Raw genomic sequence first — 48,844 nt, forward strand, 5'->3', positions numbered from 1 at the left:
GTTACGGATGTGGGATTGTTCCTGAGTTTGTTGGTGAATCAATTGGATAAGTTGACTAGCCGCCATCACGTAACTCAATCTGTGTAGATTTGGCGGTTGAAACGGCGTCTTGTCAAAACAAGTCAAAATCTGTACGCTAATCCACAAGCCCGCCGGGGGTTTTCAACCCCCGTCTCATAGCGAAAGTCCTCTAAAAGAAAACTGAAAAATACATTTTTTACAAGTATTTTAATGTTTTTTTTCAGTCGGTTTCAACCGACTTGCGCTATGAGACAGGGGTTTTCAACCCCTGGCGGCCCTTGCGCTCTGAACCGATAATTTATACCTATTTTCACAACTATTGCAACATTATTCGTAGGGTGCGTCACATCGAAAATTCATCAAGAAAGAGCAACAATCTGACAGATCCGCACCAAGCGATAATCGTTGAAAACACAACCCTCCGTTTCACTCCGCCCAACAAACAATTGTTGTGTAACAAGACTTTTGATAAATGGTATTAGCACGTAGTTTTTTCTAAATCAGACGGATATGGCAGCCAACAATAATAGTCAAAAAATGACTGTAGATCGAGCTCGTGCGATCGCTCAGGAAATATGTGAACAACAAGGATGGCCTTTTTTCGACCCAATCCACGTCTATTCAGGCAAGGAAGAGTGGGTAATTACTACAAATTATGGTTGTAAAGGATGTAATGCTGTCATAACTGTGAGTAAAGCAACACGAAAAATTATACAAATAGGATTTGCTCCTCGGTAGAGAGGACTTACGCACTCTATAAGTCAATACGGTTTACTTAAGACAGCCCTGGGGGTAAAACACTATGAAAAATAGATACGGAGATTGCTTTCATAAAAGATCGCGTTCATGTATAGCGTTCCTCTCTGCGGACAATCTTAAGTGAAACGTATTGAGTTTCACCCTAGTTTTTCTTGCTAAATCCAAAAATGACGCACCCTACCGAAACTTATTGGCGATCTTCCAATAAAAAACCTCAGACCCGCAAGTCTGAGGCCCGGAGTTCCTGAAAATCGTCACTTGTGACTATTCTCGCCAACGAACAGCACAACCTACAAGAGGGGTGAAACCCAGCACGGCAGCTTTTAGCAGACAGAGATTGCTTCCTGACTCGCAAGGCGAAAGCAATTTTTGATTCAACACTTCATATCATGTCCGATCGATTTACCGCAATAAGCAAAGTTCGTAGTGCGGACTTGGGTCCGCAGCTTTTTGCGGACCCAAGTCCGCACTACGAACTGTTTTTGCGATCGCCATTTACCATCGCGCTTGCTCATTATGCTTTAAGATGGGGGTCTTTCCTCGATCGCAATATAAGGAGCACCGTGAGTCCCCGTATAGATTTGAGTCGGGCGGTAAATGCGGTTTGCTTCTAGCTGTTCCTTCCAGTGGGCCAGCCAGCCGGAAACGCGGGCGATCGCAAAAACTGGCGTAAACAAGTCAGTCGGAATTCCCATTTTCCGATAAACCAGACCCGAATAGAAATCTACATTGGCATAAATTCCTTTGTGAGCCAATTTTTCCTCAACCACTTCTTCCAACTTGACAGCAATGTCGTAATAATCATCGCGGCCGAAGTTGTCAAACAACTGTTCCGCTAACCCTTGAAGAATAGTTGCTCTCGGATCTTTCACCTTATAAACTCGGTGTCCGAAACCCATGATTTTGTCCTTATTTTCAACGCACTTCTCGACAAAAGGCCGCACGTTTTCTACCGAACCAATTTGCTCCAACATCTCAATCACTTCTTCATTCGCTCCCCCGTGCAGCGGCCCCGCCAAAGTACCAACTGCTGAAGCAATCACCCCGTAAGGATCTGTCAGCGTCGAAGCTGTTACCATTGCCGAAAATGTAGAAGCATTGATTGTATGTTCCGCGTGGAGAGTCAGACAAGCATCAAAAATATTAGCCAACAGCGGATCGGGTTCTCGCTCGTTGAGCATATACAGAAAGTTAGCTGAGTAGTTCAAGTCGTCCCTCGGCAACAGCGGGTCATTACCCCGCCGCATTTGTTGGAACGCTGCTACCATTGTGGGAATCTTAGCTAGCAGTCGCACTACAGCTTCTCGAATGTATGCTGGGTTAGCCAGAGCTCGGCGCGAGTAAAATAAACCTAAAGCCGCTGCGGAAGCTTGCAGGGCATCCATCGGATGTCCTCTTTCGGGAAAGCATTTCATCATGTCCCGGATGCGATATTTGATCCGGCGGTGATAGCGAATTTCATGCTCGAAGGCTTCTAGTTCTTCCTTTGTCGGAAGTACGCCCCAGATTAATAAATATGAAGTTTCCACAAAGGAACTTTTGAGTGCTAGTTCCTCAATGCTAATCCCGCGATATTCCAGCAACCCTTTTTGTCCGTCTACGTAACTAATACTGGACAAGGTGGCGGGAACACCTTCTAAACCTGGTTTGAATTCGCCGACGACCATTGCGATACCGTATTGTGTGAGTTCAATCTACTGAAAGTACATTACCAGAAACCAAGATAGTGTCACCGTCTTGACAAATAATCATTTAATTCGCGACTCAGGGGCTGGCACGGGCTCAGAAACCGGATTTTTCAACGGAGGGAGCGATCGCACCGCTAGATTTTTTCCCCCCTCAAACCCAGTTTTTGCCTCCGAGAATGCGGGTAATAGAGAGCTGGCGCGTCCTGTTAATAAGCTGTAGTGCCTTTAAATTGTATATTTAAATCCCCTATCAAAACTCCCCCTCGGACACTCTCCCTCTCGCACACTCTCCCCCTCTGGGCCTCTCATCTGTCTAGGGGAGCAAAAACTTGGGCCCAGTCAGCCAGAACATTTGGCTGCGGCCGACTGGGGAGCCGGTTTCGGGGAGGATTAAGCCGATGATACCTGCTTTTTTGACGATGAGCGCGTCGTTCGATCGCCCCCAAAGCAAAGTTTCAGCCCAATTGCCCAAATCTGGTTGGTGGCCTACCAGGGCCAAGCTGCGGCTGCCTGTTTCCTGCCACTGCTTGTACCACCTCAGCCAGTCCCCGATGCCTCCTGAGGGTGCCAGGGCGGCGGATTCTGCTATTTTGGAACTCAAACCCGCCCAAAGCAGGATTTGCGCGGTTTGCGAGGCGCGCACTAGCGGGCTGGCGAGAATCAGATCGAACTGAATTTCGAGATCGTACAGCCGTTGGGCGACTTTTCGGGTTTTACGATCGCCCTCTTTAGTCAGCGGGCGTTCTGAGTCTGTTTCGTATTCTTCGGCATCGGCTGCGATACCGTGACGGATTAGATATAAATACACGCTTGGCTGTCCTTTTGATAGCTGTGCGATGGCTACGCCCCGGCTTACGCCTACGCACGCGATGGGTGAAGTTTGGCGAGATCGACATTTTTCGCCTATTCTACAACTGGGTTGAAATCTCGCGCCGTTATCTGGTTTGTGCTTCGGCCCAAAAGCGATCGCGCCCTTGTCGTTTCGCATCGTACAATGCTCGATCGGATGCGGCAATCAGTTCCTCGGGCGATTTTTCGCAGCAGGGAACCATGCTAGCAATTCCCATGCTCACAGTCACGATCGCGCTCACATCAGATTGCTCGTGAGGGATTGCCAAATCTCGGATTGCCTGTCGCATCGACTCAGCAACTGCGATCGCCCCTGCAGCATCCGTATTTGGCAAGATAGCAGCAAATTCTTCGCCCCCATAGCGCACAAACAAATCGGCGGAACGTTTAACCGCGGCTGCTGCGGCTTTCGCGACTTTCACCAAACAAGTATCCCCAGCTTGATGTCCGTATAAATCGTTATATCGCTTGAAATAATCTACATCCAACATAATCAACGAAAGCTGTTGTTGGCCCTGCATCAGTCGGTGCCATTCCAACTGCAACCGCTCATCAAAACAGCGGCGGTTTGCTACTTGTGTTAACCCATCTGTCGTAGCAATTAATCTTTCTTGTTCGGCGCGGTTTCTGAGTATCTCCTCGGCTTGCTTGCGTTCTGTAATATCAGCAAAAGTCGTCACTACTGCATAGGGTTTAGACTGATTGAGATGGAACAGCGGCTGCGAATTAATCGAAATCCAAGTCAGCGTTTTATCCGATTTGTGAATGCCCATCACCACATTCGATCGCCCTTGTCCCGTGCGCAGGGTGAGGATTGCCGGATGCTGTTGGCCCGGGAACGGTTGGCCATCCTCCCGAACGGTTCGCCAGTCTAAATCTACGGATGTGCGCCCCATCATTTGCTCGGGGGTCAGCCCGAGAATTCTTTCGGCACTTGCATTACAGGCAGTAATTTGTCCGTTTGCTAGCTGGAGTACGACACCTTCTGTCATGCTAGTAATCACAGAACGGTAGCGTTCCTCGCTCTCCTGCAATTGACTCAGGAGAAGGTTTTTAGCATCAAACTCTGAAGCCAGATGCAGGCTGCCTGCCAGAAACCCGGCCATCAGTTGTAAAGTTTGAATATCTGACTCGGTAAAGGCAGAGGGTGTAGCTGAAAGCACTTTTAAGACGCCCACCCGATCGTCCTGATAGAACAAGGGAACAACCACCATTGACCGGAGACCAATGCGCTCACAGGCAGCCCTATTTACCCGTGCATCGGTTTCTGAATCCTCGCAAACCATGATTTGGCCGGTCGCAATACATTTTCCCGATAAACTTGTCCCTACTTTGAGCCGTAATCCAATATAGGCGGAGACAATACCACTCGCTGCCCGATACACCATTTCATCCCCTTCCAGGATTTCAATCACTGCTCCATCGGCGCGGGTCAAATCTTGAGTCCTCTCTGCAATCACCGCCATAACTGCATCCAGGTTAGGATTGCGGATGGCGATTTCCTGTTGGGTAGCAATCACTATACCCAGACGCTGGAACTCTTGTTGTAATGCTGCTTCTGCTTGCTTGCGAGCGGTGATATCCTTCATAAAGCAGTGATGCCCGATCGATCGCTCCTGCGAGTCGTAGGCTGCCAACATCACCAATTGCTTGTAAAAAATCGAGCCATCTTTGCGGATACCCCTGGCCTCAACCTCCACTCTGCCATCAGCTAGCATTTTTTGATAAGCCGCCATCATCATGTCGAGATCTTCTGGATGAACTGTTTTCTGCCAATTCATACCAACCATTTCTTCAGGCTGATAACCCGCTATATTGGCATAGGCTTGATTGACGCTGATATACCTTCCCCAAATATCCACCCGCGAGATGCCTTCGACGGCATTAGCAAGGGCTGTACTCATTTCTCTGAATTCTGTTTCCGCCTGGACAAGATCCGTAATGTCTTGGGCTGTGCCAAACAACCGAATGACTTGTCCCTCTGCATTGAGTTCGGCCTGTCCCCTGCCTTCGGTATGGCGGATAGAACCATTCGGGTGCAAGATTTTGAGCCGCAATCGATAGGGTTCTCCGCGAGTGAGCGCTCGTTGAACTACCAGGTGTAGCTGTTCGGCACTTTCGGGATGGTAAAGCCGCAGGTTTTCTTCATAGGTAGGTTCGCCCAGTGCCCTGTCGCGTCCCAAAATCTCGAACAGTTCGGGAGACCAGGTAATTTTACCCGTAATTACGTCAAATTCCCAGTTACCGATGTGGGCAACCCGCTGGGCTTCAGACAACCGGGTTTCACTTTGTTGCAGGGCTGTTTCTGTCTCCTGCCGGCGAGTAATGTCCTTTTCGTTCACCAGCAACATCAAGTTGCCTGTTACGGGGTCGTTGATACACCGCACGTCCATCCCGTGCCACCGAATCCCCGCCAGAGTAATCACTTGAGCCTCCGCGCTAAACACCTCGCCGGAATTAAGAACTGCCATTGCTCGCTCTCCTACCTGAGGGTCAACAAAGTGCCTCACAAAAGCATTATCTGTCGCAGAGCGAGGGTGCAGCGCATCTCCGTAACAGCGCAAGGCGGCCGGGTTTTGCAGCAGCGGCAAGCCTTCGAGAGTGTACAGCGAAACCATCAGCGTGGTGTGCCGCAGTGCCTCGATCGATCGCAGGGTTTCCGGGTCGATTTGATGAGTTTCCAGCCTACCCTCCACCAGCATCGCCAAACGCCCGCTGTCAATCCTAATACCAGAGCACCGACAGCGCACAGAAACAGGCAAACCACCCGGGTAAAACGTCCACGGCTCCGACAAGGTTTTGCCTTGCTCAAACTGTCGCAGATAGCTCTGCAAGCGAATCCGAGTACACTCCGACACATCGCTAAAGTTGCGGCCCGCGAGTTCTTCCCGCGTCGAAGCATTCCACAGGTACAAGGATGCTTGGTTTGCCCACCACATTTGCAAATGCTCGATATCAAATATCCAGATCGGGTTTTGCAACAAGTCAAAGGCTCTGAGGTGGACAATATCCCCGATCGGGGAACACGCAAACTCTGGTTGCAAGCAATTGTGATGGTTGACTCTTGGCGCGCTTGAAGTATTCCGATCGGTTCGCTCCGGTGCTGTTTCCAGTTGCAGCGGTTGATTTGGCGCTAGTATCGGGTGGTGAGATTCCAGTTGCCGCATCCTCAAGCCGAGCTGCACTGCAACGTGTTGCAGGATCTGAACCTCGAGAGGTTCCCACTGACGCGGACTGCTGCATTGATGAGCAATCAACAGTCCCCAAAGCTTGGGAGATTGCTGCTGTTTGCCATCTAGCAAAATTGGTACAACTAAGTTGGCCTGCACTTGGAGGCGCGAGAGCAATTCGACATGACAAGCTTGAAGATGACCGCTGTGAATATCACAAATGCTGCTGGTTTCTCCCCGGCTGTAACGCTCTAACCAGGTTGTTTCAAAGCAAGGGTCATAAATCAGTTGTCCCAGGATGTGCGACCACTCGTCACCAACGGATTCGGCCAATACTACACTATCCTCATGCTGTAGGAAGCGATAAATAATTACGCGATCGGTTTGCAGCAGCAGCCTGGTTTCTTCTACCGCACACTGCAAAATTCTCTCCCGAGTCCCAAACTCGTTAATTTGACGTGCGATTTCTGAAAGTTTTTTTATGATTTTCTCTAACGACCAAGAGAAAGCCTGTTTTGTAGACATCTCCATGTTCCTTTTTTTTTACCAAATCTCTATTCTAATCGGCCCTAAATCAATATAATTGTTTGTTTCAACTCGTCGAAACCGATTTGTGATTGGAGAAAAAAAAACGAAAAATTTGTGCGGCTCTAAAAACAATGATGAAATTTTATTAGTTGGGTTTTTCCCTGGTTTAGTAAGTAATTTATATATTTGGCTGGGCGACTTGCTGATTGTAGAGTTTTTTGATGACCAACTATCTAAAATATTACTATACAACTCGCTCGATATATTACAAGTTGCCGAAATTTGTGATTTTATATTCAACCGCCGATGTAGGCAGAGTAACGCCGATGCTTTTCCTGAAGAGAGAAACAATGCTTGCAATTGAAGTCTATTATGCAGTAATATTATGTTGGCAAATTCCATAAAAAATGTTGCCCGTGAGGACTTGAGTCCTCATCCAGAGGACTCAAGTCCTCACTGGCAACTAATTTTATTGGTAGGCTGTTGTGCATTTAAATTGTATATTTTTGATCGGACATCAAAAATTATACGAGTTTTCAAAATTTCTGCAACTGTCGCATGATTTTTGATAATTGCATCAGGGGTGTCGTTAGTAGAGAAATTGGTTTTTATGCAGATATTGTTGATGTATCCACACCCTATTAATAATCTGGCACTTCTGAAAACAGGTGCGTCGAAGAGCGAAACTTTGGTTTTTATGTAGAGATTGTTGATGTATCCACACCCTATTAATAATCTGGCAATTCTGAAAACAGGTGCGTCGAAGAGCGAAACTTTGGTTTTTATGCAGAGATTGTTGGTGTATCCACACCCTACTAATATTCTTACAATTCTGGAAACAGGTATAATTGTCCTCTTTACCAGTCTAAAAATATAGATAATCTAAATGCAGTACAGGTTACTATGCTGTACTGCTGTTACCTAGTTAATGGTCGTATACAGGATTATCTTGGGGACTAATTAAATTCATCAATTTTTGCTTGATCTGAGCGTCGAATACTTCCCATTTGTGCCTTGCATAATCGCTATTTTCATTACCGCCGGAAAGAAATCCTACCGGAATTTCAAAACCTCCAGCTTGACTTCTGCCGCCTCCAAAAAAGCGTCCTTGAGCATCTTGGCCGAAGGCTTCTTTAATAAATTCGTCGGGGTCGAGAGTCAGTTTATTTGTTCGCAGCGAGCCGATTACTACTTCAATTTCTTCGTCTTTGTCGTGTACAATTGCGTAGACAACTGCTGTGTGTACGTTCTCTTCTGTTACTAGAAAGTCCGCTGCTTGGGGAATGGAATCCCGATCGTCATAACGGAGGTAGCCAATACCGGCGATCGAGAAATTGTTCTGGACGGTGCGGTGTTTGAGCGATCGCTCGATCGCATCCATCACCCATTTAGAACGAGAGGACTGCAACACCGCATTCAGCAACTGCGGGTCATAAAATCGGCTCAAATAAGCCGCAGCTAAGAAGTCCTCCTCCTGTGCTTGTCTGAGGGCGTTGGTGTCCGATCGCAAACCGTGCATCAAAGCTGTAGCGCACTTGACGTGCAGGCTGACGCTGCCGTCGAGACTTAGGAGTCCCGCCTGTAAATACTCGGCAAAAATCGTAGCTGTAGCGCGGATTTGAGGGCGCAAATCCGTAAATTCTGCGTTCATTTCCCCCTGCAAATTGTGGTGGTCGATAACTGCTGCGATCGGAACTCCCGCCCCTAAAATAAACTCGGTTAAGTTACAAGTCGTGCCTTGGTTGTCGATAAAAACGCAGCCCCCAAATGCCGACAAATCCTTCGTTTTTGCCGTTTCCAGCGTCCAGCGCTGCAACGGCAACCCTGTCAATTTAACTAAGGCAATATTTTCTTGGTGGCTGAGGGCGCCGGCGTAGATCATCTCGCATTGGATATCGTACTGTTCGGCGATTAATTTGTAAGCCCAAGCGCTCGAAAGTGCGTCGGGGTCGGGAAAATCTTGCAATAATATTAACTGGCGATTGCCTTTGTGCCGATCGAACATTTGGCGCAATTCCTCGATTTTGCGATCGTGCAATTCCTCGCGCAGGCTGGGGCGATTCTCTTCGGAAGCAACTTCGGCTTTGCTGCGCCGTTTTCCAGGCGCACTGACTCCGGGTACAACCTCGCGGCTGGAGTCAAGCTCACCTTCGCGATTATTGCCAGATGTTCCATCAGAATTGATAGAGAGGTGGTCTTTCATTGTTAAACATTAACCATTTATTTAATTTAGGACTTACGGACGAGCGGCCAGAAACCGGGTTGATGGACGAAAATTATGCGCTGCAGTCCATAGATTAGGCAAAAACCCGGTTTCTTTGATTTTGGTGCGTCCAGGAATGTAATTCTTTCAGGACTTGCGCGCCAAAAGCTCTTAAACCCGGTTTCTTTGTAGGTGCTTCCTTGTCAAACCCAATATTTCTCACCCGAAACCGGAGTTATAGCAATCGCCACAGCGGTGAGGACATAAATAACCTCATGAATAGAGCCGAGAACCCATAGCATAAACGGTTTGATTTCCGTACTGTGCAACTGTCAAGCAGTCCACTGCTATAAGAGCGTAAATTCTCTCTTTAACTATTTAACTTTTTAACTCAAAACTATCCGGCGGGCACTCGCAGGCGCCCCCCTACAACTCAGCACTTGCGCAAAAAACCCCCGCGCTTGCTTGCGACAGGGGTTTCAAAGGCCGATTACATATTTTTGCCATTCTTGGTGCATACCGCTCTTAACGTGTCTAGTCACTTCAAAATAAAGACCGCTGTGAGGTTTCCTCGGCGGATAGCGCAGCAGCATTCCCGCTTCCTTCGGGGTGCGGCTGCCTTTATTGACATTGCAGCGCACGCACGCCGTAGCGAGGTTTTCCCAACTGTCGCCTCCGCCGCGCGATCGAGGAATCACGTGATCCAGGGTCAAATCGTCCCCGGTATAGCCACAGTATTGACAAGAGTGGGCGTCCCGGTGCAAGATGTTCCGGCGAGTCAGCGGAATATCCTTATAGGGAACTCGGACGTAATGCCGCAGTCGAATCACAGTTGGTAGCGGGAAGTTTGGCGCAATAAATTTCCCGTTGTGTTCTACCTGTTCTGCTTTTCCTTTCAGCAACAAAACTACCGCCCTTCGCCAATTGGTGATGTTGAGCGGTTCGTAGGAGGCATTCAGCACCAGAACGTTGCCCATTGTTGATTATTAAAGAGAAGATTTTTATTGATGCTAACACAGGTTCCTATTTAGGGGGGGCCCGCGGGCGATCGGGTACTCTCGATCGCAAAAAACCGCGAACAACCGTACCTTTACCCTATACCTTCGCGCCCGATCCCCGGAGGCTGCACGTATTTTCTGCCGAAGCGTTTGTAGCGCCAGAGCTTGGGCGTGAGTTTGGGCGAAGATAAGGTCAGTATGCGCGATCGGCAAAAATTTACAGAATAAATTTTATTTTTTTCCCTAAATGCCTAATCTTCCCGGCAAGCAGCAGCCTAACTTTTTAGAGTATTAGTAACCTTAAATTAAAAAGCTTATCACCCCCATGAAATTTCGGCTCTTAAAGTCAGTTTTTAGCGCCTCAATTATTGCCATTGCCACTCCGATTTTAGCAAACAGTCCCGCCTTTGCCCAAACCCCGTCATTTTTCTGCGGCGCTGCTGGCGGTCGCCCAGCGACAATTGCTGTCCAACAAGGCAAAAATATTCCTGTTATTATGTGGGTAGCCGATAACTATTTCAATGAATCAGGAGAAGACGCAATTACTCGCTGCACCCGAGTCTCGGGAATTCTCAACAACTCGCAACCCCAAGGAAGCTGGGATAATATTGTCACAGCAGGTGCATCGCCCAGCGGTCAACTAATTATTTGTGCAGCCAATCCTCAAGACGGTTCCTGTAGATTATTATATCAAGTACCCAAAGGGCAAAATCCCGAACAAGCCCGACAAGAACTATTAAGAAGAGTCAAAAATCCTAATGTAAGTGTTTCGCCTGTCAAGGTAAATTAAACAGTTGACAGTTGACCTGGGACAGTTGACAATTGATAGTTGATAGTATTTGTAGGGTGCGGATACATCGATTATCCCAAAAAAGAGCGACAATCTCATAGCGACGCACCGAACACACCCTACAAACCAGAATCAAAAAATTCCACGGGTAGGGAAACGACATTACCCTGTGCGTATTTCCCATGCTTTTATTACTACTTGCAGATAGTTGAAACCCTTCTCAAATACTCAGGTTGACTGCTGAGAAAATTGCAGCTTTGCTTCAGCAATTCTTCCAACCCTTCAACCTGTCTCAGCCAGACAGTGCCGTTGCTTCCAGCTACAGCAATTTGCTTTCCATCTCGACTCCAACCGACACTAACAACATTCTCCTCAAACTCAAATTGAGCAACCTGCCGCCCCGCTAAATTCCACAGCCGCACAGTCTTATCAATTCCCACGGTAGCAAGCCGTTCTCCGTCCGGACTAAAACTAATTGATTTCGCATCTAAATGCAAGGTTTGAAATTCATTAACTAATTCTTGGTCTGACAGGTTCCACAGCCCGACTTTGCCGTTCAATGTTACTGTAGCAAAGCGATACTGCTGTTGGGCCGGACTGAAACTAATCCCAATTGCCTGCACCGGCAGTGTTTTTTCCAGTTGGCCCGACAAATTCCAAATCCGCACTGTAGATTTGCCGTCTAAAGTCGTTAAAAAATCGCCGCCAGGACAAAAATTTACGCTTCTAACTAAGCCGTTATGACCGGGAAGTTTCACGCTAGACGATATTAATTTTGGCAGTTTAGACAAGTTCCAAATTGCAGCACTGCTGTCTATTCCTGCCGCCGCTAACAACTTTGCTTCGGGACTGAAACTGATGCTGGTGACAGAGCCTTGAATTCCTTTAAGTTGAGAAATATTTTTACCTGACAAATTCCAGAATTTAACTGTGCTGTCCCTTCCTGCGGTAGCTAAAAAATTCCCGTCCGGGCTAAAGTTTACCATATTAACTGACTGCTGCCCAGCTTTCCATTCAGCAACTTTCTGCCCGGAAAAGTTCCAAATCCGAACTCTACCGTCTATGCCTGCGGTTGCCAAAATTTGTCTGTGCGGGCTAAAACTGACGCTGGTAACTGCACCTGCATGAGCTTGCCAATTCATCTTTCTTTGCGGAAGCGATGATACTTTAATCTGCTGTTTGGTGCTAATTTTATCGAGAATTACTTGTAAGGCTAACAGCGGTATAGTTGCCGGATATTGTTCTAGGTGCGGTTTGTTTTTAACCAAGGTTTTTAATCTTTTACCAGAGGCGATCGCCCTCAGTAAAGCTTCTGATAAAGCTTGGCTGTTTTCGGTTTTTTGAGATACTGCCAACAGTAAAGCATCGCTGCCATTTTGTTCGATTTCAATACTTGCTTGTGCTAGTTTGAACCGCTGGTAAGCGAGAGTTGAAAAGCCGATCGCCCCAACTAACGATGCTGCCAGTACCGCCGAACCAATTCCTATCCACTGTTTGGCTTTTTGCTTGGCTGCATCAGCTTCACTCAAAGCTGTTTCGGCATCGCGCGCAGCTTTTTGGGTTTCTAGTGTAGCTGAATGCAGCAGTTGATTTTGGTCGCTCAAAATCAGTTTTTGGCTGGCTGTCAAAAACTGAAAATCTTCGTTTCTCAAGCTTTTATCTGCCGCCCAAACTAATGCTGACTGCAAATCCTCCCCTCGCAACAGTTGGGAATCATCTTGAGAGTTAGAATTCAGCCACACTTTGATAGCTTCCGAGTAAGGCGAGAGTTTTTCTAATTTTTGGGCGATTAAGTCTTTGTTAAATACAGCTTGATAAATAGGATTAGAAATTGTTAATTTTTCCCGGCGCTTGACGATTAATCCAGTCAATCGCAATTCCATTTGTTCCGCACTACCATCGGGGACAATTTCAGCTTGCTGTAAAATTTGCTGGTACAATCCGAGTCTTCTGATAATGCGCTGGTTTTCTTTGAAAAGCCGATCGCGAATTGTGGACAAATGTTCGGGCACATCCTGAGATTCCCAATTCTCCACGATTTTCAAGCGCACTACCTTCTCAACCCATTCTCGCGGATTTTGAATGCGATCTTGCTCCCCCCCTTGACAAGGGGGGGCTGGGGGGGGTAAATCCGGAATTAAATGTGCATTTTCAAAGAGAAGTTTGCACAGCTTTTGAGTCAAAAACGGTTGCCCGCCCGTCCAATACAAAACCTCTCTCAAAACTTCCCCAGAGCGGTCTGTCAGCTCTGCCAACCCCGCTGCTAGCGGTTCAGCTTCTGTTTCGTCAAAACCAGTTAATTCGATCGCCCTGCCGATATTAAAAGGCGTGTTGCTGCTGGCATTTTTGTCGCGGCACAAATCCGTCGGCGATGCTACGCCTAACAGAGCCCACGTCAGGCGATCGAACTCTGAGTTATTGGCGCGCTTGTTGTAGCACGATCGAATTAAGGCCAAAAAATCGTCGGCGGGAAAATCCAGGGCGAGAATGCTGTCGATTTCGTCAATAAAAATGACAATATTGCTGGAAATGTTGGCTAAGAGTACGGTTTCGATGAATTCGCTCAATCTTTGAACCGGAGTTAAAAAATTGCGATCGCGCCACCAAGTCCGCACGTTGACAATATCCGACAGATTAAAGTTATTTTCGAGAATGCGGAGCAACCCAGCATACCACTGTTCGGGAGTCACGCCGCGGTTGCCAATTTCCGAAATGTCGATCGCAGCACAAGCAATTCCCTCATTTCTCAACCGTTGAATTGTCCGCACCTGCAAGCTAGATTTGCCCATTTGGCGGGAATTCAAAACATAGCAAAATTCCCCCGCCTTCAATCCGTTATAAAAGTCGTCATCAGCTTGGCGCTTCACATAATTCGGAGCGTTATTGGTGAGACTGCCGCCGACTTGATAGTATGATGGTTTGGGATTTGTGCTCATTACCTAATTTTTTACATAAAGTTAATTGTAGTGCGATCGCCAATCTTATCATATAATAAACTGAACCCATCAGCCCCTTACTTGGCGAAAATAAATGTTTAGTCGATCGCACTCTCCCCCCAGAAACCCGGTTTCTTTGTAGATTTTTCGCAACCCAACCAAAAACTCGTAGAAACCGGGTTTCTTGCCCCACGCACGATCCTTTTTATTATATCCGACTATCTATGAATACTGAGTGGAGCGGCCATCATGGCGACAAAGACCAATTAAGAGCAGAAATTTGGTCGTTACTGAAACAAAACAACGCATCAATTCGCGATCCCTTCGGCCACATCCCAAATTTTATCGGAACCCAAAAAGCGGCGGAAAAACTGGCAAATTTACCAATGTGGCAACAAGCCGCATCAATTAAGTGCAACCCAGATTCGCCGCAAATCCCCGTGCGATTGCGCGCTTTGCTAGACGGAAAACGCTTGTATATGGCTGTTCCCCGCTTGACAGACGATCGCTGCTTTGTCGAGTTAACCGCTGAGGATTTGCACAGGCGCAACATCCCGCTAGCAGAAGCTGCGATCGCAAAAACAGCAATTACTTGCGGGCGGTTGGTAAGTTTTGAACAAATGCAGCCAATTGACTTAGTAATAGTCGGTTGCGTAGCCGTGACGCGCCACGGTGGACGCACTGGAAAAGGAGCAGGATTTGCTGATTTGGAACTGGCGATGTTGCAGGAATTTGGGTTAGTAAAAACTGATACTCCGATTGTCACAACGGTGCATCCTTTGCAAATTGTCGCTGATTCGCGTTTGCCAATGCAGCCTCACGATTGGGCGCTCAATTGGATTGTGACTCCCGATGAGGTAATTGAAACTAATACAATTTATCCGCGTCCAACGGGGTTAAACTGGGAAGAATTGCGGCCGGAACAGTTAGAAAAAATTCCTATTTTGCGAAAGTTAAAATTAGAAATTGTAGGGGCGGGTTCAGCGTATAATTTATGAGAAAAGCGAGTAGATGGGTGCAAAACCCGCCCTCTCCCCATGTAATGTTTATTTGTAAATTTCCATCAAAATTAAGGTAAAAGAGCACCTACATCGATCGCCCCAATTGCAATCCCTTCAATTACCACCGGCAAAACAGCCGATCGCCCGTAAATCAACATTTGCCCGTAATCCGGCGCTTCGGAGTTTCCCGAAGGTCGATCGTACACCTCAACCTGTCCTTCCACAAGATTTACAATCCAATAAACGGGAATTCCAGCGCGGGCATAAGTTTGTTTTTTGATCGTGCGAGATCGCCCAAGCGTCGTATCCGATACTTCAATCACAATAGCAACATCTTCAGCGCCCGGATGGCGATCGAGATACTGTCGCGTATCCCCTCGCACAACAACTATATCCGGTTCAGGTTCGCTATTTTGCAGCGTAATCGGTTCCTCAGAATCAACATACCATCCGGGAGGTAAAATATTCTCCAAAGCTGTTCTGACAAGGCGAGTTGTCACTCGATGCGGCGGATTTTTTGGCATTTTGAAAACAAGCCATCCCTCCAGCAGTTCTACTGGGTCGTCATCCGCCAAAATGCCAGCTTGAATCATAGCATGATACTGCTCGACGCTCAAACGCAAAATCAAATCGTTCGGGATTGCTGCGACACTTTCAACAGGCGACATAATAGTCTGCGGGAGTTGATTACTTTGTTATTTTACCTCTATCTTAACATCTACTTGGAAGCCAAAATGCGCCACATAACGAAAACTGTAAAACCTAGATAGCCAAACACGGTTATCCAATCGAGCCAATTATCGGAAGTTATCAAAAAAATATCGTTCACGGGCAGCCTTTACCTGATGATTATAGTATTTAACTGCATTTTACATCTAATCTGGTTTAAATATTTTGCGAGTATCTTATTTGACGAACCGCGTTGGCGTAGCCTGCGCGTAGCGCTTAGGCGCTAAGAACGCGAAGGAAGAAGGGAAGAAGAAGAAGAAGAAGGTAATTTTATGGTGGGAAGGAAGTATTTCCCAAGTGCGAGCGAAAATATTGCCGGTACAGTTCGCACCTCGGAACGCACTCGTTACCATGCAATTTTACCAAGCCCAAGCTATCTAATTTAAACGCCTGTATCGCCTTTAATGGAACGGGACTATCGGCTGCCGCAATCTCTCTCATTCCCTCCGCTAATTCGGGATATTCTTCTAAGTTCCACAATTGGCGGCGCAGGTGGTCGCTATAAATTCCTCTATCGCTGGCAGCGGTTTCTTTTAATTCCTCAAGCGTCAAATCCGATCGCGAAATGTGATATAATGCAACTCGCACTAAATACGGATGACCGCCGACTATTGCCGTCAGTTGCTCAACTTCGGCATCTGACCAATGCAAATTGTGCCGCGCTGCTAAGTCTTGGATTTGCTGAGGGTTGAATTCGGGCAAATCTACGGGCAGTCCGACGTTGAAGGGCGATTGATTGATGTTCATCGGGATGTAAACTTCGGTGGAGTGTACTACAATTAATCGCAGTTTTTTCCAGATGTCGCGCCTCTTTGATTCTTCGTGCCACGCCCGCAGCAGTCCTAAAAAGTCTTCTGCTATGTCGGGATATTGGAAAACGCGATCGAGCTCGTCTAATCCTAAAATTAAAGGACTGTCGATTTGCGGCAAAATGTATTTTTCAAAGTAATCTTTGCAGTTGACTTTGCTGCCGAAAATATCGTCCCAATAATCGTCTAATTGATTGGCTAAGTGCAACTCGCGCCCGACGTAAGCGCAAAACCATTTTAAGAATTTATCTAAGTTGGCAAATACGGCTTTATCTACTAACTGAAAAGTTAGCGGCACTGTGCAGTAACCTTGATGTGCTCCGTGATGCAAAATTCTTGCCATCAAGGAGGTTTTGCCCATTTGTCTCGGTGCTTTGATTCTAATTAACGCGCTGGGCTGTACAATTGTTTGATAGCAGCGTTCTTCTATGGGCTGGCGTTCTACATAAAATTGAGAGGCGACATCGACTTGTCCTCCGGGTAATTCCGGTTCGGCGGCGGGTTGGGGTATTTCGTCGCTGCTAATTTCTAATACTTGGTTTGGCGTTAAATCTTCCGGTTGTTCTTTGACTGGTGCGGGAGTTTCTGCGAGCAAATTCAGCACTTCTTCGATTATAATTTCAGTGTCGGCGTCCGTTTGCCATTCCCTCTGTTCGATTCGGTACAGGTAGCCGCGCAAATCGTGATTTAGAGGCGCACTCAGCCCAAAACCGACGCGAATTGGTAAAATTATTGGTTTTTTGTCAGGGCGGGAGTCTTGCAGTTCTTTGGCTTGCTGGACTTGATATGTTAGCAGTTCGCTTTGGCTGACGGTTGGCGGCAATAGCAACAGCAAATAATCGCATTCTTTGAGGAAGAAGTTAATGCGATCGAACCAATTATCTCCCAATCTAATGTTATTTTCTGCTGTGAAGACTGTATGACCGATCGCACTTAAGGCCGTTTCCAACTGTTTTCCCAACTCGCGATCGGGTTCGGCGCTGCGATAACTCACAAATACTTTAACATTTCTGCTGCTGCTGGCTGTTTCCCCCGCTGCGGGCAAATTGTCCGACTCGCCGGCATCTTCGGCATCATCTAGTTTAGCCGATCGGTGGTCGCCATTCGTCAGAGTCAGATCGAAAGCCGCGAACAACTGACGAATTTTACTCAAATCCGCACCTTCTCTACCCTGCTTGATTTTGCTGACTGTATCGATACCCACGCCAGACTCGGCCTCGATTTCCGTCAGAGTACCTCTAATGTTATATCGGTCTGACCATTCTTGGAGCGCCTCGTTAAGTTTCTTTAAGCCGGAGGCAGTGAGAATGCGACCGCGAGATCGTTTTGACTTGAACACTTCGCTTGCACTTAAAGGGGAAGGAATATAGGAAGTTTAACGCCTTAACTCCCTATTTTAAGCGATTTTAAGCAAGATAGTCAGCCAGCCGGAATTTAAGGAATTTTACTTAGGGAGGGTTTTTAGGAGCTCGCAGGACTCAAACTCCTTCCTGATAACGCCTTCAACCTTTGAATATATTTTAGTACAAAAAAGTTTTCTTAACTCCCCAATCTCCCTTGCGAGTCACCACTGATTTTTTTTAGAGTTGATACATCAAGCCAAAAAGGAGCATCAAAATGAGTAAAATTTTACACAGACTGGCAATGGCCGCTTTAGGAACCGCAGCGATTTTCACAATTAATACACTTAACAATTTAACCGAAGCATCAGCGGCTGGTAAATTTGACCAACAACCAGAAATTCATCAAAATACAGTTTTTTCAATTCCAGTACCGAGTCACTTCCATAAATAGGCAAACTCATTCATTTAATTAAGGAGAAATTATGAAGTCTACACTTTGCTCGCCGCAACCTACCGCTACAGAATCTGACTTGGTTGATGCTGATGCGATCGATGCCTGCACTGCACTGGCGTGGGTAGAATTGGTAGCTTTAGATAACAGCGCTCTCACGGGTGATGATTGGCTGGTGCTGTGCGATGATATTGATAGCGGAGAAATCTACCGCGGCTGGTTTCTGTGGCACGATCGCGAAGTGAGCGGTAATTGGGAAGCTTACGACCATTTGAGCGATCGCCGATTTGTTGCTCCAAGCCAAGTTTGTGTCCAAAGTGCGATCGACTCGATCGAAGATGCTAGAAATCGCGCGATCGCACAACTAGAATTTGTTATCTAAGGCAAATACAATTCGTGACGACAAAACCCAAATTCGGCGCATACAATTCGCGACTGAATACACTTTCTTTCTTTGGCGCGAGACAGAAATAAAAAGGGGTAATACAACCGGATTTGATATAAGTGCCGGGAACAGAATATTCTCAAAGAAAATAATAAACTTTACGGTTGCGGGCAAGAGTTGACTGTATGATGCTAGGTGGTTTGCAACGACAAAGCGGTTGAGAACAATGTTCCAGCCGCTTTCTCGTTGCAGCCGTTAAACTCTTACCAGAAAGAATTGGTTGAAAGCCCCAAGCCTGAGCGGGAGAAATTAAAATCCGACTATTCATTACTCCAATCCTCGGACTTCCAGGTAGAGGTCGCTTTCCTTTCGTCAACTGTCAACTGTCAACTGTCAACTGAATCCTCACACATGACTCCAAAATTACGATGGCTGTTGCCGACTTTAATTAGTGTTTTGTCGGTCGCCCTGCCTGCAAAAGCTGATACACTAACATCCTGGCACTTCGACACCCGCCAAAATCAACTCAATTTAACCACAGATTCAGGAGTCCAGCCGGAAGTTAAACTAATCGCCAATCCCACCCGCTTAGTCATTGATTTGCCGGGAATAGTCTTAGAATATCCCGAAAGTCCTCAAAGCTACAACTCAGCTATTCAACAAATTAGAGTCGGGCAATTTGACACCGAAACTACCAGATTAGTGATAGAATTAACTCCAGGTTATAAACTAGACCCGCAAAAAGTCCGAGTCCTTAGAGAATCGGCAACGCGCTGGTCGTTTCAGTTACCAAATCCCGAGCAAATAGCAGCAAACGAGTCTTTTCAACCAGCAGCTATTACCCAAATCGAACAAAAATCCGGTCAAGTTCCCCTAACTGTTGCTTCAGCAGATCCGAGAAACTATGCTGCTGATTTGGCGATGCGCACCGGTTCGGAAATGAGCGCGATTAAGCCGCAAGTCGAAAGTGCGATCGAACAGTACAAATCCCTAAACGCCGGAATGTTTTTTCTGGATTTAGACACAGGAAACTATTTGGATATCAAAGGCGATCGAGTATTTCCGGCCGCGAGTACAATCAAATTACCAATTCTGATTGCATTTTATCAAGATGTAGACGCAGGCAAAGTTAGCCTCGACGAAACATTAGTTATGAAGTCCGACTTAGTAGCCAGCGGTTCTGGAACAATGCAAGACGAACCAGATAACACTCGGTTTAGCATCAGAGAAACCGTAGATAAAATGATTACCATCAGCGACAATACAGCCACCAACATGATTATCGAACGTTTGGGGGGAATTGCTAAACTCAACGAGCGTTTTCGCACTTGGGGATTAACAGATACCAGAATTCGCAATTGGCTCGGCGATTTTCAAGGCACAAATACCACAAGTTCTGTAGATATGGTAAAGTTGCTGGCCATGCTGTCTCGCGATAAATTAGTTTCCGAATCGAGTCGGGAACAGGTGTTAGAATTATTGCGACATACTACCACCAGAACATTGTTACCTTCTGGTTTGGGACGAGGAGCCGTAATTGCTGATAAAACTGGAGATATCGGTTTTGTAGTTGGCGATGCCGGGATTATTGATATGCCCAATGGCAAGCGTTATTTAGCTGCAATTTTTGTGAAACGTCCTTACAACGACCCGATTGTCAGAGATTTTGTGCGTCGGATTTCGCGGATTGTTTATAATTATTTAGACCAACCTACGGCGAAAGTATCGAATTAAGCTGTTGCGAATTTCTCGTTTCCAGGCTCTGCCTGGAAATGAATACCAGGAGGCTCTGCCCCCGGTAAAATGAGACTCGAAACAGCGAAGCAGAGCCTCGCTTATATGCGTTACTTTCGCAGAGCCTAGTAACGAGAGTAATGCCATTACGCGACAAAAGAGCAATCCCCAACTCTGGGATTGCTCTTTTGTCGCGCCATTACAAATTAGATGATTGAATGACTAATGACTGCGGACTAATCACTACTCTTTGCGCTCGACAACCACAGTCAAATGAGCCACAAATGCCCCCACTGTCGCCAGTACAGCAGCAATTGGAAATACTACAGCCCCTGCAACGCCGCCTACCAATCCCGCCATCAGCGGAATGTCTGCTAAAATCCGCCCTTGGGAGTTTTTGATGACGAGGCGGCGGAGTTTTCCTTGCTGAATTAGTTCTTTCACTTTACCAATTAAACTGTCGCCGCTAATCTTAAATTCTTCGACTCTAACTTTTTCCTCAGTTGCAAATTCTGAAGCGAATAAAGGAGTTTCAACTGTTGGGTTGGCTGAATTTCCGGCCGCTGCTGTTTCGTCTTGCAGAATCGTTACTTGTTCTTCTAGTTGTTGTGAGTTCATTTTGTGTAGGGCGGGCGAACACCAGCCGTTTAATTTCTATACTTCTATCTTGTGCGATCGCACTTGGCAACGACAGGCAAGAAAACCCTACAATCTGCATTCGTACTTTCCACCCCCGCCTTTTTACTCAAAACATTATCTCAGTTGACAGTTGACAGTTGACAGTTGACAGTTGACAGTGGACAGTTGACAGTGGACAGTTGACAGTTGACAGTTGACAGTTGATAGTTGACAGTTGACAGTTGACAGTTGACAGTTGACAGTTGACAGTTGACAGTTGACAGTTGACAGTTGATAGTTGTTACCTACTACTAATCAACTAATGACTAATGACTACTGACTGCTGACTACTGACTACTGACTACTGACTAATTCCGCCTTATTTGTGTCGAATTAGCTCGTAAATTTCCACATAGTCTTTAGCTGGATATTTCCACGAATTGTCGCAATTCATCCCTTGAATCATGAGTTTTTCAAATTCATCATGATAGTCATACCACAATCCGATCGCCCGATCGAGCGCCGACTCTAAAGCGTAGTAGTCCGTTTGGTGAAATACGTACCCGTTGCGCTCTTCGGGCAAGTGGTTGGTGTCGTAATCGCGATCGAACACCGTATTCACCAAACCGCCAACACCCCGCACCACAGGCACCGTACCGTACCTCAACCCGATCATCTGAGTCAGCCCGCAGGGTTCGTAATTGCTCGGCACCACAATGATATCCGCACCAGCGTAAATTAAGTGCGACAGTTCCTCATTAAAACCGAGTTCCAAATGGCAGTCGGGATTGTCATTTAAAACCCATTTTTCGTGCTGGAAATGTGAGTTAATTCCCGCTTCAGTCGCCGAACCCAAAAGCACGAATTGCGCGCCTTTGCTCAGAGAGTAATAAATTGCGTGGTGGACGAGGTGAACGCCTTTTTGGTCGTCCAAACGGCCGATAAAGGTAATCAGAGGCTTGTCAGCATCGCGCAGTAACAGCCGATCGCGCAAAGCTGTTTTAGTTTTGGCTTTTCCTGCCAAATCCTCCTGAGTGTAGTGGTGCGGAATATAGCGATCGCTCTCGGGATTCCACACATCGTAATCGATGCCGTTGAGCACCCCGCGAAACTTGTCTTGATATATATGCAAAGTGTGGCCCAAACCGTAGCCGAACTCGCCGACGTGAGCTTCCCAAGCGTGGTGCGGCGAAACCGTCGTCACAAAGTTCGAGTACACAATGCCGCCTTTCATAAAATTGATGGCAAAAGGGTTAAAATTATCTCGCAGGCGATCGTACTGAAAATAATAATCCTCTCGATTCAAACCCGTTGCTTGCAAAACCTCGCTTCCGCCCATACCTTGATGTTTGAAATTGTGAATGGTATAGCAGACTCGCTGATTTTCCATCCAATTGTATTTATAAATTTCAAACAGCATGACTGGAACCAAACCAGTTTGCCAATCGTGACAGTGAATCACATCCGGGCGCTTGTTGCTTCTGAGCAAAAATTCCAAAGCAGCTTTGCTGAAAAATGCAAACCGCATATTGTCATCATTGCAACCGTAATAACAGCCTCGGTTAAAAAAGTTATCTTGCGATCGAGGTTCAATGAAAAAACACAGCACCCCGTGAACCCAGCCGCAGTAAACATCGCATAAGATTTCGCCGCCGTACCAGGGCACCGCCAGATCCCGATAGGCATCGTGAAGCCCCCAAATGTGGTCGTACCTCATGCAGTCGTATTTGGGCACAATAATCTCGACGGCGTGGCCGGAATTCTGCAACTCCCGACTCAAACCGTAAACTACGTCGCCCAAACCCCCTGCTTTGATGACGGGGGCGCACTCTGAGGCAATTTGTACGATGTACATTTTTTTTGCTGGCTCCTGGATGAATCAAAAAAATATTTTCTTAACTTGACAAAGTATATGATTTCTCAGCAAATAAGCAAGTCGCTCGTTGGACATAAAAGGGCGATCGCGCTTCCAGCTAGCGGAATTGGGGGCTGTGGCCCATAACCGCAGAGGAGACAAAGAGCACATCCGTGGGGCCACCTTTAAAATCGACAAATACCTCATTTGCTCGCATTTGTCAAATAAATATTTTAAATTTTAATTTTCCGGAATTTGCGCGAAAATTTCTCGCGCGAGGCTGATAACTGATTGTCAGACAAAATCTGTTTGCCTGCCAAACATCGTCCAAGACGCATAGGTGACCAGAAACCGGGTTTTTTGACAAAAATCCGCCGCTGGAGGCACGATATCAGGCAAAAAACCCGGTTTCTTTAGTTTTGATGCGTCCTGGACTACAAATATTAACTCAGGGATTCTATCTTGGAAATTCAACCAAAAAATGCCGTCTCTAACATTCATCCAGAGACGCTTCAGGAGGCCCTCGCCGATGTCCTACACCAACAATGAGGAGAACAATTTAAGCCAACAACTCCAACAGCTAGTTGCTGAAGCCTGTTCGCATCCGCCCAAAAGCTTGATGCGGCGGCAAAAACTCAGCGAGATAGTGAGGTTGATTGTGAAATCCGGCAAACTTTGGCAAGAAGGCACGCCTCATTATAACGACGCTTTGCAGCAAACTTGGGTGTATTTTTGTCGCAATGTTTGCGTTTGCAAAGAGAATACCACAAACAAACCTTACGATCCGAATCTGGGCAGCGTCATTACTTGGCTAGACAAATATCTCAAGATGCGGCTGAAAGACTTCTCGAACGAACAAATACAGCACCAAAATAGAGTTATTTCCCCGCCAATTTCAGAAGACTCAGAAGCAATTAACATTATAAATAATGTCGAAAATCCGCCGACTCATTCTGACAGTCCGCTAGTCATCCTAGAAGAGACAAAAAAATGGGTGGAGGCAGATCCCGAGGGCGAGTTGAGCAGCGTTCACATCAAAGAACGCCCCGATGTCACTTGCCAAATCTTAATTCTGAAGCGTCTTCCCCCGGAGACTCCCTGGAAAAATATTGCTCTTGAGTTTAACTTGCCGCCGTCAACCGCACCCAACTTTTATAAAAGAGAATGTCTGCCGCGCTTGCGAAATTTTGCCAAAAAGCAAGGATATCTAGAATAACAGTTGACAGTTGACAGTTGACAGTTGACAGTTGACAGTTGATAGTTGACAGTTGACAGTTGATAGTTGACAGTTGACAGTTGATAGTTGACAGTTGACAGTTGATAGTTGACAGTTAATAGTTAATAGCGATGTTTGTTAGACTACAAGTAAAATGTCGCTCTTCAAAAAGCCTTGAGATACGGGGGCTAACAACCCTTACTATTGGGTAATTGGTAATTTGTAATAGTCGCTATCTGTAATTGACTTACCTGAGAAAGGCTAGAGAAAAGTCTGTTTTTTAATTTCCATCATAACACCATAGTTCAAAGAGGAAAATCCCGATGAATGGCAACCTTAACAAGATCAGGCAATCATCTATTCCACTGCCCATTACCACCGCAGCGCTGCGGCTGGCAGAAAAGTTTTCAAATATTGAAGGAGTGACAACACCAGAAAAAAAAGAGCAAGTTTATTTCAACACTTTAGCTGTATGTGCAGTGAAAGATTACATGGAAATGATGGATATTCCCACAGACTTGAATGCCAGCGACAGTTGGAATCCTGTCATGCGCCTTTGCACCGATGCAGCAGATTTGAAATTAACTCAATTGGGCAGTTTGGAATGCCGCCCTCTGAAGTCTGGCAAGTTTTGTGACATTCCGCTGGAAATACCGGACGATCGCATTGGTTTAGTAGCAGTTGAAATCGATATAAAGCGGCAACAAGCTACTTTACTCGGATTTATGAAAACTGCAATTACTGGCGAGTTAGCTCTTGAAAAATTGCAAAGTATTGAAAAATTACTCGTACATTTGGATGGTCTCGAACGCAGCAAAAAACCAGTACAACTTCGCCAGTGGCTGCACAATATTTTCGAGGCCCGCTGGCAGTCTGTAGCAGAAGTTTTAGTGCCGCCAGAACCTAGTTTAGCTTTTCGTTACGGCAGCGCCGTTGTGCGGGCCAAGACGATCCATCTGACACCAGATATCTCGGAACCAGCCCCAACAACCCTCCACTATTTTCGGGGACAACCTAATTTAGACAGGGGTGTAACAGAACCCGCCGAATCTGTAGCTTTGCTGGTGGCGATCGCACCAACAACTGATACTGATATTAATATTAAAGTACAGGTGCATCCGATCGCCGGAGCAGACAGCTTGCCGCTCAACCTGACTCTGAAAGTCATCGACGGCGAAGGAAGCACTGTTATGGAAGCTTGTGCCGGCAAAGGCAACGGCTCCATGACGCTTGAATTTGCTGCCGATCGCGGAGAATGTTTCAGCGTTGTGGTAAAACTGAAAGAACTCTATATTACAGAGAATTTTGCCGCTTAAATCGGCTCGCTTGTTATCAGTTGTAAACCATGCAGAAATTAGTTGTCTTAAAGCTAGATGGTAACTTGACAAAAGGCGTGCGAGCTGCTCTGGAAATCGGCCCGGACAAAGAACGGCCAGCAGTAGAAATTCATGCCTTTCTGCTTCCCAAACCAGAAATAGCTGACAACTACGATCGCTGGCAGTCAGTCTACCGCAGTTTGGGAGATTTCCGCATTAAGCCGATCGGCATTACCATTAGCGAATCTCGTGCAGCACAGTTGGACAAGTGTCGCCAGTTGGCGGAACAATTAAGCCTGCAAATCAATAGCTGGCTCAACTCCAAACCGTTTCGCCAACTCAAAGAAACATTGCTCGAACAATTAATCCCGTCGGACACAATTCGATTTTTAATCAAAACTGACGATATCGTTTTGCGGCGTCTGCCTTGGTACTGTTGGGATATTTTCGAGCGCTACCCGAAAGCCGAAATTGCTTTGAGCGCCGTAGCTTGTAAAAAACTACCGAGCGCAGAACCCCCTAAATCCCCCTTAAAAAAGGGGACTTTGAATGAATTCTCCCCCCGAGGATCGGGGGGCTGGGGGGGATTTCCGGGTTTGGAAACACATCAAAATTGCGTAAAAATTTTAGCAATTTTGGGAGACAGTCAAAAAATAGATATCGAGGAAGATCGAAAGATACTGGCAGGATTGCCATCAGCAGAAGTTACTTTTTTAGTCGAACCAAGCCGCCGCCAAATTAGCGAAAATCTTTGGGAAAACAACTGGGATATCTTATTTTTTGCCGGACACAGTTCCACTGACAGCTCCGGTAGATCGGGTAAATTTTATATCAATAAAACCGAGAGTTTAACAGTAGAAGAGCTGAAACAAGGCTTCAAGCTAGCGGTTAGCGGCGGCTTGCAGTTGGCGATCGTGAATTCCTGCGACGGATTGGGCATAGCGTGCCAGTTGGAAGATTTGAGCATCCCGCAAACGATCGTCATGCGAGAACCTGTATGCGATCGAGTTGCTCAAAATTTTTTACAGTATTTTCTCGCCTCTTTTTGCAGCGGGGAATCTTTGTATGTATCAGTGCGTCTCGCGAGGCAAAGATTGGCCGAATTCGAGTCAGAAATTCCCTGCGCGGATTGGCTGCCGGTAATTTGTCAAAATCCTGCAGCCAATCCGCCGACTTGGCAAGAGTTGCTGCACAAACCAGAGGTGAAAAATGACAGTAATTCGCCATCTTTATCTTGGCGCCGTTTTGGGATCGGGCTGTTGGCGATCGCAATTGCTGCTGTTTCTGTCACGGGAATGCGATCGTTGGGCTGGCTGCAAATATGGGAATTGCAAGCTTTCGATCGATTGATGCGGCTGCGCCCCGCCGAAAAATCGGATTCGCGTTTGCTGCTAGTAGAAGCAACGGAAACGGATATCGAAAAATACGGCTTTCCCCTGCCGGATGCGGTGCTGGCAAAAGCAATAGCAACTTTAGCACAGTATCGGCCGCAAACGATCGCCCTAGATATCTTTCGCCCCAGTCCTAAAGGACTCGGTTATGCAGCATTAGCAGCTAGCTTTAAGAGCGATCGAAGTTTAATTGGTTTGTGCAGCGCCAAAGAAACCGGCAAACCCAACAAATGCGGCATCAAACCGCCGCCCGCCCTGCCAAAAGAACGCCTCGGATTCAGCGATGTAGTGGCCGATGCTGACGGCCTTATCCGCCGCCACTTGCTGTTTATGCAGCCGCAAAGCACCGATCCTTGCACTACAGATTACTCTTTGAGCGCGAGGGCTGCCTTCCATTACCTAGCAGCAAAAGGCATCACACCGCAATCGCTTCCCGGAGATAAGATAGGGCTGGGAAAGGCAGTTTTTGCACCGATTCACGACAGTACGGGTGCTTATCACAACTTGGACGCTCGCGGTTTTCAAATTATGCTCAATTATCGATCGCCCCGAAATTTTATTCACCGAGTCAGGCTGGCAGAACTGTTAGAAGGAAAAGTCAGTCCCAATTTGATTAAAGACCGAATTATTTTTATGGGCGTGACGGCGCCGATTTCCAATCCCGATTATTTTTTTACACCGTACAGCGCGCGAGAAATACCTTACCAGAAAATGCCGGGGGTGTTAATTCAAGCGCAAATGTCGAGTCAAATTATCAGTGCTGCTTTGGATGGGCGCGCGCTGCTGCAAATTGCTCCTGTGTGGCAGGAAATGCTGTGGATTTTGGGTGGCGCAGCAGTTGGTAGCACGATCGCGATTGTCAGCCGGCGCCGGCTGTTTGCGGTGTTGGGGGCGATCGCTTTTGCGGGGATTTTGGGCGGAGTTTGCTGGTTTTTGCTGATCGGGGGCTGGTGGGTGCCTTTGGTACCGTCAGTTGTGGCAATGGTAGCAGCCGGTTGTATTGCGATCGTTGGCGATCGAGTCTAGGGAGTCGGTTCAGTAAAAAGAGCTGACAAAAAAGCAGAGTGTATGTATAGCTTTTCTCAGGTAGGTGAGGTACAGGTTTAGATTTTAGATTAAAGAATTGGGGGATTGAGGAATTGTTAATTGATTGGTAAATACCTCACTTATTTGAGAACGGCTATAGTTAGCTTGTCAACAAATTCTACTCTGCACCGAGTTCAGGAGGAACCGGGCAATCGCAGACGCCTGCCTTGCCATCGAGTTGAGCTGGTGCGCGATGCCGTGAAATCCGTTCGAGTAGCATCCCCTGCATTAATTCCTGCTGTTCTCTGGTAATAACTTTCCACGCGGGATTCAGAACAAATTGACGACCGCATTCTCGACATTTGTAGTTTTGTTTGCGATGCCGAGTCTGACCGTTACGACTGACCGCTTCTGAGCCACAACGCCGGACTGTTGATGAATTTCTACTGTCAGATCACCAATGCAAACACTTCTTTCTCAGAGTAGCTTACTCCATCCTTTCCTGAGCTGCTACTACCGATTTTTTGAGTTAAAACTGTCACGGTTTAAGTCTCGTCAATTCTCGCTGATTTTATTTGAGCAGCAATCACATTAAGCATAAAAAATCACCCGATAAAAAGGCGTTTTTTAAGTAAAAAGGCCTTTTTATAGACTTACCAGAAAGAATTGGTTTAAAGCCCAAAGCTTTTTCCGGAGAAATTAAAAGAAGACTATTCATTACTCCAATCCTCGGACTTCCAGGTAGAGGTCACTCTCAACTCTCAACTGTCACAGGTCAACTGTCAACTGTCAACTGAAAAACGCGCCGTCTTATCTTGTTTAAACGACGCTAACCATTCGCGAATTTGGTCGGCCGCAATCTCGCGCCCGCCCAAACCAAAAGCTAGAGCAATCCCAAGGGATCTCGCCCCGAGCAGCAGCCCGAAAGCCAAATTCACAATATCGCTGCCAATGCCCATCTGTTGCAGCGCCAAGGCCGAAACAAAACAGTCCTGGACGCATCGGGACTCAAAAACCCGGTTTCTCGATCGATATCTCCAGAAAGCAGCCCGGATTTTCTTTGAAACCGGGTTTTTTTGCGTAAGTCATAGGACTTACGCTCGTGTCCCCTTGCGCCACATCCAAGAAATTAGGTGCAAAAAACCGGAGATCGGGGACATGAGTAGCATTAGACCCAAAACCGGGTTAAGAGCTTGACGATCGCGATCCAGATTAAAAAAAATGTTAAGTTATGTAATGTCAAGATACCAGGATTATCTCATGGGTAACGTCCAAGCAACTTATAAAGCTACGGAAAAAGCCTTTCATATTGAGGGATATGAAAAGATCGACTTCAGCTTGCTATACGTGGATGGAGCCTTTGGACTAGAGAACTCTGAAATTGCAGAGAGCTACCGTCAGTTTGGGCGCTGTTTAATGGTGGTAGACAAAACAGTCTACGGTTTGTACGGCCAGCAGATGCAGGCTTATTTCAAGCATCACGAGATTGACTTGACTGTATTTCCGGTAACAATCAAAGAGACAGATAAGACGCTGCGGACTGTTGAGCAGATCGTTGATGCGTTTGCAGACTTTGGGCTGGTGCGCAAAGAGCCTGTTTTGGTTGTTGGCGGTGGTTTAACTACGGATGTGGCTGGCTTTGCCTGTTCCACCTACCGCCGCCGCACTAACTATATCCGAGTGCCCACGACGCTGATCGGGCTGATTGATGCGAGTGTCGCGATCAAAGTAGCCGTCAACCACGGTAAGTTAAAGAATCGTCTGGGTGCTTATCACGCTTCTGGAAAGGTGATTCTAGACTTCTCCTTCTTGAAAACGCTGCCTGTGGATCAGGTGCGTAACGGCATGGCAGAGTTGATCAAGATCGCTGTCGTCGCCAACAGCGAAATTTTTGAACTGTTGGAAAAGCACGGCGAAGCACTTTTGCACACTCACTTCGGCTACTTGAACGGTACGCCCGAGCTCCGGGAAGTGGCTCACAAGGTCACGTATGATGCGATTAACACCATGTTGGGGCTGGAAGTACCCAACTTGCACGAGCTCGATCTCGATCGCGTCATTGCATACGGTCATACCTGGAGCCCTACCCTGGAACTAACGCCGGAAATTCCAATGTTCCACGGTCACGGTGTCAACATTGATATGGCATTCTCGGCAACGATTGCTCAGCAGCGGGGCTATATTTCGATCCTCGATCGCGATCGCATTTTAGGATTGATGAGCCGCATCGGTTTGGCTATAGACAGCCCTTATCTCACCTCTGAATTATTGTGGAAAGCCACAGAATCTATCAGCCGGACGCGGGATGGTTTGCAGCGGGCAGCAGTTCCCAAGCCGATCGGAAGCTGTTTTTTCATCAACGATCTGACAAGAGATGAGTTGGATCGAATGCTGGGAATCCACAAAGAAATTTGTTGTGGCTATGCTCGCGGTGGAGATGGTGAAGATATGTATATCTCGTTAGAGACGGCTAGCGCTGCGATCGCAGCAGGTGTGAAAGCATGACAGTAGCCCCCAGACCAGTCACACCGCTGGGCATCCTGGCGACCAAACTGGAGCATCTCCGACAGCAGATAGAAGCCTCAGATAGCGTTGATGCAGATCTGAAGTCACAATTGCGAGAAGCCTGCGAGCTAGCAAGCGGGTTAGATCCTTACATCAATAGCTGTACAACGCCCGAGTCACCGGCTCTCGCAGCCCTGGCCCGGCGCACCCAAGCAGAAGATTGGAGCCAGCGGTTTTCCGACAGCGAGACTGTACAGCAGTTAGAGCAAGAAATGCTCTCAGGGCATATCGAAGGTCAAACTCTCAAGTTTTTTGTGCATTTAACTCGGGCGAAGCGAGTGTTAGAAATCGGTATGTTTACCGGCTACTCTGCCCTCGCTATGGCCGAAGCCCTGCCCGATGACGGCGAAGTGGTGGCCTGCGAACTAGATGCCTACGTGGCAGAGTTTGCTCAGCAATGTTTTAAAGAGTCGGACCACGGTCACAAAATAAGAGTCAAGGTTGCACCGGCGCTGTTGACTCTCAAAGAGTTAGCCGCTGCTGGTGAAGTGTTCGATTTGGTCTTTATTGATGCCGACAAGGCTGGATATGTAGACTATTTGAACTTGTTGCTAGACACCGATTTGCTGGCACATAACGCTTTGATTTGTGCAGACAATACCCTGATGCAGGGGCAGCCGTACCTATCAGGTGAGGCTACTGCTAACGGGCGCGCGATCGCCAAATTCAACCAAGCAGTTGCAGACGATCCTCGGATCGAGCAGGTGCTGCTCCCGTTGAGAGATGGTCTTACCCTGATTCGCCGAGTTTAGGTGACATTCCTACACCGAGCAATCAAATAGGTTTGATCGTTCGGACTTTAGTCCTTCTTGAATGCGGACTAAAGTCCGAACGATCAAACACCCTTACTTCAATTTCATTCATTCCCTCTCAATTCTTGAAATTATCTGCGTCGATCTGCGTCGATCTGCCTTAAATCTGCGGTTGACTTATCAATCAAAAATTTATGCAATAAGCCTAGGTAATTAAGAGGACTAAAGTCCTCACTACGAACCGATTTTATTCACGGTGATAAGGAAAGCATGACGCAAAAAATTTCGATCGCAACAATGCAGCCTGAGCGTCAAAAAATGGCAGGTAACGGGCGGCTGCGGAATTTAGTAAAAACAGTCGGAACTCTCTTGTTGCTGCTGTTGGTGCTACCGCTGAATGTCGCTGTAACGGCGATCGCCCTGCTGGCGGCAATTTTAGTTAGACCGTTTCAGTCTAGGACAGTCGCCGCCAATCCTAAAACGATCTTGGTCAGCGGTGGTAAGATGACCAAGGCGTTGCAGTTAGCTCGATCGTTCGATCGGGCGGGCCATCGGGTGATTTTGGTCGAATCACACAAATACTGGTTAACCGGGCATCGATTTTCTTGGGCAGTCGATCGCTTTTATACAGTACCGAATCCTCAATCCAAGGACTACATTGATGCACTTTTGGCGATCGTGCAAAAAGAAGCGGTAGATGTTTACGTACCAGTTTGCAGTCCAGTTGCTAGTTATTACGATGCTCTAGCTAAACAGGCACTTTCGCCTCACTGCGAAATCATGCACGTCGATCCAGAAATGGTTCAGCAACTAGATGATAAATATCAGTTTTCCGCAGTCGCAACATCATTAGGTCTTTCTGTACCTGAGTCCTACTGCATCACAGGGCCGCAGCAGGTGCTTGATTTTGATTTTTCAGGGCAAGAGCGCCAATACATTCTCAAGAGCATTCCCTACGACTCTGTGCGCAGGTTAGACCTGACTAAACTACCGTGCAATACACTCGCAGAGACAGCGGCATTTGTCAAGGATTTGCCTATCTCCGATCGCAATCCTTGGATTATGCAAGCGTTTATTCCCGGGCAAGAATACTGCACCCACAGCACTGTGCGCGATGGGGAACTGCGGCTGCACTGTTGCTGCAAGTCGTCAGCATTTCAGATCAATTATGAAATGGTGGAGCATCCAGAAATCGAAGCATGGGTGAGGCGGTTTGTGGGTGGTTTGAATTTAACTGGGCAAGTTTCCTTTGATTTCATTCAAGCCAATGATGATGGACGCATTTATGCGATCGAGTGCAACCCTCGCACTCATTCAGCCATTACCATGTTTTACAACAATCCCGATGTGGCAAAAGCTTATTTAGAAACAGAGCCTTTGTCTGCTGTAATTCAACCGCTCGAATCAAGTCGCCCAAATTATTGGATCTACCATGAAATTTGGCGGTTGGTAACGCATTTGTGGTCGCCTGTTGAGACGTGGCGCCGGTTGCAAATCATTGCTAGCGGCAAAGATGCGATTTTTGACTGGTCCGATCCGCTGCCATTTTTGATGGTTCATCATGTGCATATACCATCCCTATTGCTAGGAAATTTACGGCAGCTTAAGGGCTGGATTCGGATTGACTTTAATATTGGTAAGCTTGTCGAATTGGCTGGAGATTAAGTAGGTCGGTATTGCGTGTTTTGCATTTGGTGGGGTCTGCTGTTGATGAGTTTTACGGAGATTTATCGCGGCTTTATGCCGAAAATTGTCTGGAATTCACCGCCAATCCAGCACTCTATGAATTTCATATTGCCTACATTTCGCCCGAGTTCCAATGGCGGTTTCCAACATCTCTGAGTCGCGAGGATCTCGCCGCCGCCGAGCCGATGTCCTTAGCCGAAGCAGTTCAGGTTCTGACAGCACTCAAAATCGATGTGATGTTACCGCAGATGTTTGGCGTTCCCGGGATGACATACTATCGAGCTTTGTTTGATTTGTTGAAGATTCCCTACGTGGGAAATACTCCAGATGTGATGGCGCTGACTGCTAACAAAACGAAAGCAAAAGCGGTTGTGGCGGCAGCAGGTGTCAGGGTGCCCGAAGGAGAATTGCTTCGCGCCGGAGATACTCCCAAAATTCCCCCTCCCGCAGTGCTCAAGCCTGTGGATGCAGATAATTCTTTGGGGGTAGTTTTGGTGAAAAATCCATCTGACTATGACTCTGCTTTGAAGACAGCATTTGGTTATTCGGATGAGGTATTGGTAGAGTCATTTATTGAACTCGGCAGAGAAGTCAGATGCGGCATTATTGTTCGGGATGGTGAGCTTGTCTGCTTGCCGCTGGAAGAGTACAGCATGGACAAGGATAAGAAGCCCATCCGGAGTTATGAGGATAAGATAAACCGAGATGAAAATGGTGGCTTGTATTTGGTTGCCAAGGATAAGACCAAAGCATGGATAGTCGATCCTAGCGACCCGATTACAGAGAGGGTTTGGGATGCTGCTAAAAAATGTCATGTAGCTTTGGGCTGCAGGCATTATAGTCTGTTTGATTTCCGCATCGACCCCAGCGGGCAGCCTTGGTTTTTGGAAGCAGGGTTATATTGTTCTTTTGCTCGGACGAGTGTGATTTCTGCGATGGCAAAAGCGTCTGGTACTTCTCTGGATACGCTGTTTCAGACTATGTTAAATAACGCAGTTTGAGAGAAGCAAGCATGGGGCGCTGGGGCGATGCTGGCGATCGACAAAACCCACCGCCAGCATCGATGCTGCACGTTAAACGGCTGGGGGTGCGATCGGCATGGGTTGAGAGTGCGATCGGAGTCTCCCAACTGTGGGGGGCAGTTTAAGGTGCTGGCGTTGTGGGTGGATGGCCGGTGCCAGCATTGCTTTCTGGGGTTTTGGGAGATGGCTAACTTTCAGAAAGCTGTTTGATAGTCTTGTTTCCAGCATTCTAACAAGGCTGCGCCTAGTGGCATCTAAATCCTTTTGAACTATCTGTTGGAGCTATGTTAAAAACTTCACGGAAACATCTATAATTTGAATGTAAGTCTATGTTTTAGTTACTCCCGCAATCGGGTTAAACTCTCAAAGAGGAATTAGGTATGAGTCAGCCGCTCAAGGGATCGCCATTAATTGAAGTTCTCTGTGAGTTCAGGTTTGCTCCATCTAGTGCTTGGGACTGGACGCTACCTGGTCGTCTCTATGAGAGGATTGGGAAAGAATTTAGTGAACGAGAACAAGTTAATGAAGTTGTTTTTCAGTTACAACCTGAAGCTGATAATAGTGCGGCTTTACCGCAGATTATAAACGTTCCTCAAAGGATACAACTTAAGCGACCCGATCAAACCGCAATAGTGCAAGTTGGCCCTCATATTTTAGTAGTCAACCATTTAGCTCCCTATCCCCTGTGGGAGAATTTTCGGTCTTTGATTTTGAGAATTTTTTTAGAGTATATCGATTTGTATGGAGATTTTACGTTATCAGGGATTGGGCTGCGCTACATTAATCAAATTCCTATTTCGACAGAAGGATTTGATGTCAGTAACTTTATTACATTGAATCCTAATTTAACAGGCGTTCTCGATCGCTCTCTTTCTTCTTTTCATCAACGGTACGACCTTTCGTATGAGTCCGTAAAAGCAGTGCTTGTTCACCAGACAGGCATTAACGAGACTCAGGAAGGTGCATTTGCTGTAGTTCTGGATCTGGATTTTAATTCTGACGAAGTTGATAATCTCAAAGAAATATCAGAGATTCAGAAATGGTTGGATGAAGCTCATCAACATTTGTATGAAGCTTTTAGAGCATCTTTAAATCCAGACTACTATCAGCTTTTAAAACAAGGAAAGGTATAATTATGAGCCTTGTGATTCCCAGAAGTCACCCGCGCCAAGCGAGTTCTAAACAAAGTCGTTTGCTAGATTATTGGAAAACATCACAAGATGTTTGTTACTCCTCTTATCATAAGTTTCACGAGAGCGGCTCTCAAAGATTAAGACATCAAAGTTTAGTAGTCCTGGTAAATTCGTCATCTTTTCACTGCCCCGAGGCTACTGAAAGAGGTTTGAGGACAAGTTTTGCTGAGGACGTATCAATTTCACGAACAAGGCTATTACCTCATCCAAAAGACCTAAATAAATCCTTAGTTTCACCTGCCCGCGAACAAGATGTTCTTGACTGGGATTTATCCTTAGAAAATCCTCCGCTTAAGCCAGCGGCTACCATAGAATTAGAATTTGAATATGGGGGTCGTAGTAAACCTATCCCTGTGAGCGATCCTTGGGATGAATGAGGAAAAACTAGCATGGACTCTGATAGTCGCAAGCAAGCCAAAGAATTGCTCTCAAACCTCAGTGACTCTGAAAAATGGGAGCTAATTTTAGAAATAACAAATCAGTATCCCTGGTATCAGCTTGTGAGCGGGGAAGAAGAAATAAAACAGGGTGATATCCTTGAAGATTGTCCGGTATTTCAGTTACCAGAAGACCTAGCTGATATCACAAAAGACAAACTTAATATAACTACAAAAGTGGAGTGGAGGGAGCAAGACGTTATTATCATGTCACAGTCCTGCGACCTGGTAAAGGGTCGAGAAAAAGTAACAGAAATACTACTGTGTGCCGTCTGGAAACGTTCGGAACTCACAGAGGGCTATTTGGCTTCAAACGCGGGAATGGAAGAGGCACGACGTGGGAATCTTCCGGGGTTTCACGTTCTTGGTGAATGTTCTTTGCCTGATTTTCATCGTGAAGTTAGAGTGGTGGATTTTCGCCGCGTCTATTCACTTCCCCTACCTTTTGTGCGGAGATTGGTAAGAGAACCAGGAAAGCGTATCCGGCTACTTCCACCATACAGAGAGCAGCTTGCTCAAGCATTTGCCAGATACTTTATGCGTGTTGGGCTACCTACAGATATACCACCCTTCGCAAGTTCTAAGCCCGATAAAACTGAAGCAGAAGTAATAAAAAAGGTACAAGCGATGGATAAAGAATCGCAGAAACGTATATTTTATCATCTGAAAAATGAGCTGGGATTGTCAACAGAAAGTTAGAAAAAACTAGCCTAATGAATAAATAATAGTGAAGTTTTAACTCAGATTTACAAAGCACCTCTGTAACCAAAGTCTTGACGATCGGGATTTTGTCAGTTTGTCCAAGTACAAGCGCCACCTGCTTTTAAATTCCTCGATCGCACTCAACAACAGTCACACACCGACATTCTGTGTCACAAGCTACTCAGCATTTAAGTTGCACGTCAAGAAACAATCAAACAATGAGTGGGGTGAGCTTTGAGCAGCGCCCGCAATATGTGGTTTAAATGCGAAACAGCTTATCAATTCCGGTTGCACCGGCATGATATACTGAAATAGTGTCAAGAGGGCTTAGAAGATTTTGCCCGCATAATTTGGAGTTGGTAAAGATAAACACATCATTTTAACTATTGACCAAGCTCTTTGGCGGCGCCAGCAAACAAGTTCAAGTTCCCTCTCTGCCTACACTCTTGATTTATGCCCTCCCATTCTCCCGAACTGCAACTGTCTCAGAACGTCTGTGGCCGGAAGGTGAATGAGCCAATTGCCAATCGTTCATTTAAAAATATTGATGAATTAGAATTCGTATTATTTCAGGGCTGCCAAGTTCTGATGGAAGAACCTTCTTTGATTAAAGGGATTACAAATTTTACTGGACGATAAAAAATAAAACTATATCATTCCGGCGCCGCCGGAATTGATATGATAAAGCGGGTGGCTAACTCGGATTTGATATTACTTACCATCAAAATGCGAGGCTCACCAATATCGGTTTTCGCAATGAAATTAAGCAGAAAAAAAAGGCGTTTGTTAAGTACAAACGCCTTTTTTAGACTTACAAACGCGGCGTCTTATCTTGTTTAAACGACGCTAACCATTCGCGAATTTGGTCGGCCGCAATCTCGCGCCCGCCCAAACCAAAAGCTAGAGCAATCCCAACTGCGATCGCCCCGAGCAGCAGCCCGAAAGCCAAATTCACAATATCGCTGCCAATGCCCATTTGTTGCAGCGCCAAGGCCGAAACAAAAGCAATCACCGCGATCCGAGCCGTTTGGCCCAACAGCCGCGCTTGACGAGTTCCAGAACTAGCAATCAAACTAAACGCCAGATTCGCCAAATACAAGCCGATCGCAAATACCACCAAACCAGACAAAACCCTACCTGCAACCAGCACAATACCGCTAACAATCGCCGTCAGCGCTGGAATCCGCAGCACGTCGGTAGCCGCCACCACAGCAAACAGCATGATGCCTACCTGCACCACAATGCCGACAAATTGCGAAGGCGTGCGGACTGGAACATCCGGTTCTTGAAGAATCGTTGCGTCGGGATCGATCGAACTCGGTGGTAGTCGCAGCGGCTGTTTCGGCTGCATTCCCAACCAAGAAAAGACATTGTTAAAGCCAATTCCCGTCAGGATATTAGTCACCAAATCGCCGATCCAGCGCCCCAAAATGTAAGCAACCGCCAAAATTAGCGCTGCTGTAAAAATGTTGGGAAGCGCGCCCAGAATGGTGTTGAGCATCGCGATTGCCGGCAAGGAAATCGCCTGAATGTCCAAAGCGTTCAGAGCTGCGATCGCCGTGGGAATCAAAATCAACACATAGACGATCGTACCGATGATCCACGACAGCGATTGTCCGCCCGAACTCCGGGAAATTCCAAACCGAGCGCCCAAACTGTCCGCCCCAGCAGCAGCCAGCAGATTCGTGACAATCCGCTGCACCACTTGAGCCAGCAGCCAGCCGACAAACCCAATCAGCAAAGCTTCCAGAATTTTCGGAATTGCCGCCAAAATTTGGTTCAGCAAATTATTAACTGGTAGCAAAGCCTGCTGCAAATCCAGCGATTCGAGAACCAACGGCAAAAACAGCAGAAAAATGAACCAGTACAGCGCATTCGCCAGAGTATCGCTCAGCAGCAAAGGACTCTCGCTGGGTGCAGTACCCACCTGTTGGTTCAAGCGCTCGTCTACGCCAAAAGTCCGCATCGCCCGCGATAAGGCCAATTTGGCAACTGTCGCCAACACCCAAGCAATTCCCAAGAAAATTAGGGCTTTGGCTAACTTCGGCAAAGCACCAGCAATTTGATTGAGAAATGTATTGAGCGGTTGCGAGACAGCCGTTAGATTCAGCCGGTTGAAAAAGGCAACCAGGAAAAAGATAAAAATGATCCAGAATACCGCACCGGAAATCCATTTTTCCACTTGCGGAGATCCTTCTCCTTCCGGGCGCCCGGTAATCCAAGCAGCCAGCCGGTTGTCGATCGTAGTCTTCTTGAGCAATCCCCCGACTAAAGACGAGACGAGGGCTGAGACTATCAAGCCAATTAGCAGGATGCCGATCGCCCAAATTAGATTTTCAATGCTTGTGGAGCCCTGAAATAGATTGTTAATTCCGTTTTGGGCATCGGCCAGCGGATTCGGCGGGGGCAGGGTCTGTGCCAAAAGGCGATCGGACATAACCGCCACCCGGCCCGATATCGGTTGAGTTATTTCTTGCCAAGTTTCATTCATTTTTTTCTCAGGTTAACGTCAGATTTTGACATGGAGAAGACGAAACTTTAAGAATAGTTCCACCAAATCTAGACCTCGCCTAAATTTAATGTTTGTACGCTTTTAACCGTACTGGGTTAACTACAAAACCCTCTATCGAATTTGGGATCAACCCATCTCCGACTGCTTTTCGGCCCCTATTCAAAGAACCGTTGACATCGGCATTGATTAGTTGTCCAGTTTGGGTTCTGAACAATCCCCTTTTTACTCTACCGCCAATCTACTCTGATTTTTGTTGAATTGGTTCCAAATCCAAGGCAGAACAGATGGATGTGTAACTCTCCTCTACTAACACAACGTTAATCCGGGCCAGTTGTCCTTTGTACTGCAACATTTGCACGAACCGGCGATGGGGAATGCAGGCAAAATTCTGATAGTTAACCTTGCCACGATTAATCCCATCTTTAAAATCCTGGTTCCAGCCTACAACCAGCAAGCCAATTTGATGATTGACGAGTTCTTTAATAATTGCGGAACTCGTTGTGTGGAGGTAGTAATCCACTTTACAGTTACGCTTGTGCCACAATTTGACAAGTTTTTTACTGGTTTTTTGCGCTGCAGCAACGATCTCAATGCCTCGGAAACCCGATTGCAGTATTGGTTGGTTGACTTCAGGGCCCGTCCGTCGTAGATTGTCGGTACTAACCCAGCCACATTGTAAGTTAATGTTGCCAGATTGTTTAATCCTAAATCTATGGCAGCTACTCTCTGATTAACTTGTAAAGGCTGTTCTAACTTTTCATATACGACCTCGACAATATAACAACCCACCTTCGGAACAATCCGGATTTCCTGAATCGAGATGACTTTTGAGAGCAACCAAATATTAGTCCCTGAGAAACGAGCATATCCTTTTTTTAAGGCTCTTTTGCTGACAGCTTGACAATTAAATACCGCTACATAGCGCCCGCCTGCTCTTTTTCGCTCTCTTGAACCTTGATAATGGGGGATTTTCGGTGCGGCTTTAAATTTAGTTGCGTCTTCCTGATAGTTTCGCACCGCCACATGGTAGCTAATCCATGCTTTGAGGACTAAGCCGAGGGTGCTTTGTGCTACTTTTGCGGGCCGTGCTTTGTAATCTGAACAGGTTTTGAGCGCGCGATAAACAGCCAGAGCGTTTGTTTGTTTGTTGGCGAAAAAGTTTTGACGGTATATGTAGTTAGCCGAGTTGTAAAGATTTTTGCACTGCCATGACAGTCGATCGGCTTCTCGATAAAACCTATGATTTGGTTTGATGATGTGCCTTTCGACTAACTGCATAATCGGTATATATACTGTTATTTCCCGATGATACACTGTATTTAGGAGTGTGTCAATCTTTTACTTTCTGGACAAATTGACGCTACAACTAAATAAATGACTATAAAGTAAGCAAAGTTTTGTAATACCCTCCTTGTTGCAGGTTTCCATGTCAATTCGTCAAGTTTTCGAGCAATCCATTGAAATTCGCGCTGCTGCTACCTTGGTGGAGCGCTGTATAGTCGATCGCACTTTAATGCACAAATGGCTCAATCCCTTGCTGCGCTGCGATCCCCAAGGCGAATGGGATACTGCTGTAGGAAGTCGCAGCTTATTTATCATAAAAATTCCCGTTTTGCAACCCACTTTAGAGAGTGTTGTGTTGGAGCGACAACCCGGTTTAATTGTATGGGGGTTTGACGGATATTTCAAAGGATGCGATCGCTGGGAATGCCAGCCCCAAATCCAAGGAACTCTCTTGATTAACCGCTTTGAATTTCAAATTCCCAATCCTTTAATTAGATTTGGTTTCAATCAATTTGCAGCCCCTTGGACGCAAAAAGATATGAAAAGCCAACTCCGGCGGCTCAAACGGGTAGCCGAGCAATTATCTCAAGAAATTGGTAAGGTGTAATGGGTAATCGGTAATTTGTCATCGGTAATGGGTAATGGGTAATTGGGTAATGGGTCATCGGTAATGGGTCATCGGTAATGGGTCATCGGTAATAGCTCAAAAGTAAGAGATAATAGGAAAAGAAAGCACCAATTCCCAATTCCCCATTCCCAATTCCCAATTCCCCATTCCCAATTCCCAATTAAAGCCAACTTCAGTTATTTACTTCACACTTCCCGATGAATTGGGCTGACAAATCATTTGTCTGGCTTGACCGGCCGTACTTTGCAAACCCGGGGAATTCTGATACATAGCTTGCAAATCTTGGACATCTTTAATCACTCGCTGGTAGATAGCCATCGCTTGATTGCCGTCAACTTCTAACGCAGGAGGAGTGTAATTTTGCATCACTTCCATCAGAGATAGTTTGCCATCTTTGGAAGCTGCGACTAAAGCATCGCGCAGTGCCGGCGCGCTTTGTGCCTTTGTTGCCGGGGTATAAGCAACCTCGCCCAATTGTTTGAAAACAATTTCTCCAAAATAAGTATTTGCCAGCCGCGATACTATTTGGGGATCTAAAGCCACTTCTCGCGTTAATATTTCGCGCACCGATTCGGGAGTTTGTTTCGCAAGACTCAAAACGCTTTGCAGTTGAGATGATGCTTTGCCGGTTTGTGCAAAGCTTTGCAAATCGCTCATGGGTAAAGTTACGTCAACAGCACCGTATTTTACGGTAACATTGTCTAATGCAAAGGCTTTGCCGCTGCTCAGCAATACTGCACTTGTCGAGAGCAAAAGTGCCAAACCTAACGATAAACGCTTTGACATTTTTTTGGTTAAATGAGCTGACTGCTGTTGCATTGCGTTGAGATAACCTTGTTGAAACTTAAAGTTCATGAGTTTGTGCCTCTTTACGTCAAAATACTGTTTCTATCGATCGAATTCGCAGCTATCAGTCGGGAAAGTGGACTCAGAAGTTCCCTAAATGACCTAGTTATTTTACAGTCAGGTCAAACCAATTTAACCTATCAAAAGATAGGTGTTGATTGATAATTTATATGTTATACTCGGATTTTCGACAATTTTATATATCTTTGCAAAACTTATAAAAGCGAGATTTGGTCGTCGCGCACCAGTATATAGATTGTCGGTTTCACCTGCGATGTTGTGCGAGCCAATAGCTGCAAGCTTGACTAGCGATCGCAAATTTAAGTTCAGATATCCCGATCGAGCCTTTCGAGCAATAGGCGAATTCTAGCAGCATCCTCAGCATTCGGAGCATTTGTCAGGTATAGTTCCAAATCGTGGCGCGCCTCGGCCAACCGCCCCATTTGATAATAGAGAATTCCGCGATCGCGCCGTTCCAAGAGTGCATCAGGAAACAGCAGCAAAATCCGATCGATCGCCCCCAGAAACCTCATAGCATCACCCTGTTGGAAGTAAATCGCCTTCAAATTTCCCAGCATTCGCCCCAACAACTGCCGCGGACTTACCGGCGCGAGAAAAGCCGGCTGCAACTCCATAGGTTGACCGTAAATTTGAGAAAGCCTCCCTTGACAATCTTCAGGAAATAGTATCTCGCCACCGTTAAACGCATCCACAAAAATGCCAGCATCCTCAAAATCCGGTCTAATTAAAAAATGTCCCGGCATCCCAATCCCCACCATCGGAAAATCAATCCGCTTAGCAACCTCCAAATAAACCAAAGACAAAGAGATCGGAATCCCAGTGCGGCGATCGATTACTTGATTCAAAAAGCTATTGCGGGGATCGTAATAATCAGCATTATTGCCGGAAAATTCCAAATCGTCATACAAATAGCGGTTAATAGTTTGAATGATCCGCAGCGGATAATTCTGTGGCGGGAGGCGCGATCGCACTTCATCGGCGATCGCATCAAGTGCGTTGAGATAATCCATAGGCTCAAAATTCGGATATTCTTCCAAAGCCATGTACAGCGCAGCTTTCGCTAGGTCGATCGAAGCGTCTGGCTGATTGATTTCTTGATAAAAGAGTTGTCGGGCGATCGTCAGATCCATATTTATAATTGATTAATTTTTTAATAAACATCGTGCGAGATTGCCTCTGGCGTATTTAAATTGTATATCGTGATTGAGGGGGGAGGGGGATAGAATTCTCCACCGTCATCGAAATATACAATTTAAATGCCGCAACAGCTTAGACATCCCGCGAATAACCTATGAATGGCAGAGTGCGAGTTCGATCGAAGAGGGAGCATCTCAGTTTTGCATTATTATTATAGTGCGAGCACTTCAAGAGCTCGCGTATTGTACAATACGCGAGCTCCCGACAGCACTCAAAGAAAAAATGCTTTTTATAAAAATGAGATGCACCCGAGTGCGAGTTCGATCGAAGATGGCAGAGACTCCAATTTTACCCTGAAATTCAGCTTCGGGAATACACCCGGACTCATCTTGATAGAGACAATACTCTAATTTAGATTTTGAATTGATAAAATGGTAATCTACTGCACAAATATAGATCGTCGAAATTGCAACCGTGAATGTAGAACAAATCGATCGCCTGCTAGCTCAGTGGAAACAGAATCTCGATCGCATCAGTCAAAATTTAATTGATTTGCACGGATTGCCAACCTATCAACAACTCACTGCAATGCCGTCAGACGTTGAGTTAACTGGCCAAACACGAGCAAAGGTTGTTCCCGCACTCAGTGCGATGAATGACCTATTTCAGAATTTTGATTTGTTAGTGAAAACGATCGAGCGAGCTGTGATGCTCCGCAAGCAAGTTCCTAAGTTTTTGAGTTCCAGTGCAGAATCTCAACTGCGTGAAATTGAATATCTTTTAACGGGAAATTCGATTCAACTTGGCGAACAACAAATTCCTCTAGCACAGCGAGACTTGCTCAGTGCAGCCAAAACCCAAAATGCAATTGCACCTGCGAAATTACTGGAGGTGATGACTGCTGCTTTTCAAGTCGCGAAAGATGTGGTTGTCGCAGTGGAGACTGCACGATCGCATTTAGCAGCAAAACTGACGCGAGCTCAAACAGAAATGCGATCGATCCAAACTTTAGCTGACTCTCTCGGTGTTCGGACGAGCAATGAACTAGCAGTTGCTCAGCAAAATTTGGTCGATTTTGGCGATCGCATTATCTCCGACCCTTTAGGTGTCAGCGATGAGTTCGAGCGAGAAATTGAACCAATCATCACTCGCTCAAGACAGTATTTAGAGGAAATCGATCGGCAAAAAAAATCCCTTAAACAAGAATTAGCTCGATCTCATCAACTCCTGCAAAATTTAATTAATTTGAATCAGCAACATCAAACTATTTTTGCAGAGTATCAGGAAAAAATAACAGAAGCTGCGACACGAGCGCAGCCTTTAGCGGACGAACAAATTGAAGCTTTAAATCAGTGGCTCGCTCGGCTAGAAAATAAGTTTCAAGAAGGCATATTTCAACCCGTTAAGATTGGCTTACAGAATTTGCGGGTCAGAACGCAAGAGTATTTATCCGCTCAACAGCAAGCCTATACAGACCATCAAACTGCGCTAGAAATGCGTCAAGAATTGCGAGGACGACTCCATGCACTGCAAGCTAAAGCATTAGCTAAAGGGATGGCAGAAAACGAACATTTGAGTCAAATTGCCCAACAAGCCAAGCAATTGTTATATACTCGACCCACTCCTTTAGAGCAAGCAATCCAGCTTGTCAGTGAGTATGAAAAGGTATTGAATCGTTCTTTTAAGGAATGAAAATTTAATAATTCAAACATCTGCCATACTCCTCTCTCTCCAGAAGCGGCAAGGTAAAGGGAGGCTCTTCCTCCGAATCTGCATTACCAGGCTCTGCCTGGTAACGAGCAATATAATACCAAATTCGGGTTTCCAATCCCCTTTATTCTTTGAGTCGGCCGAGGACACTTTGTTTGTATAGCAGCGGTTTCAACCGCCGAATCCGATCGGGGATATCTAATACTTCTTTGGAGGCTCACGAATATTCCTTCAAACGCAGATTGAGTCCCAAAAAGGTTAAAATAGCGATCGCACTAATTAACCCGACGCTCCACATCTCAATCTGGTAGGTATTTTTAAACGATCGATCGAGCATAGAATCATGCAAAATATCATCACTCGATTGCTGAGATTTATCGGGTACGTAACCCACACTTTTAAATCCCCGATCGAGATTCTCTGTAAACGCGGTTAAATTAATGTCTGTTACATCCTTGTGTTCTTTAAGGAATTGCTCGAACGCCCAATTAGATTGCCCTTGTTTGTTTTCCGTACACAGTGCGATCGCCTCAGCTTTTTTGCCGCTATTTACCAGCGCTCGAATTTGTTTGTCGATGTTAACATAAACTCCAAATGCCGATAACATTTCCACCGCCGCTTCTCGCTCTCCACCAAAAGTAATATTGGCAAATTCTTCGGCGAATAATCCACTAAAACCCGCGACTTCCTTGACGTTGGATTGCTTGAATTCCTTAGCGACAGACTCAAAATCCCGATTGCCGGGGATGACGGCAATTTTAGCAATTTTCTCAACAAAGTTGCGTTCGTGTTCAGCCGCCAATTCTCGATCGAGTAAATAGCGGCTTTCATCGGCATTGGCACTGTAGGCAATAGCGCGAGCCTGTCGCAACGGCAAAAGCGAGTTGAACGCATCCTCCTTGGCGACTTTCAGATGATAGGAAGCCGCAGTTAGTGCATTGGTGGTATAAAAGAAAAAGACGATCGCGCAGAAGCTGGCTCCCAACAAACAGGGATTGAGATTGCGGCGCATCCGGTGGTAGAGAAACAGTTGTAATAGTCCCAATCCGACAATTGGCAAGAGATTGCAAACAACTGCGAGGAACAAGAGGTTAGCCGATCGAGCTTTTTGTGAGATATAAGCTCGATCCAGACTCTCTAAATTAACCTTCTGCAATTGTTCGGCAGCGGGCAGTAAAATCGAGTCCAAAATGTTTGCCGCTTTGCGATACGCCTCCAAAAGCGATCGCGAATCGCCCCGTTCGTTCGCAAATCGCGATCGTTCGATTTGCGTAGTGTAGTCCTCCAACGATAGGATAAGCGTGCGAATCTGTTGGCGTTCTGTATCCCCTTCCGTAATGTTCTCCGCTGCCAAGGCTAGGAGTTTAGACAGTTTTTCTTGCCGTTCCCGATAATCTTTAGCGGCTTGAGGATTCTGGCCCGGTTTGACGAGCAATTCGTTAGCAGCATTGGCATCCAAATCGGCGAGGCTATCTTTAATTCGCTGGGCAGTTAAGACGCTGGGTGCGGTATTTTTGCCGATCGTTTCGAGCGCATCGCGCTGCATTCTCACTGCTTCATTGGCAGTACCCAAGGCTAAAAGGCTGACTCCCCACACCAGGTACAATCCCCCTCGCAGAATCTGAGGGGTGGTGAATTTGGTTTTCCAATTTGCGATCGAATTTGGCTTTTTTGCTCGATGAGAGTTGGTAGTAACTTGGCTCATATATTTTGTAATGGGTAATTGGTAATTGGTAATTGGTAATTGGTAATTGGTAATTGGTAATGGGGAATTGGTAATTGGTAATTGGTAATGGGGAATTGGTAATTTGCTTGTTACCAGGCTCTTCCTGGTAACGCAGATCCGGAGGAAGAGCCTCCTTTTACGAACCAGATTATAGGAGAGAGGACTGTAGTCGTGGTTTAAGTTATTAACTTTTCGTTCCTAATTGGTTAAAAGATGCGGACTTAAGTCCGCACTACGAACCGTTTTTGTTATTGTGGTAATCTATCGGACATGATATAATTTGTCATTGGTGGGGCAGTTTTTATCAATTACCGATTTGCCTGCTAGTTAAGAATGGGTAACATTAACAACCAGCTTCGTCCAATGTCCCAACGTAATTTCATCCCCATCCTTCAGACGAATATCTGTCATCGGCGCAAGTTCAACCCCATTGAGAAATGTACCGTTGGTGGAACCGATATCGCGCAGGATTAATGCCCCATCCGGTTGGCGGTGAATGACGGCGTGGCGGTGAGAGATGGCATCATCCAAGTCGAGGGCGAGATCTGGATAAATGGCGCGGATATCGCTAGTGCGTCCGATGAGGGTACTTGGTTTTTTCAGAGGGAAAGTTAGGGGTGTAAACGCGGGCGGTTCTGGGCTACCTTCGCAGCGCAAAGTGCGATCGACGGTGATGAGAAGTTCGGGAGTGCCTGTAGCGGTGGGCGAGGTGGATGTTGGGGGAACAGGCGCTGCGCCCGCATCTATAGTACCCGCATCCAAAACAGAAGATGCGATTCCTGATGCCTTGGGAATCGGAATTTCTCCACTCGCACCCGTGACGAAGTTATAGCCGCAAATTTCGCAGTAGTTGCCGCTATCTTCCTCGTGGGGAGTCGCGCAATCGGGACAGTCAATGGCGGCTGTGGCAACTCGAACGGGTGGACTTTTGGCTTCGACAGCAGCACCTCCATTAATCTTCGCGCCGCATTCCGAACAATAATCGGATTCGATCGATTCGTGACCTTTTGGACACTGATAGACTGACATAATTAGCTATGCGATTTTGAATTTTGGATTGTAGATTTTGGATTGCAGATTTTGGATTGTATAGCAACCGCCACATAGGTTAGGACATAAATAATGTCATAAATTGATTCTCGTACTATGTAACTGTCAACTGTCAACAGTCAACTGTCAACTGCTATAGATTTGGGATGGCTAATTTCGAGAAATTCGTGCCGTTTTGGTCGATCGAGTTTCCAGTGCCATTTCATCTTCCTTCGCCACATTCCGCTTCAAACGAACTGTTCCCGTCGGTGCATCCTCCACTTCCACCACCCGGCGCAGCAGTTTCGCCGTTGCTTCATTCCCGGAGTCATGGGCGAGTTTGACAGCCCGTCCCAGCTTAGCCGTTGCCGCTTCTACATCACCTTTATCGCGGGCTTCGAGTCCTTCCTGAATGGTTTGCGCCAATTCTGCTTGTCCGGTGTAGTGCGCCACTCGCCGATCGATTTTCGTAGATTTCTGTTCGTCATCCGTCCACACCGCTAGAATCCGCGCCTCGGTAATTTTCGTTTCCACCCCGTTGGCGGTGTAAATTAAACTCGCCCGTCCCGCTAACATCTCATCTCCCACATTACCGGGATTCACCTCGATGCAGAAGTGGTAATCGCGCGATTCTGCCGTCCCCCACGCACCTGTCGGATAGTCGCAAACTTGGGGTTTAATAGATTGAGCGCGATCGGTCAGATCGACAATTTCGGGACTGACTTGCTTGCAGAATCGCACCTTTGCCCCTTGGGGAGTCCACAAACGCAAGGCGACATCACTCACCGTTTTAGTCATTGCTTGGGCGAGAATGGCTTGGAAATCGGCTTCTATTTGCGCGGCATTGGCGATGATATCGGTGGTTCCCAGTAGCTTGTTGGCAATGAACTGAAGCTGCTTGACGCGCCAGTCGGTTCCCACCCCCCGACAATCGCACTGAAATACACCTTCGCACGCTTGCAGCACCTGTTCTAGGCGTTTTTGGTCGGAATCATCGTTCTGCCCGTCGGTGAGCAATAGGGCTTGTCTGACGGCATTGGGCATCTCTTTGAACTGCGTTAGTGCCGCTTCCAGCCATTGAGAAATTAATGTACCGCCACTGGCTTGGACTTCTTTAATTTTGGAGATGGCGCGGGCTTTGTTTTCTGCTGTGGCTGGGGAAGTGGGAAAAATTACCTGGGCGCGAGTGGCACCCACCACTATAAAAAAGGAGGTATCCGCAGGAATTAACTGCACGAGTTTAATCATCGCATTTTTGGCGGCGTGGATTTTTGCGCCCTGCATCGAACCGGAAATATCGCAGATAATCCCGAAGAGTTTGCCTCCTGTTTGAGGTGCGATGTTGATATTTTTATCCCCATCGACGGTGACGGTCATAATGGCATTGACTTCTCTGGAACCTTGATGAAGGTAGGGATTTTGGAAGACTTCGGCTTGGAATTGGGTAGACATGGTTTTTGAGTTGTTTGAGTGAATTTTGACTAAATGCGATCGATGCTTTCTTCAGTAAAAATGATGCTAATTTACAGATTGAGAAAAGAGATTAGAGTGTAGGTTGAGTAGAACTGAGATTTTGCAGCATTATCAATAATCCTGTAAGGGCCCGTGAGCCAACCATCTATAATGAACATCGACAATTTACAAAAACCCGCCCTCACCTAACGACAGAAATTCGTGAAGCGCAGCTATCCCGAGCGTGAATCGCACAATCTCAGAAACCGGGTTTCTTTTTATATGCTTCGTACTCAGCAGACATTATTCGCAGAAACCCGGTTTCT

General features: G+C 46.5%; 38 protein-coding genes and 2 pseudogenes (1 of these 40 only partly in view). 20 read left to right on the plus strand and 20 right to left on the minus strand.

Annotated features, from left to right (window positions below):
* Window positions 1-87 carry the final stretch of a bifunctional arginine dihydrolase/ornithine cyclodeaminase gene (argZ, locus tag QUB63_RS17270; RefSeq protein WP_332946489.1) on the plus strand. 2,028 nt of this gene lie to the left of the window's left edge, so the window shows 87 of its 2,115 coding nt (coding positions 2,029-2,115); its start codon lies beyond the left edge, outside the window; its stop codon occupies window positions 85-87.
* Window positions 88-1,301: 1,214 nt separating this feature from the next.
* Here argZ and QUB63_RS17275 read toward each other — a convergent pair.
* From QUB63_RS17275 to QUB63_RS17285, 3 genes are all read right to left on the minus strand, one after another.
* Window positions 1,302-2,447, minus strand: a complete 1,146-nt coding sequence (locus QUB63_RS17275) for a citrate synthase (RefSeq protein ID WP_332946490.1) — start codon at window positions 2,445-2,447, stop codon at window positions 1,302-1,304.
* A gap of 334 nt (window positions 2,448-2,781) precedes the next feature.
* On the minus strand, window positions 2,782-3,276 hold the full coding sequence (sixA, locus tag QUB63_RS17280) for a phosphohistidine phosphatase SixA (RefSeq protein ID WP_332946532.1): 495 nt from the start codon (window positions 3,274-3,276) through the stop codon (window positions 2,782-2,784).
* 127 nt (window positions 3,277-3,403) lie between these two features.
* Window positions 3,404-7,012, minus strand: a complete 3,609-nt coding sequence (locus QUB63_RS17285; protein ID WP_332946491.1) for a diguanylate cyclase domain-containing protein — start codon at window positions 7,010-7,012, stop codon at window positions 3,404-3,406.
* A gap of 88 nt (window positions 7,013-7,100) precedes the next feature.
* On the opposite strand from QUB63_RS17285, the gene QUB63_RS17290 reads away from it, so the two are divergent.
* The gene (locus tag QUB63_RS17290) at window positions 7,101-7,379 is read left to right on the plus strand and encodes a hypothetical protein (protein ID WP_332946492.1); all 279 of its coding nucleotides are present in this window, start codon (window positions 7,101-7,103) and stop codon (window positions 7,377-7,379) included.
* A 561-nt stretch (window positions 7,380-7,940) separates the two neighbouring features.
* Here the strand turns inward: QUB63_RS17290 and QUB63_RS17295 are convergent.
* Both QUB63_RS17295 and QUB63_RS17300 read right to left on the minus strand, forming a co-directional pair.
* Window positions 7,941-9,218, minus strand: a complete 1,278-nt coding sequence (locus QUB63_RS17295) for a DHH family phosphoesterase (protein WP_332946493.1) — start codon at window positions 9,216-9,218, stop codon at window positions 7,941-7,943.
* 479 nt (window positions 9,219-9,697) lie between these two features.
* Window positions 9,698-10,195: an HNH endonuclease gene (locus QUB63_RS17300; RefSeq protein WP_332946494.1), complete on the minus strand. Its 498-nt coding sequence runs from the start codon at window positions 10,193-10,195 to the stop codon at window positions 9,698-9,700.
* On the opposite strand from QUB63_RS17300, the gene QUB63_RS17305 reads away from it, so the two are divergent.
* The gene (locus tag QUB63_RS17305; protein WP_332946495.1) at window positions 10,195-10,407 is read left to right on the plus strand and encodes a hypothetical protein; all 213 of its coding nucleotides are present in this window, start codon (window positions 10,195-10,197) and stop codon (window positions 10,405-10,407) included. The two genes, QUB63_RS17300 and QUB63_RS17305, sit on opposite strands and share 1 nt — an antisense overlap.
* A gap of 134 nt (window positions 10,408-10,541) precedes the next feature.
* Window positions 10,542-11,006, plus strand: a complete 465-nt coding sequence (locus QUB63_RS17310) for a COP23 domain-containing protein (protein WP_332946496.1) — start codon at window positions 10,542-10,544, stop codon at window positions 11,004-11,006.
* A 194-nt stretch (window positions 11,007-11,200) separates the two neighbouring features.
* Here the strand turns inward: QUB63_RS17310 and QUB63_RS17315 are convergent, their stop codons facing one another.
* Window positions 11,201-13,942 carry an AAA-like domain-containing protein gene (locus tag QUB63_RS17315; RefSeq protein ID WP_332946497.1) on the minus strand — a complete coding sequence of 914 codons (2,742 nt, stop codon included), beginning with the start codon at window positions 13,940-13,942 and terminating at the stop codon, window positions 11,201-11,203.
* 224 nt (window positions 13,943-14,166) lie between these two features.
* Between QUB63_RS17315 and QUB63_RS17320 the strand changes: the two genes are divergently transcribed.
* Window positions 14,167-14,940 (plus strand): 5-formyltetrahydrofolate cyclo-ligase, encoded by a 774-nt coding sequence (locus QUB63_RS17320; protein WP_332946498.1) that lies wholly within the window; start codon window positions 14,167-14,169, stop codon window positions 14,938-14,940.
* Window positions 14,941-15,011: 71 nt separating this feature from the next.
* Here the strand turns inward: QUB63_RS17320 and QUB63_RS17325 are convergent, their stop codons facing one another.
* Window positions 15,012-15,611, minus strand: coding sequence for a Uma2 family endonuclease (locus QUB63_RS17325; protein ID WP_332946499.1), 600 nt, complete (start codon window positions 15,609-15,611; stop codon window positions 15,012-15,014).
* Between the two features lie 331 nt (window positions 15,612-15,942).
* Window positions 15,943-17,820 carry an AAA-like domain-containing protein gene (locus QUB63_RS17330; RefSeq protein ID WP_332946500.1) on the minus strand — a complete coding sequence of 626 codons (1,878 nt, stop codon included), beginning with the start codon at window positions 17,818-17,820 and terminating at the stop codon, window positions 15,943-15,945.
* Between the two features lie 278 nt (window positions 17,821-18,098).
* Here QUB63_RS17330 and QUB63_RS17335 point away from each other — a divergent pair, with 278 nt between their 5' ends.
* The 3 genes from QUB63_RS17335 (at window position 18,099) to QUB63_RS17345 (ending at window position 20,394) form a co-directional block, all read left to right on the plus strand.
* Window positions 18,099-18,275 carry a hypothetical protein gene (locus QUB63_RS17335; RefSeq protein ID WP_332946501.1) on the plus strand — a complete coding sequence of 59 codons (177 nt, stop codon included), beginning with the start codon at window positions 18,099-18,101 and terminating at the stop codon, window positions 18,273-18,275.
* A 31-nt stretch (window positions 18,276-18,306) separates the two neighbouring features.
* Complete coding sequence (locus QUB63_RS17340; RefSeq protein ID WP_332946502.1) at window positions 18,307-18,657, plus strand: hypothetical protein; 351 nt, start codon at window positions 18,307-18,309, stop codon at window positions 18,655-18,657.
* A gap of 414 nt (window positions 18,658-19,071) precedes the next feature.
* Window positions 19,072-20,394: a serine hydrolase gene (locus QUB63_RS17345; protein WP_332946503.1), complete on the plus strand. Its 1,323-nt coding sequence runs from the start codon at window positions 19,072-19,074 to the stop codon at window positions 20,392-20,394.
* A 243-nt stretch (window positions 20,395-20,637) separates the two neighbouring features.
* Here the strand turns inward: QUB63_RS17345 and QUB63_RS17350 are convergent, their stop codons facing one another.
* Together QUB63_RS17350 and glgA are read right to left on the minus strand one after the other, a co-directional pair.
* Window positions 20,638-21,012, minus strand: a complete 375-nt coding sequence (locus QUB63_RS17350) for a DUF4342 domain-containing protein (protein ID WP_332946504.1) — start codon at window positions 21,010-21,012, stop codon at window positions 20,638-20,640.
* Window positions 21,013-21,391: 379 nt separating this feature from the next.
* Window positions 21,392-22,867, minus strand: a complete 1,476-nt coding sequence (gene glgA, locus QUB63_RS17355) for a glycogen synthase GlgA (protein WP_332946505.1) — start codon at window positions 22,865-22,867, stop codon at window positions 21,392-21,394.
* A 529-nt stretch (window positions 22,868-23,396) separates the two neighbouring features.
* Between glgA and QUB63_RS17360 the strand changes: the two genes are divergently transcribed.
* The 3 genes from QUB63_RS17360 to QUB63_RS17370 all read left to right on the plus strand — a co-directional run bounded on the left by QUB63_RS17360 (window position 23,397) and on the right by QUB63_RS17370 (window position 27,816).
* Window positions 23,397-24,083 carry a sigma-70 family RNA polymerase sigma factor gene (locus tag QUB63_RS17360; protein WP_332946506.1) on the plus strand — a complete coding sequence of 229 codons (687 nt, stop codon included), beginning with the start codon at window positions 23,397-23,399 and terminating at the stop codon, window positions 24,081-24,083.
* A 323-nt stretch (window positions 24,084-24,406) separates the two neighbouring features.
* A complete protein-coding gene (locus QUB63_RS17365; protein ID WP_332946507.1) occupies window positions 24,407-25,399 on the plus strand; it encodes a DUF1822 family protein in 993 nt (330 codons plus the stop codon).
* Window positions 25,400-25,428: 29 nt separating this feature from the next.
* The gene (locus QUB63_RS17370; protein WP_332946508.1) at window positions 25,429-27,816 is read left to right on the plus strand and encodes a CHASE2 domain-containing protein; all 2,388 of its coding nucleotides are present in this window, start codon (window positions 25,429-25,431) and stop codon (window positions 27,814-27,816) included.
* Between the two features lie 178 nt (window positions 27,817-27,994).
* Here the strand turns inward: QUB63_RS17370 and QUB63_RS35080 are convergent.
* Window positions 27,995-28,228, minus strand: a pseudogene (locus tag QUB63_RS35080) (IS1/IS1595 family N-terminal zinc-binding domain-containing protein); the annotation flags it as partial.
* Window positions 28,229-28,598: 370 nt separating this feature from the next.
* Window positions 28,599-28,802, minus strand: a pseudogene (locus QUB63_RS17375) (mechanosensitive ion channel); the annotation flags it as partial.
* A gap of 250 nt (window positions 28,803-29,052) precedes the next feature.
* Between QUB63_RS17375 and QUB63_RS17380 the strand changes: the two are divergent.
* From QUB63_RS17380 to QUB63_RS17410, 7 genes are all read left to right on the plus strand, one after another.
* Window positions 29,053-30,321, plus strand: coding sequence for a sedoheptulose 7-phosphate cyclase (locus tag QUB63_RS17380; RefSeq protein WP_332946510.1), 1,269 nt, complete (start codon window positions 29,053-29,055; stop codon window positions 30,319-30,321).
* Window positions 30,318-31,133, plus strand: coding sequence for an O-methyltransferase (locus QUB63_RS17385; RefSeq protein ID WP_332946511.1), 816 nt, complete (start codon window positions 30,318-30,320; stop codon window positions 31,131-31,133). Before QUB63_RS17380 ends, QUB63_RS17385 begins: the two co-directional genes overlap by 4 nt.
* A 270-nt stretch (window positions 31,134-31,403) precedes the next feature.
* Window positions 31,404-32,798 carry an ATP-grasp domain-containing protein gene (locus tag QUB63_RS17390; RefSeq protein ID WP_332946512.1) on the plus strand — a complete coding sequence of 465 codons (1,395 nt, stop codon included), beginning with the start codon at window positions 31,404-31,406 and terminating at the stop codon, window positions 32,796-32,798.
* 11 nt (window positions 32,799-32,809) lie between these two features.
* The gene (locus QUB63_RS17395; protein ID WP_332946513.1) at window positions 32,810-33,820 is read left to right on the plus strand and encodes a D-alanine--D-alanine ligase family protein; all 1,011 of its coding nucleotides are present in this window, start codon (window positions 32,810-32,812) and stop codon (window positions 33,818-33,820) included.
* An 11-nt stretch (window positions 33,821-33,831) separates the two neighbouring features.
* The gene (locus QUB63_RS17400) at window positions 33,832-33,966 is read left to right on the plus strand and encodes a hypothetical protein (RefSeq protein ID WP_332946514.1); all 135 of its coding nucleotides are present in this window, start codon (window positions 33,832-33,834) and stop codon (window positions 33,964-33,966) included.
* 255 nt (window positions 33,967-34,221) lie between these two features.
* Complete coding sequence (locus tag QUB63_RS17405; protein ID WP_332946515.1) at window positions 34,222-34,974, plus strand: TIGR04255 family protein; 753 nt, start codon at window positions 34,222-34,224, stop codon at window positions 34,972-34,974.
* Window positions 34,975-35,423: 449 nt separating this feature from the next.
* The gene (locus tag QUB63_RS17410; protein WP_332946516.1) at window positions 35,424-36,170 is read left to right on the plus strand and encodes a hypothetical protein; all 747 of its coding nucleotides are present in this window, start codon (window positions 35,424-35,426) and stop codon (window positions 36,168-36,170) included.
* A gap of 814 nt (window positions 36,171-36,984) precedes the next feature.
* Here the strand turns inward: QUB63_RS17410 and QUB63_RS17415 are convergent.
* The 3 genes from QUB63_RS17415 to QUB63_RS17425 form a co-directional block, all read right to left on the minus strand.
* Window positions 36,985-38,664, minus strand: coding sequence for a mechanosensitive ion channel (locus QUB63_RS17415; protein WP_332946517.1), 1,680 nt, complete (start codon window positions 38,662-38,664; stop codon window positions 36,985-36,987).
* Window positions 38,665-38,923: 259 nt separating this feature from the next.
* Complete coding sequence (locus QUB63_RS17420; RefSeq protein ID WP_332946518.1) at window positions 38,924-39,205, minus strand: IS200/IS605 family accessory protein TnpB-related protein; 282 nt, start codon at window positions 39,203-39,205, stop codon at window positions 38,924-38,926.
* Window positions 39,127-39,963, minus strand: coding sequence for a transposase (locus QUB63_RS17425; RefSeq protein ID WP_332946519.1), 837 nt, complete (start codon window positions 39,961-39,963; stop codon window positions 39,127-39,129). Before QUB63_RS17425 ends, QUB63_RS17420 begins: the two co-directional genes overlap by 79 nt.
* A 148-nt stretch (window positions 39,964-40,111) precedes the next feature.
* On the opposite strand from QUB63_RS17425, the gene QUB63_RS17430 reads away from it, so the two are divergent.
* Window positions 40,112-40,576 (plus strand): SRPBCC family protein, encoded by a 465-nt coding sequence (locus QUB63_RS17430; RefSeq protein WP_332946520.1) that lies wholly within the window; start codon window positions 40,112-40,114, stop codon window positions 40,574-40,576.
* Window positions 40,577-40,777: 201 nt separating this feature from the next.
* Here QUB63_RS17430 and QUB63_RS17435 read toward each other — a convergent pair whose 3' ends face one another.
* On the minus strand, window positions 40,778-41,452 hold the full coding sequence (locus QUB63_RS17435) for an alpha/beta hydrolase (protein ID WP_332946521.1): 675 nt from the start codon (window positions 41,450-41,452) through the stop codon (window positions 40,778-40,780).
* Window positions 41,453-41,769: 317 nt separating this feature from the next.
* On the minus strand, window positions 41,770-42,594 hold the full coding sequence (locus tag QUB63_RS17440; protein WP_332946522.1) for a SirB1 family protein: 825 nt from the start codon (window positions 42,592-42,594) through the stop codon (window positions 41,770-41,772).
* A 481-nt stretch (window positions 42,595-43,075) separates the two neighbouring features.
* Between QUB63_RS17440 and QUB63_RS17445 the strand changes: the two genes are divergently transcribed.
* Window positions 43,076-44,293 carry a hypothetical protein gene (locus QUB63_RS17445; protein WP_332946523.1) on the plus strand — a complete coding sequence of 406 codons (1,218 nt, stop codon included), beginning with the start codon at window positions 43,076-43,078 and terminating at the stop codon, window positions 44,291-44,293.
* A 235-nt stretch (window positions 44,294-44,528) separates the two neighbouring features.
* Here QUB63_RS17445 and QUB63_RS17450 read toward each other — a convergent pair whose 3' ends face one another.
* The 3 genes from QUB63_RS17450 to QUB63_RS17460 form a co-directional block, all read right to left on the minus strand.
* Window positions 44,529-46,016, minus strand: a complete 1,488-nt coding sequence (locus tag QUB63_RS17450; RefSeq protein ID WP_332946524.1) for a hypothetical protein — start codon at window positions 46,014-46,016, stop codon at window positions 44,529-44,531.
* Window positions 46,017-46,364: 348 nt separating this feature from the next.
* Window positions 46,365-47,066, minus strand: coding sequence for an FHA domain-containing protein (locus QUB63_RS17455; protein ID WP_332946525.1), 702 nt, complete (start codon window positions 47,064-47,066; stop codon window positions 46,365-46,367).
* A gap of 171 nt (window positions 47,067-47,237) precedes the next feature.
* Complete coding sequence (locus QUB63_RS17460; protein ID WP_332946526.1) at window positions 47,238-48,518, minus strand: vWA domain-containing protein; 1,281 nt, start codon at window positions 48,516-48,518, stop codon at window positions 47,238-47,240.
* Between the last annotated feature and the right edge of the window lie 326 nt (window positions 48,519-48,844).

The sequence above is a fragment of the Microcoleus sp. ARI1-B5 genome (assembly GCF_036705795.1).
In the GTDB taxonomy this organism is placed as follows: domain Bacteria; phylum Cyanobacteriota; class Cyanobacteriia; order Cyanobacteriales; family Microcoleaceae; genus Microcoleus.

Coding starts and splice junctions, on each gene's coding strand:
- QUB63_RS17455 (WP_332946525.1), bottom strand. CDS start 47,066: ATGTCAGTCTATCAGTGTCCAAAAGGTCACGAATCGATCGAATCCGAT.
- QUB63_RS17350 (WP_332946504.1), bottom strand. CDS start 21,012: ATGAACTCACAACAACTAGAAGAACAAGTAACGATTCTGCAAGACGAA.
- QUB63_RS17365 (WP_332946507.1), top strand. CDS start 24,407: ATGAATGGCAACCTTAACAAGATCAGGCAATCATCTATTCCACTGCCC.
- QUB63_RS17430 (WP_332946520.1), top strand. CDS start 40,112: ATGTCAATTCGTCAAGTTTTCGAGCAATCCATTGAAATTCGCGCTGCT.
- QUB63_RS17440 (WP_332946522.1), bottom strand. CDS start 42,594: ATGGATCTGACGATCGCCCGACAACTCTTTTATCAAGAAATCAATCAG.
- QUB63_RS17340 (WP_332946502.1), top strand. CDS start 18,307: ATGAAGTCTACACTTTGCTCGCCGCAACCTACCGCTACAGAATCTGAC.
- QUB63_RS17450 (WP_332946524.1), bottom strand. CDS start 46,016: ATGAGCCAAGTTACTACCAACTCTCATCGAGCAAAAAAGCCAAATTCG.
- QUB63_RS17360 (WP_332946506.1), top strand. CDS start 23,397: ATGTCCTACACCAACAATGAGGAGAACAATTTAAGCCAACAACTCCAA.
- QUB63_RS17400 (WP_332946514.1), top strand. CDS start 33,832: ATGGGGCGCTGGGGCGATGCTGGCGATCGACAAAACCCACCGCCAGCA.
- QUB63_RS17380 (WP_332946510.1), top strand. CDS start 29,053: ATGTCAAGATACCAGGATTATCTCATGGGTAACGTCCAAGCAACTTAT.
- QUB63_RS17335 (WP_332946501.1), top strand. CDS start 18,099: ATGAGTAAAATTTTACACAGACTGGCAATGGCCGCTTTAGGAACCGCA.
- QUB63_RS17315 (WP_332946497.1), bottom strand. CDS start 13,942: ATGAGCACAAATCCCAAACCATCATACTATCAAGTCGGCGGCAGTCTC.
- QUB63_RS17385 (WP_332946511.1), top strand. CDS start 30,318: ATGACAGTAGCCCCCAGACCAGTCACACCGCTGGGCATCCTGGCGACC.
- QUB63_RS17345 (WP_332946503.1), top strand. CDS start 19,072: ATGACTCCAAAATTACGATGGCTGTTGCCGACTTTAATTAGTGTTTTG.
- QUB63_RS17300 (WP_332946494.1), bottom strand. CDS start 10,195: ATGGGCAACGTTCTGGTGCTGAATGCCTCCTACGAACCGCTCAACATC.
- QUB63_RS17295 (WP_332946493.1), bottom strand. CDS start 9,218: ATGAAAGACCACCTCTCTATCAATTCTGATGGAACATCTGGCAATAAT.
- QUB63_RS17370 (WP_332946508.1), top strand. CDS start 25,429: ATGCAGAAATTAGTTGTCTTAAAGCTAGATGGTAACTTGACAAAAGGC.
- QUB63_RS17435 (WP_332946521.1), bottom strand. CDS start 41,452: ATGAACTTTAAGTTTCAACAAGGTTATCTCAACGCAATGCAACAGCAG.
- QUB63_RS17310 (WP_332946496.1), top strand. CDS start 10,542: ATGAAATTTCGGCTCTTAAAGTCAGTTTTTAGCGCCTCAATTATTGCC.
- QUB63_RS17275 (WP_332946490.1), bottom strand. CDS start 2,447: ATGGTCGTCGGCGAATTCAAACCAGGTTTAGAAGGTGTTCCCGCCACC.
- QUB63_RS17415 (WP_332946517.1), bottom strand. CDS start 38,664: ATGAATGAAACTTGGCAAGAAATAACTCAACCGATATCGGGCCGGGTG.
- QUB63_RS17325 (WP_332946499.1), bottom strand. CDS start 15,611: ATGTCGCCTGTTGAAAGTGTCGCAGCAATCCCGAACGATTTGATTTTG.
- QUB63_RS17425 (WP_332946519.1), bottom strand. CDS start 39,963: ATGCAGTTAGTCGAAAGGCACATCATCAAACCAAATCATAGGTTTTAT.
- glgA (WP_332946505.1), bottom strand. CDS start 22,867: ATGTACATCGTACAAATTGCCTCAGAGTGCGCCCCCGTCATCAAAGCA.
- QUB63_RS17285 (WP_332946491.1), bottom strand. CDS start 7,012: ATGTCTACAAAACAGGCTTTCTCTTGGTCGTTAGAGAAAATCATAAAA.
- QUB63_RS17405 (WP_332946515.1), top strand. CDS start 34,222: ATGAGTCAGCCGCTCAAGGGATCGCCATTAATTGAAGTTCTCTGTGAG.
- QUB63_RS17390 (WP_332946512.1), top strand. CDS start 31,404: ATGACGCAAAAAATTTCGATCGCAACAATGCAGCCTGAGCGTCAAAAA.
- QUB63_RS17460 (WP_332946526.1), bottom strand. CDS start 48,518: ATGTCTACCCAATTCCAAGCCGAAGTCTTCCAAAATCCCTACCTTCAT.
- QUB63_RS17410 (WP_332946516.1), top strand. CDS start 35,424: ATGGACTCTGATAGTCGCAAGCAAGCCAAAGAATTGCTCTCAAACCTC.
- QUB63_RS17320 (WP_332946498.1), top strand. CDS start 14,167: ATGAATACTGAGTGGAGCGGCCATCATGGCGACAAAGACCAATTAAGA.